The organism is Bacillus sp. WC2507, from assembly GCF_052656125.1.
On record NZ_JBQXPN010000001.1, the window covers coordinates 2,054,546 to 2,112,216 of the forward strand.

63 protein-coding genes and 2 pseudogenes (2 of these 65 running past the window's edge) are annotated in these 57,671 nt (G+C 35.4%); 52 read left to right on the plus strand and 13 right to left on the minus strand.

What is annotated here, in order from left to right; translation table 11 throughout:
* The 10 genes from ACUN28_RS10935 to ACUN28_RS10980 all read left to right on the plus strand — a co-directional run.
* Nucleotides 1-338 carry the 3' end of a lasso peptide isopeptide bond-forming cyclase gene (locus tag ACUN28_RS10935; RefSeq protein WP_016086743.1) on the plus strand. The gene continues 1,600 nt to the left of window position 1, outside the view, so only the last 338 of its 1,938 coding nucleotides appear in the window; its start codon lies beyond the left edge, outside the window; its stop codon occupies nt 336-338.
* 15 nt (nt 339-353) lie between these two features.
* Nucleotides 354-479: a paeninodin family lasso peptide gene (locus ACUN28_RS10940; protein WP_016086744.1), complete on the plus strand. Its 126-nt coding sequence runs from the start codon at nt 354-356 to the stop codon at nt 477-479.
* A gap of 79 nt (nt 480-558) precedes the next feature.
* Nucleotides 559-1,530, plus strand: coding sequence for an aldolase (locus ACUN28_RS10945; protein WP_033660109.1), 972 nt, complete (start codon nt 559-561; stop codon nt 1,528-1,530).
* Complete coding sequence (locus ACUN28_RS10950; protein ID WP_016086746.1) at nt 1,493-1,801, plus strand: lasso peptide biosynthesis PqqD family chaperone; 309 nt, start codon at nt 1,493-1,495, stop codon at nt 1,799-1,801. Before ACUN28_RS10945 ends, ACUN28_RS10950 begins: the two co-directional genes overlap by 38 nt.
* Before the next feature lie 36 nt (nt 1,802-1,837).
* Nucleotides 1,838-2,311, plus strand: coding sequence for a lasso peptide biosynthesis B2 protein (locus tag ACUN28_RS10955; protein ID WP_016086747.1), 474 nt, complete (start codon nt 1,838-1,840; stop codon nt 2,309-2,311).
* Between the two features lies 1 nt (nt 2,312).
* Nucleotides 2,313-3,500 carry a nucleotidyltransferase domain-containing protein gene (locus ACUN28_RS10960; protein ID WP_016086748.1) on the plus strand — a complete coding sequence of 396 codons (1,188 nt, stop codon included), beginning with the start codon at nt 2,313-2,315 and terminating at the stop codon, nt 3,498-3,500.
* Between the two features lie 11 nt (nt 3,501-3,511).
* Nucleotides 3,512-5,311, plus strand: a complete 1,800-nt coding sequence (locus tag ACUN28_RS10965; protein ID WP_016086749.1) for an ABC transporter ATP-binding protein — start codon at nt 3,512-3,514, stop codon at nt 5,309-5,311.
* Nucleotides 5,312-5,540: 229 nt separating this feature from the next.
* Nucleotides 5,541-5,864, plus strand: coding sequence for a PadR family transcriptional regulator (locus ACUN28_RS10970; protein WP_001102620.1), 324 nt, complete (start codon nt 5,541-5,543; stop codon nt 5,862-5,864).
* Nucleotides 5,857-6,399: a DUF1700 domain-containing protein gene (locus tag ACUN28_RS10975; protein WP_016086750.1), complete on the plus strand. Its 543-nt coding sequence runs from the start codon at nt 5,857-5,859 to the stop codon at nt 6,397-6,399. The genes ACUN28_RS10970 and ACUN28_RS10975 overlap by 8 nt, the downstream gene beginning before the upstream one ends.
* The gene (locus ACUN28_RS10980; protein ID WP_033659751.1) at nt 6,400-7,206 is read left to right on the plus strand and encodes a DUF4097 family beta strand repeat-containing protein; all 807 of its coding nucleotides are present in this window, start codon (nt 6,400-6,402) and stop codon (nt 7,204-7,206) included.
* Between the two features lie 88 nt (nt 7,207-7,294).
* Here ACUN28_RS10980 and lexA read toward each other — a convergent pair whose 3' ends face one another.
* Nucleotides 7,295-7,915: a transcriptional repressor LexA gene (gene lexA, locus ACUN28_RS10985; protein WP_016086752.1), complete on the minus strand. Its 621-nt coding sequence runs from the start codon at nt 7,913-7,915 to the stop codon at nt 7,295-7,297.
* A 141-nt stretch (nt 7,916-8,056) separates the two neighbouring features.
* Here lexA and ACUN28_RS10990 point away from each other — a divergent pair, with 141 nt between their 5' ends.
* Both ACUN28_RS10990 and ACUN28_RS10995 read left to right on the plus strand, forming a co-directional pair.
* Entirely contained in the window at nt 8,057-8,713 is a 657-nt protein-coding gene (locus ACUN28_RS10990) for a YneB family resolvase-like protein (protein WP_016086753.1), read from the plus strand.
* A gap of 45 nt (nt 8,714-8,758) precedes the next feature.
* Nucleotides 8,759-8,998: a DUF896 domain-containing protein gene (locus ACUN28_RS10995; RefSeq protein ID WP_001190582.1), complete on the plus strand. Its 240-nt coding sequence runs from the start codon at nt 8,759-8,761 to the stop codon at nt 8,996-8,998.
* Nucleotides 8,999-9,039: 41 nt separating this feature from the next.
* On the opposite strand, the gene ACUN28_RS11000 is transcribed toward ACUN28_RS10995, so the two are convergent.
* Nucleotides 9,040-10,623, minus strand: coding sequence for a bifunctional metallophosphatase/5'-nucleotidase (locus ACUN28_RS11000; protein ID WP_033659750.1), 1,584 nt, complete (start codon nt 10,621-10,623; stop codon nt 9,040-9,042).
* Nucleotides 10,624-10,808: 185 nt separating this feature from the next.
* Here ACUN28_RS11000 and ACUN28_RS11005 point away from each other — a divergent pair, with 185 nt between their 5' ends.
* The 16 genes and pseudogenes from ACUN28_RS11005 to ACUN28_RS11080 all read left to right on the plus strand — a co-directional run bounded on the left by ACUN28_RS11005 (nt 10,809) and on the right by ACUN28_RS11080 (nt 25,789).
* On the plus strand, nt 10,809-11,747 hold the full coding sequence (locus ACUN28_RS11005) for a phosphate/phosphite/phosphonate ABC transporter substrate-binding protein (protein WP_000915052.1): 939 nt from the start codon (nt 10,809-10,811) through the stop codon (nt 11,745-11,747).
* Nucleotides 11,748-11,831: 84 nt separating this feature from the next.
* Nucleotides 11,832-12,605, plus strand: coding sequence for a phosphonate ABC transporter ATP-binding protein (phnC, locus tag ACUN28_RS11010; protein ID WP_016086755.1), 774 nt, complete (start codon nt 11,832-11,834; stop codon nt 12,603-12,605).
* A complete protein-coding gene (gene phnE, locus ACUN28_RS11015; protein ID WP_016086756.1) occupies nt 12,602-13,396 on the plus strand; it encodes a phosphonate ABC transporter, permease protein PhnE in 795 nt (264 codons plus the stop codon). The genes phnC and phnE (ACUN28_RS11015) overlap by 4 nt, the downstream gene beginning before the upstream one ends.
* A complete protein-coding gene (gene phnE / locus ACUN28_RS11020; protein ID WP_016086757.1) occupies nt 13,396-14,199 on the plus strand; it encodes a phosphonate ABC transporter, permease protein PhnE in 804 nt (267 codons plus the stop codon). Before phnE (ACUN28_RS11015) ends, phnE (ACUN28_RS11020) begins: the two co-directional genes overlap by 1 nt.
* A gap of 87 nt (nt 14,200-14,286) precedes the next feature.
* On the plus strand, nt 14,287-14,460 hold the full coding sequence (locus tag ACUN28_RS11025) for a hypothetical protein (RefSeq protein ID WP_016086758.1): 174 nt from the start codon (nt 14,287-14,289) through the stop codon (nt 14,458-14,460).
* Nucleotides 14,461-14,589: 129 nt separating this feature from the next.
* Nucleotides 14,590-14,913 (plus strand): annotated as a pseudogene (locus ACUN28_RS11030) (coproporphyrinogen III oxidase); the annotation flags it as partial.
* A gap of 223 nt (nt 14,914-15,136) precedes the next feature.
* A complete protein-coding gene (tkt, locus tag ACUN28_RS11035; RefSeq protein WP_016086759.1) occupies nt 15,137-17,137 on the plus strand; it encodes a transketolase in 2,001 nt (666 codons plus the stop codon).
* A gap of 156 nt (nt 17,138-17,293) precedes the next feature.
* A complete protein-coding gene (gene sirA / locus ACUN28_RS11040; RefSeq protein ID WP_000860645.1) occupies nt 17,294-17,734 on the plus strand; it encodes a sporulation inhibitor of replication protein SirA in 441 nt (146 codons plus the stop codon).
* Between the two features lie 78 nt (nt 17,735-17,812).
* Complete coding sequence (locus tag ACUN28_RS11045; protein ID WP_001123315.1) at nt 17,813-18,034, plus strand: YneF family protein; 222 nt, start codon at nt 17,813-17,815, stop codon at nt 18,032-18,034.
* Nucleotides 18,035-18,158: 124 nt separating this feature from the next.
* Nucleotides 18,159-19,910 (plus strand): ABC transporter ATP-binding protein, encoded by a 1,752-nt coding sequence (locus tag ACUN28_RS11050; RefSeq protein ID WP_016086760.1) that lies wholly within the window; start codon nt 18,159-18,161, stop codon nt 19,908-19,910.
* The gene (locus ACUN28_RS11055; RefSeq protein WP_016086761.1) at nt 19,910-21,673 is read left to right on the plus strand and encodes an ABC transporter ATP-binding protein; all 1,764 of its coding nucleotides are present in this window, start codon (nt 19,910-19,912) and stop codon (nt 21,671-21,673) included. Before ACUN28_RS11050 ends, ACUN28_RS11055 begins: the two co-directional genes overlap by 1 nt.
* A 131-nt stretch (nt 21,674-21,804) precedes the next feature.
* Nucleotides 21,805-22,848 (plus strand): GH25 family lysozyme, encoded by a 1,044-nt coding sequence (locus ACUN28_RS11060; RefSeq protein ID WP_016086762.1) that lies wholly within the window; start codon nt 21,805-21,807, stop codon nt 22,846-22,848.
* Between the two features lie 128 nt (nt 22,849-22,976).
* Nucleotides 22,977-23,996, plus strand: coding sequence for a nuclease-related domain-containing protein (locus tag ACUN28_RS11065; protein ID WP_016086763.1), 1,020 nt, complete (start codon nt 22,977-22,979; stop codon nt 23,994-23,996).
* Nucleotides 23,997-24,002: 6 nt separating this feature from the next.
* Nucleotides 24,003-24,569, plus strand: coding sequence for a hypothetical protein (locus tag ACUN28_RS11070; RefSeq protein WP_080117893.1), 567 nt, complete (start codon nt 24,003-24,005; stop codon nt 24,567-24,569).
* Between the two features lie 219 nt (nt 24,570-24,788).
* Nucleotides 24,789-24,935 carry a BC1881 family protein gene (locus tag ACUN28_RS11075; protein WP_000644411.1) on the plus strand — a complete coding sequence of 49 codons (147 nt, stop codon included), beginning with the start codon at nt 24,789-24,791 and terminating at the stop codon, nt 24,933-24,935.
* Nucleotides 24,936-25,033: 98 nt separating this feature from the next.
* Nucleotides 25,034-25,789, plus strand: coding sequence for a sulfite exporter TauE/SafE family protein (locus tag ACUN28_RS11080; RefSeq protein ID WP_016086765.1), 756 nt, complete (start codon nt 25,034-25,036; stop codon nt 25,787-25,789).
* A 309-nt stretch (nt 25,790-26,098) separates the two neighbouring features.
* Here the strand turns inward: ACUN28_RS11080 and ACUN28_RS11085 are convergent, their stop codons facing one another.
* The gene (locus ACUN28_RS11085) at nt 26,099-26,305 is read right to left on the minus strand and encodes a DUF3903 domain-containing protein (RefSeq protein WP_016086766.1); all 207 of its coding nucleotides are present in this window, start codon (nt 26,303-26,305) and stop codon (nt 26,099-26,101) included.
* A 141-nt stretch (nt 26,306-26,446) separates the two neighbouring features.
* Between ACUN28_RS11085 and ACUN28_RS11090 the strand changes: the two genes are divergently transcribed.
* Complete coding sequence (locus ACUN28_RS11090) at nt 26,447-26,860, plus strand: NUDIX hydrolase (RefSeq protein ID WP_016086767.1); 414 nt, start codon at nt 26,447-26,449, stop codon at nt 26,858-26,860.
* Between the two features lie 12 nt (nt 26,861-26,872).
* Here the strand turns inward: ACUN28_RS11090 and ACUN28_RS11095 are convergent, their stop codons facing one another.
* Nucleotides 26,873-27,550, minus strand: coding sequence for an LrgB family protein (locus ACUN28_RS11095; RefSeq protein ID WP_016086768.1), 678 nt, complete (start codon nt 27,548-27,550; stop codon nt 26,873-26,875).
* On the minus strand, nt 27,547-27,912 hold the full coding sequence (locus tag ACUN28_RS11100) for a CidA/LrgA family holin-like protein (RefSeq protein ID WP_016086769.1): 366 nt from the start codon (nt 27,910-27,912) through the stop codon (nt 27,547-27,549). Before ACUN28_RS11100 ends, ACUN28_RS11095 begins: the two co-directional genes overlap by 4 nt.
* 152 nt (nt 27,913-28,064) lie before the next feature.
* Between ACUN28_RS11100 and alsR the strand changes: the two genes are divergently transcribed.
* Nucleotides 28,065-28,964, plus strand: a complete 900-nt coding sequence (gene alsR, locus ACUN28_RS11105; protein ID WP_016086770.1) for an acetoin biosynthesis transcriptional regulator AlsR — start codon at nt 28,065-28,067, stop codon at nt 28,962-28,964.
* Nucleotides 28,965-29,048: 84 nt separating this feature from the next.
* Here alsR and ACUN28_RS11110 read toward each other — a convergent pair whose 3' ends face one another.
* Nucleotides 29,049-29,648, minus strand: coding sequence for a hypothetical protein (locus ACUN28_RS11110; RefSeq protein WP_016086771.1), 600 nt, complete (start codon nt 29,646-29,648; stop codon nt 29,049-29,051).
* Between the two features lie 162 nt (nt 29,649-29,810).
* On the opposite strand from ACUN28_RS11110, the gene ACUN28_RS11115 reads away from it, so the two are divergent.
* The 3 genes from ACUN28_RS11115 to ACUN28_RS11125 all read left to right on the plus strand — a co-directional run bounded on the left by ACUN28_RS11115 (nt 29,811) and on the right by ACUN28_RS11125 (nt 32,325).
* Nucleotides 29,811-30,386, plus strand: a complete 576-nt coding sequence (locus ACUN28_RS11115) for an FtsX-like permease family protein (protein ID WP_016086772.1) — start codon at nt 29,811-29,813, stop codon at nt 30,384-30,386.
* A gap of 90 nt (nt 30,387-30,476) precedes the next feature.
* Nucleotides 30,477-31,388, plus strand: a complete 912-nt coding sequence (locus tag ACUN28_RS11120; protein ID WP_016086773.1) for an ABC transporter ATP-binding protein — start codon at nt 30,477-30,479, stop codon at nt 31,386-31,388.
* The gene (locus ACUN28_RS11125; protein ID WP_016086774.1) at nt 31,381-32,325 is read left to right on the plus strand and encodes an ABC transporter permease; all 945 of its coding nucleotides are present in this window, start codon (nt 31,381-31,383) and stop codon (nt 32,323-32,325) included. The genes ACUN28_RS11120 and ACUN28_RS11125 overlap by 8 nt, the downstream gene beginning before the upstream one ends.
* A 45-nt stretch (nt 32,326-32,370) precedes the next feature.
* Here the strand turns inward: ACUN28_RS11125 and ACUN28_RS11130 are convergent, their stop codons facing one another.
* Both ACUN28_RS11130 and ACUN28_RS11135 read right to left on the minus strand, forming a co-directional pair.
* Nucleotides 32,371-33,516, minus strand: coding sequence for a M20 peptidase aminoacylase family protein (locus ACUN28_RS11130; protein ID WP_016086775.1), 1,146 nt, complete (start codon nt 33,514-33,516; stop codon nt 32,371-32,373).
* A gap of 87 nt (nt 33,517-33,603) precedes the next feature.
* Nucleotides 33,604-34,512 (minus strand): EamA family transporter, encoded by a 909-nt coding sequence (locus ACUN28_RS11135; protein ID WP_016086776.1) that lies wholly within the window; start codon nt 34,510-34,512, stop codon nt 33,604-33,606.
* Between the two features lie 326 nt (nt 34,513-34,838).
* Between ACUN28_RS11135 and ACUN28_RS11140 the strand changes: the two are divergent.
* The 3 genes and pseudogenes from ACUN28_RS11140 (at nt 34,839) to ACUN28_RS11150 (ending at nt 36,303) form a co-directional block, all read left to right on the plus strand.
* A pseudogene (locus ACUN28_RS11140) lies at nt 34,839-34,982 on the plus strand (peptidase T).
* Nucleotides 34,983-34,998: 16 nt separating this feature from the next.
* Nucleotides 34,999-35,706: a cytochrome c-type biogenesis protein CcdA gene (gene ccdA, locus ACUN28_RS11145; RefSeq protein WP_016086777.1), complete on the plus strand. Its 708-nt coding sequence runs from the start codon at nt 34,999-35,001 to the stop codon at nt 35,704-35,706.
* A 90-nt stretch (nt 35,707-35,796) separates the two neighbouring features.
* Nucleotides 35,797-36,303 (plus strand): CcdC family protein, encoded by a 507-nt coding sequence (locus ACUN28_RS11150; RefSeq protein ID WP_001028639.1) that lies wholly within the window; start codon nt 35,797-35,799, stop codon nt 36,301-36,303.
* Between the two features lie 71 nt (nt 36,304-36,374).
* Here the strand turns inward: ACUN28_RS11150 and ACUN28_RS11155 are convergent, their stop codons facing one another.
* Nucleotides 36,375-36,806, minus strand: coding sequence for a DUF2621 domain-containing protein (locus ACUN28_RS11155; RefSeq protein ID WP_016086778.1), 432 nt, complete (start codon nt 36,804-36,806; stop codon nt 36,375-36,377).
* A gap of 103 nt (nt 36,807-36,909) precedes the next feature.
* The gene (locus ACUN28_RS11160; protein WP_016086779.1) at nt 36,910-37,206 is read right to left on the minus strand and encodes a hypothetical protein; all 297 of its coding nucleotides are present in this window, start codon (nt 37,204-37,206) and stop codon (nt 36,910-36,912) included.
* A gap of 245 nt (nt 37,207-37,451) precedes the next feature.
* On the opposite strand from ACUN28_RS11160, the gene ACUN28_RS11165 reads away from it, so the two are divergent.
* Nucleotides 37,452-38,039: an AAA family ATPase gene (locus ACUN28_RS11165; protein WP_098405357.1), complete on the plus strand. Its 588-nt coding sequence runs from the start codon at nt 37,452-37,454 to the stop codon at nt 38,037-38,039.
* A complete protein-coding gene (locus ACUN28_RS11170) occupies nt 38,036-38,608 on the plus strand; it encodes a DJ-1/PfpI family protein (RefSeq protein ID WP_016086781.1) in 573 nt (190 codons plus the stop codon). Before ACUN28_RS11165 ends, ACUN28_RS11170 begins: the two co-directional genes overlap by 4 nt.
* Nucleotides 38,609-38,621: 13 nt before the next feature.
* Here the strand turns inward: ACUN28_RS11170 and ACUN28_RS11175 are convergent, their stop codons facing one another.
* On the minus strand, nt 38,622-39,569 hold the full coding sequence (locus ACUN28_RS11175; RefSeq protein ID WP_016086782.1) for a class I SAM-dependent methyltransferase: 948 nt from the start codon (nt 39,567-39,569) through the stop codon (nt 38,622-38,624).
* A 195-nt stretch (nt 39,570-39,764) separates the two neighbouring features.
* Here ACUN28_RS11175 and hutP point away from each other — a divergent pair, with 195 nt between their 5' ends.
* The 12 genes from hutP (at nt 39,765) to ACUN28_RS11235 (ending at nt 54,154) form a co-directional block, all read left to right on the plus strand.
* Nucleotides 39,765-40,205, plus strand: a complete 441-nt coding sequence (gene hutP, locus ACUN28_RS11180) for a hut operon transcriptional regulator HutP (RefSeq protein ID WP_016086783.1) — start codon at nt 39,765-39,767, stop codon at nt 40,203-40,205.
* A 102-nt stretch (nt 40,206-40,307) separates the two neighbouring features.
* Complete coding sequence (gene hutH / locus ACUN28_RS11185) at nt 40,308-41,825, plus strand: histidine ammonia-lyase (protein ID WP_016086784.1); 1,518 nt, start codon at nt 40,308-40,310, stop codon at nt 41,823-41,825.
* A gap of 23 nt (nt 41,826-41,848) precedes the next feature.
* Complete coding sequence (gene hutU, locus ACUN28_RS11190) at nt 41,849-43,507, plus strand: urocanate hydratase (protein WP_016086785.1); 1,659 nt, start codon at nt 41,849-41,851, stop codon at nt 43,505-43,507.
* 12 nt (nt 43,508-43,519) lie between these two features.
* Nucleotides 43,520-44,791, plus strand: a complete 1,272-nt coding sequence (gene hutI / locus ACUN28_RS11195; RefSeq protein ID WP_016086786.1) for an imidazolonepropionase — start codon at nt 43,520-43,522, stop codon at nt 44,789-44,791.
* Entirely contained in the window at nt 44,770-45,741 is a 972-nt protein-coding gene (gene hutG / locus ACUN28_RS11200) for a formimidoylglutamase (protein WP_016086787.1), read from the plus strand. Before hutI ends, hutG begins: the two co-directional genes overlap by 22 nt.
* Before the next feature lie 279 nt (nt 45,742-46,020).
* A complete protein-coding gene (locus ACUN28_RS11205) occupies nt 46,021-46,482 on the plus strand; it encodes a CarD family transcriptional regulator (RefSeq protein ID WP_170959991.1) in 462 nt (153 codons plus the stop codon).
* A 595-nt stretch (nt 46,483-47,077) separates the two neighbouring features.
* Nucleotides 47,078-48,205 (plus strand): alkene reductase, encoded by a 1,128-nt coding sequence (locus tag ACUN28_RS11210; protein WP_016086789.1) that lies wholly within the window; start codon nt 47,078-47,080, stop codon nt 48,203-48,205.
* A gap of 67 nt (nt 48,206-48,272) precedes the next feature.
* Entirely contained in the window at nt 48,273-49,847 is a 1,575-nt protein-coding gene (locus tag ACUN28_RS11215) for an FMN-binding glutamate synthase family protein (protein WP_016086790.1), read from the plus strand.
* Between the two features lie 112 nt (nt 49,848-49,959).
* Nucleotides 49,960-50,448: a cytochrome c biogenesis protein CcdC gene (locus ACUN28_RS11220; protein WP_016086791.1), complete on the plus strand. Its 489-nt coding sequence runs from the start codon at nt 49,960-49,962 to the stop codon at nt 50,446-50,448.
* Nucleotides 50,449-50,747: 299 nt separating this feature from the next.
* Entirely contained in the window at nt 50,748-52,226 is a 1,479-nt protein-coding gene (gene putP, locus ACUN28_RS11225; protein WP_445423376.1) for a sodium/proline symporter PutP, read from the plus strand.
* A gap of 353 nt (nt 52,227-52,579) precedes the next feature.
* Nucleotides 52,580-53,518 (plus strand): ring-cleaving dioxygenase, encoded by a 939-nt coding sequence (locus ACUN28_RS11230; protein WP_016086793.1) that lies wholly within the window; start codon nt 52,580-52,582, stop codon nt 53,516-53,518.
* Between the two features lie 24 nt (nt 53,519-53,542).
* The gene (locus ACUN28_RS11235; RefSeq protein ID WP_033659747.1) at nt 53,543-54,154 is read left to right on the plus strand and encodes an alpha/beta hydrolase; all 612 of its coding nucleotides are present in this window, start codon (nt 53,543-53,545) and stop codon (nt 54,152-54,154) included.
* Between the two features lie 55 nt (nt 54,155-54,209).
* On the opposite strand, the gene ACUN28_RS11240 is transcribed toward ACUN28_RS11235, so the two are convergent.
* Entirely contained in the window at nt 54,210-55,742 is a 1,533-nt protein-coding gene (locus ACUN28_RS11240; RefSeq protein WP_016086795.1) for a BA3702 family sensor histidine kinase, read from the minus strand.
* Nucleotides 55,743-55,977: 235 nt separating this feature from the next.
* Between ACUN28_RS11240 and ACUN28_RS11245 the strand changes: the two genes are divergently transcribed.
* Nucleotides 55,978-56,349: a VOC family protein gene (locus ACUN28_RS11245; RefSeq protein WP_016086796.1), complete on the plus strand. Its 372-nt coding sequence runs from the start codon at nt 55,978-55,980 to the stop codon at nt 56,347-56,349.
* Between the two features lie 20 nt (nt 56,350-56,369).
* Here ACUN28_RS11245 and ACUN28_RS11250 read toward each other — a convergent pair whose 3' ends face one another.
* Nucleotides 56,370-57,179, minus strand: coding sequence for a YitT family protein (locus ACUN28_RS11250; protein ID WP_000251342.1), 810 nt, complete (start codon nt 57,177-57,179; stop codon nt 56,370-56,372).
* 144 nt (nt 57,180-57,323) lie between these two features.
* On the opposite strand from ACUN28_RS11250, the gene ACUN28_RS11255 reads away from it, so the two are divergent.
* Nucleotides 57,324-57,671, plus strand: partial view of a protein phosphatase 2C domain-containing protein gene (locus tag ACUN28_RS11255; protein WP_016086797.1) — the beginning only. 456 nt of this gene lie beyond the right edge of the window; the window shows 348 of its 804 coding nt (coding positions 1-348); its start codon is at nt 57,324-57,326; its stop codon lies beyond the right edge, outside the window.

Genomic DNA, 57,671 nt, shown 5'->3' on the forward strand with positions numbered 1-57,671 from the left:
CAGAAGAACAGTATGTTCAAAATGGTTTAGATCGATCTCTTATTCGGAGAGCCACAAAAAATTTCCTTCCGGATAAAGTACGATTAAATCAACGCGTTCGAGGTGTTCAGGGTGCAGATGGTGTTTATCGTATGACTCCTTTTTGGAATGAATTTATTGAGGAAGTTCAAGAACTTAGTGTAGATCCAATAATCTCTGAATTTCTAAATGTAGAGGTAATTAAGAAAGCTATCTCAAAAATATGTAAAGAACCTCGACCAGAGTATGCATTTGATTTAGATTTTAGAATTTTAATGCGTAGCTTAATCTTCTATCGATTTATAAAAAATTTAATATGAAAGGGGGTGATATGTATGAAAAAGGAATGGAAACAACCTGTATTAGAAGTACTTAATATTAATATGACTATGGCGGGGCCAGGACATAAAATTCCTGACGCAGTTCAACCTGATCCAGATGATCCAGTGAAGTATAGTTAAGTCATTGGAAAAATAAAGCTCTTATATAGTTTTATTATATAAGAGCTTTCAAAAAAATTGACAATGTGGGGTGAATAGGATGATCGATTCGATGGGAAATGTGTTATACAAAGCCTTCGGGTTAAAAATAGTAAGTGAAGTCCCATTACCCGAGTTGTCTCAGCTGAATGAAAAGAAAGAGATGGCAGATATTCAAATCGAAATAACTGATTTATCTGAACGATGGGGTAGATATGACGAATCACAGCAAAAAAACATTGTAGTGGAAGATGATGTAGTGATGTTTCATGTTCCTCAAACTGCAATATTTTCTATCCAAGCGGGAGAGAAAATTACTTTTTCACCTATGCCAGAGGCGAAAGAAGATAAAATTCGATTATACATTCTGGGAACTTGTATGGGGGCACTTTTAATGCAACGGAAAATACTTCCATTGCATGGAAGTGTAATTGCCATAGATGGGAAAGCATATGCATTAATTGGTGATTCAGGAGCAGGAAAATCAACGTTAGCCTCGGCTTTTTTGAATGCAGGATATCAGCTTTTAAGTGATGATATAGTTACTGTGTCTCTTTTGAATAAAAATACTGCAATAGTTCATCCTTCTTACGCACAACAAAAATTATGGCAAGAGAGCATAAATGAGTTAGGAATGGAAGTAGCGCAATTTAGCCCTTTGTTTGAAAGAGAAACGAAGTATGCTGTTCCTGTGAATTCTCAATTTTTCCCCGAGCCATTACCTCTTGCTGGTGTTATTGAATTAGTAAAAACGCAGGGAGAAGATATTGAGATGACCTGTATTGAAGGTCTCGCACGCTTGTGTAAATTATACCAACATACTTTTAGGAATTCTTTGATTTCTAAATTAGGATTGATGGAATGGCATTTTGAAACTTCATCTAATATTGCAAGTGGAATGGAAATGTTTCAATTAAGACGCCCGGCTTCGAGATTTACAGCCCATGAGCTTGTGCAAGTAATTTTAAATACTATACAGAAAGGGAGTATGGTTGATGGTTGTTCATTCGAGAAACATATCATTAGAACATAACGTTGTACAGAGTGAAGGCAATATAGTAAGCGATATGGATGGAGAAAAAGTTATGTTAAATGTCCAAAAAGGAAATTATTATAACTTAGGTGAAATAGGTGGAGAAATATGGGAGCTTATTGAAAAGCCGATAAAAATTAAGCAGCTTGTTACTATGTTAGTATCTAACTATGATATTGAACAAAAAGATTGTGAAGAACAAGTTCTTTCCTTTGTAGAGTGCTTATTTCAAGAAGGTTTAATTCAAATAAAAGATCGATCTAATAGATAGATTCGTAATTTCAAGAGAACTATTAGGAGGGGATTAATGAATATTGTGAAAAGAATAAGGGTATTTTTATTACTGAACACGGAGACAAAGCTTTTATTTTTAGAGGCTTTTATTTTTTTAGGGTGGGCGCGTGTACTAAAAAGTATTACCTTTTCCAAAGTTGCACCTTCTTTAGGGGATTACATGAACGAAACATCAGTTGCCAAAATTCACCGACACGGGGATACACTAAAGAAGGTGTCTGAAGCTATTTCTATTATGAGTCGTTATACTTTTTGGGAAAGTCAGTGTCTTGTTAAAGCTATAGCTGGGATGAAAATGCTCGAAAAACGTCACATTGAGAGTACTCTTTATTTAGGAACTGCTAAGGATAGTCATGGGGAATTAATTGCGCATGCATGGTTACGGAGCGGTTCTTTTTATGTTACTGGATCAGAAGGAATGGAGAAATTTACTGTCGTTGGATCATTTGCAAAGAGGCTAAGTGAGGACACTATTAAAGGAGAATAAAATGGAGAAAGATTTTGGTCTGAATGTAGAGTTCATGTCTAAGGAATTGAAACTTCTTTTTGCAATTTTGAAGTTACAAGATGACGAAACAGTACAAACTTACAGTAATGAATGGTTTTCGGATATTGATTGGGAGGTATTTCTTGAGCAAGCTGTGCATCATCGTGTTTATCCGGTGATATATCAAAAACTTAAACAAGTGGATGAGGAACTAATTCCTTCACATATTGTACAAACCTTGAATAGGAAATATAAAAAAAATACATTTCACATGCTGTATTTAAGTGCTGAAATGGAACGAATAAATAAACTATGTAATGAAAATGAAATCCGTATGATTTTTCTAAAAGGACCTGTACTATCTCAGGACTTATATGGGGATATTTCTTTACGAACATCCTGTGATTTGGACGTTCTAATTCCGATGCAAAATTTAGAAAAAGTAGAAATGCTACTTTTAGAGCAGGGGTATGTAAAAGATGATTATATTCAAACGATATTAAATGATTGGAAATGGAGGCATCATCATATAACATTTTTTCATCCAACAAAGCAGATTAAGCTTGAGATTCATTGGAGGTTAAATCCCGGACCTGGTAAGGAACCTGGGTTTGAAGAGCTTTGGAAGCGAAAGAGAAAAAGTACCCTTACGAGTAATTCTGTATATATGTTAGGGAAGGAAGATTTATTTTTATTTCTTGTATCTCATGGTGCAAGACATGGTTGGTCCAGATTACGTTGGTTAGTAGATATAAAAAAAATTGTCGATCAAGAACTTAATTGGAGTAAGATTCATAAATTAATGGGAAAATATCAAGTGCTTCATTTAGGAGGACAAGCACTAATTTTAGCAACTCAATTGCTAGGTGTACGACTAGATGAAAGGATGATGGAATTAGTAGAGAAAAAACATTCAAAGCAGTTAGCTCAAGAGGCACTATTTTATTTCAAGCAAATGATAAATTTGCATACCGAACCTGTCCCAGAAGAAGTATTTATCTATCATAGTCGACACTTATTTTCACTAATGTCTAATCAGCAAAAGATTTTATATATTATGAGCCAATTATATCCTTATCCAATTGATGCAAAAACATTACCGTTACCTAAATTTCTTCATTTTTTATATTTTCCTTTACGTCCGTTTTTATGCCTTTGGAGGAAAACAAAGAAGCTTGCTTTGTTATAGGGGGAACATCGATGAATCATATTATATATTTTATGAAGAAATTATATTCTTCAGCGGGAAAAATACTCTATGTGAATTTATTTGGTATGGTTTTAATAAGTTTACTTGAAGGGATAGGTATTATTTTATTAATTCCTATGATAAGTATGACTGGAATAATGAATATAGGCGAGGAGACTACTTTTATTGCACCTGTCTCTAGATTTTTGCAGGATTTTCCTAAAACAACAAGTCTAGTTTCTATTTTAGGTATATATATACTAATAGTGTTAGGGCAAAATTTACTACAAAGAAATATAACGCTAAGGGATGCGAGAACGCAACAAGCTTTTGTACGAGACTTAAGAATAGAAACATATAGTGTGATTTTAAAAGCAAAGTGGAGTTTTTTTTTAGAGAAAAGGAAAACAAATCTAATAAATATATTAACTACAGAATTAGCTCGTGTAAGTTATGGGGTTAATTTATTTTTACAATTGTTAGCTGCTATTCTGTTTACATTTATACAGGTGGGAATTGCATTTTTATTATCTCCTCAAATAACTATATTTGTTTTGGTCTTTGGCTTATTATTCTTGGTAGCTTCTCGTGTTTTTATAAAAAAAGCCCGAATACTAGGCGGTAAGACCTCAGAATTGGCAAAAGACTACCTTTCTGGTATAACAGATCAATTTAATGGAATTAAAGATATAAAGAGTAATACTTTGGAAGCATCGCGTTTAGACTGGTTACAATCTATAACAACAAAGATGAGTAATGAGCAAATGGAGTATATGAGAATAAGATCGAGCTCGCAATTGTTTTATAAAGTTTCAATGGCTATATTAATTGCATTTTTTTTATTATTGTCAGTAAGTATGTTTCAATCGCAACCCACCCAATTACTATTAATCATTCTCATTTTTTCTAGACTATGGCCGAGATTCATGACAATTCAATCAAATTTAGAACAACTGGCTGCAAGTATTCCTGCTTTTAAGTCATTGTGGGAATTACAAGAGGAATGTAAGGAAGCAATTGAAATGCAGGATATACATCAGCAAAAACATATAACGCCGATTTGTATAGAGCGAGGTATTGAGTGTAAGGATGTTTACTTTCGTTATAATAAGCAAGAATCTTTATACGCACTTCAAAATATTAATGTGCAAATTCCAATAAATAGTATGACGGCTATTGTGGGGCATTCTGGTGCTGGGAAGAGTACATTAATTGATGTTTTAATGGGCTTGATCCAGCCAGAAAAAGGTCAAGTTTTAATAGATGGTACGCCTCTTACAACAGATAATTTATTGCCATTAAGACGTGCTATTAGCTATGTACCACAAGATCCCTTCTTGTTTAATGCAAGTATAAGGGAAAATTTATTGATGATTGAGCCAAATGCAAGTGAAGAACAAATTTGGGATGCATTAGATTTTGCGGCCGCCGCTGAATTTGTACAAACGTTTCCAAATGGGCTGGATACACTGATTGGAGATCGTGGGGTGAGGCTTTCAGGTGGTGAACGTCAGCGACTTGTACTAGCCCGGGCTATTTTAAGAAAGCCGTCGATTTTAGTATTAGATGAAGCTACGAGTGCATTGGATACTGAAAATGAAGTGAAAATTCAATCAGCAATAGAAAGATTGAAAGGAACAATGACTATTGTTGTGATTGCACATCGTTTATCTACTATACGCAATGCAGATCAAGTTATTGTCTTAGGAAAAGGTGAAATTGTCCAAAAAGGTGAATTTAATCAATTGGCTAAAGAGAGAAAAGGTGTATTTCGAAATTTATTAGGGTCACAAATGGAAGTTGGTTCTTAGAGGAGAAAAGAGTGAATGAAGTTTTGTATTCAAGCAGTTCGAATTGAATAAAAGCCTGAGTAATGGTCAGTTATAATAGGACATTATTCGGGCTTTTATTTGTGCGGTTTCTACATTTAGGGAGTAAATATAAATGAGTACCTTGCAATAAACAATACTAAGTGGTATATTATGGATAAAACAGGTACCATGTATTGAACAGTACTGAAATGAGAAAGGGGGATTGTCCTTGAACGTTCAGTTTAAAAAAGGTGTGTTAGAACTGTGTGTTTTGGCACTTGTGAAACGTAAGGATTGTTACGGTTATGAACTTGTTCAGCAAATCTCAAATAAATTTTTAATATCGGAAGGGTCAGTGTATCCTTTATTACGTCGTTTAACGAAAGAAGGATATTTTCAAACGTATTTAAAAGAATCTACAGAGGGGCCACCTCGTAAATATTATCAACTAACTGAGCAAGGGGAGACGCAACTGAATTTGTTAGTAACGGAGTGGCGTGATTTTGCAAAAGGCGTACAAGAAATTATTGAAGGGGTGGAATGGGATGAGTAAAGAACAGTTCCTTAAAGAATTATCAAGTCATCTTAGAAAGTTACCGGAAGAAGAGAGGAAAGATATTTTATTTGATTATGAAGAGCATTTTCAGTTTGGGAGAGAAGAGGGGAAAACTGAATCGGAAATAATAAAGGGGCTTGGCTCTCCGAAAGTAATTGCGAAAGATTTACTTGCTTTGTATCGCTTTGATGAAATGAAAAAGGACCCATCTACTTCGAATATAACAAGGGCTGTCATGGCAGCGATTGGACTTAGTTTGTTTAATTTTATTATTGTGTTAGGCCCGTTAGTTGCAATTATCGCTTTTATATTTTCCTTTTGGGTCGGTGGGATTGCTAGTGTAGTGACACCATTTTTCGTTATTGCAAAAGTATTTATGGGTACTTTTATATGGTTGGATGTATTCGTTAGTATAACGTTTGTTGGAGTAGGTTTGTTGTTATGTATTATCGCTTATTATAGTACGAAGTGGTTTAAAAGGTTATGCGTACGTTATGTAGTATGGAACTTCAAAATGATAAAAGGGGAGTAGATGATGAAAAAAATATTGTTAGTAGCAATCACTTGTATCATTATTGGAGTAATAGGGATTTCACAAACATATGAAAAAGCAGTACAAACTGCAGAAGAAGGAAACAAAGAAGACGTAATAAAAAACGAAACACTAAAAAATATAGAAGTTAAGTTAGATGCTGGGGATATTGTTGTCCAAAAATCTCCCGATTCTTCTTTTTATGTAAAGCAATCAGGAGCTGTACGTAAACAAGAGATTCGTATTGCCGAAGATGGTGACACATTAAAAATTATTGGGGAAAGAGAAAAAGGTGCTTCATTTGATTTTTCTTTTTACAATTTCAAGTTTCAAACGTCTACAATGACTATACTAGTGCCTGAACGTTCTTACCAAGAGATAAAAGTAAATTCATCTGCTGGACAAATAGAAATAAGTGATGTGAAAAGTGATCGTGTAAGTGTTGAAACGCTTGCTGGAGAAGTAGATTTGAAACATGTCACAGCTAAGAGTGTGGAGGGATCTACAAAAGCTGGTGAGCTGAACTTTAAAAAAGTAATAGGGAAAGTAACAGCGAAGACGGCTAGTGGGGAAGTGCATATTATGGATCATGATCCTAAATATGATGTGGAGGCAAGTTCAACCGCTGGGGATGTAGATATTACTTTATTGGAAAAACCACAAGATGCAGTTATAACTGGGCAAAGCGCTGCTGGAGACGTGATGATTTTTAATGAAGAAAATAAAAATATAACAATTGGCAATGGTAGTAAAAAGATTAGTGGTAAAACAACTGCTGGCGATGTGACGATTGAAATTCGTTCATAAGAAATAGAATGTATGAAAATCTATCAAAATACAAAAAAGAAGATAGTCACCTATATAAATAAGGTGATTATCTTCTTTTTATTATTTTTTAATGTAAATCACGATATACACCAATTACTTTTCCGATAACTGACACTTGTTTTAAAATAATAGGCTCTAATGAAGAGTTTTCCGGTTGTAGACGGAAATGGTCTTTTTCTTTATAGAAACGTTTAACAGTTGCTTCGTTATCTTCTGTTAAAGCTACTACAATTTCACCGTTATATGCAGACTGTTGTTGGCGAACAACAACTAAATCCCCGTCGAAAATACCAGCTTCAATCATACTATCTCCAGAAATACGTAACATGAACACTTGATCTGCTCCAGCAACAATGCTAGCTGGAAGTGGGAAGTGATCTTCTACACTTTCAACTGCTGTAATCGGTAATCCAGCAGTAACTTTTCCGATAATAGGAACTTGAATAACAGATTGTGTTTCTGCATCCATTCGATCGTCACCTAAAATTTCAATTGCTCGTGGTTTTGTTGGATCGCGTCGAATATATCCTTTTTCTTCTAGTCGTGATAAATGTCCGTGCACTGTAGAACTAGAAGCGAGGCCGACTGCTTGACCGATTTCACGTACGGAAGGTGGATATCCTTTTTCTTGTACTTTTAGCTTAATAAAGTCGAGAATGTCTTGCTGGCGTTTCGTTAACTTTTCCATGTTTTCTAACACCTCGTTTTCTTTCATTTTTCTTATTAATAAGTATAACATGCGAAAAAACATTCTACAAACATAAGTTCGAACAAAAGGCGAATTTATGTTACACTGGAGGGAAATAATAGTGAGAAAGAGGGGTTCATAATGAATGCAATTATTTATGCGCGTGTGAGTACAACAAAAGAAGCACAAGAAACATCATTATTACGTCAAAAAGATGAATTATTGCATTTAGCTGAGCGCTATCAAATGAATGTTATTAAGGTGATTGAAGAGCAGGCTAGTGGCTATACAATTGAACGTGACGGCATATTAGAAGTGCTAGATACAATTCGAGACGAACAAATCGATGTGCTACTCATACAAGATGAAACGCGCCTTGGTAGGGGGAATGCGAAAATTGCATTAATGCACTGTTTACATAAAGAGGGAATAAAAGTATATACGCATACGCATAATGGAGAATTACAATTGTCGGATTCTGATTCGATGGTTTTAGATATTATTGGCATTGTTGAAGAGTATCAAAGAAAGATTCATAACTTGAAAATTAAACGTGGCATGCAACGCGCAGTAGAAAAGGGCTATCGTCCCGAAAATAATTTAAAAAATCGTAATTTAAGCGTAGGCCGAGAGAAAAAAGAGGTGCCAATTGAAGAAATTGTGCGCTTACGCAAAAGTGAACTTACTTTCGAAGAAATTGCGGCCACGCTTCGTGGATTTGGTCATAATGTTTCAAAAGCAACTGTACATCGAAGATATGTAGAATATACAAAGCAATTGCTTGATAAAGAGGACTAACTATTGTATGATAATAATCAGTTTTGAGTAAAAGGGGGATTCGAGATGCAAAGTCACGAACTCATTGAACGCATTAACTTCTTAGCGAAAAAAGCAAAAGCTGAAGGCTTAACTGAAGAAGAACAACGTGAGCGCCAATCGCTACGTGAACAATATTTAAAAGGATTTCGTCAAAATATGTTAAACGAACTTAAAGGAATTAAAGTTGTTAACGAAGAAGGTACTGATGTTACACCGGCGAAATTAAAAGCTTTAAAAAAGCAAGATAATGCAAAATTAAATTAAAAGATGGGCATAGCTGCCCATCTTTTTTATTGTTAAATTCGTTATTTAATAACTTTCCAGTTATTATTTTGCGTTGCTTCTATCTTTTTATGTTTCCATATATAGTTAGCGATAAGTTCAGACATATCTGTTGGTATGTCTTTTATTACGGGCTTATTTTGAAACATAAAAAAGTTCCCTCCGCCGCTTGCGCGATAATTATTCATAACGACGTCATATTCTTCCTTCATATTTAGAGGAGCGCCTTTATACTGTAAAGATTCTACTCTCTCGCCAATTGGTTTGGAAATGTTTAATACGTACGAAATTCCTTCCCACATATCGTAATTATAGTGTTGCGGTTTTGGTTCTATGTAGCTAGGGTTTACGATGATGGTTCCATCTCCTTTTAATGTGAAATAAGAAGCAGAGAGTTCGAGAGCATCTTTTATATCTGCTCCAGTTATTCTAATTACTTTTAATGTATTTGGATAAATATAATTAGAAACGATGTCACGCATTGTTACAAATTTTGGGAAACCTGGAGATGTATTATGGAACAAACTTGTACAAGAAATGGAAACATTGGCAATATCCATCTGTATTTTATTTATGAATTCAATAAAAGGATGGTCTTGTAAACGAGTTTGCATAACATCTGAAATTTGCATGTCCCCATGAATGATTCCAATAGGTTGATCAAGCCATTTTTGTGTATTCTCTTCATAATCAGATGCTAAGGAAAGAACATCTGAATCTGCCTCAATTCCTTGCACCGTCAACAACTCTGAATAACTTTCTTTTTTTAGCCACTTCTGTTCCATTCTTTCGAAGGTTACGGTTATTTTTCCAACTGATTGCCCATTACATCCGGTCTGTAAAATTGTTACACCGTTAGCCATTGTGTGAGAAATTTCTCGGTGTTGGTGTCCTGTTAATAAAATATCTATACCTTCAATTTCATGACACATTGCATATCCTTGGTTCTCGCCTGTTAACACTTCAGTTGGTACTCCGGTCTGTAAATCACGTTCAAATCCTCCGTGATAGGCTACGACTAGTAAATCAGGTTTTTCGTGTTGGTGGATGTAAGTAACCCATTTTTTTGTAGTTTCCAGTGCGTCTTCAAAATGTAAGTCTTGAATATGAAGGGGTTGTTCCCAGTTTGGGATGTAATGTGTTGTTACTCCTAAAATCGCAATTTTTATATTCTCTTCAATATGTTTGATGATGTAAGGTTTCCCGAAATAGGGTTCTTTTATGTTTTTATCTAAAATGTTTGCTGATAAGTACGGGAAGTTTGCAGTTTCTACAGCATGATTTAATATATCCATTCCATAATTAAATTCATGATTTCCGATAATTGCAGCATCGTAACTTATATAGTTGGCTAATAAGGACATTGGGTTTTTCTTATCTTTTTCGTATGTAGCGTAATGGTAAGTAAATGGTGTTCCTTGAATGAAGTCCCCATTATCGATTAAAAGAACGTTTTTATTTTTAGAACGTTCTTTTTTTATAAGAGTAGAAATTTTAGCTAAACCAATTTCTGCTTTGGAATTGTCTTGGTAGTGAATTGGATAAACAGTACCATGTATATCACTTGTTAATAAGATGTTTAAAGTTACAATTTGATTTTGATTCAACATCATTCACCTTTTCTATTGTTATCTTCAAGTTAATCATATCAAAAATATGAAGAGAATTTTAATGTGAGTGTATAGAATGTGTAAAGATTCTGTAAATAATCAATTATTTGTAAAAATGTGTGATATATTTCTTCATGTTTATGAAAGATTATTTTATAACAATGAAAAATGGAGGCATTAACATGTTGAAAAAAGTTTTTGCAATGAGCACAACAGTTGTACTAGCAGCGGGATTATTAAGTGGCTGTGGAACGAAGGAATCAAGTGCAAGTAAAAATGAAGATACGAAAAAAGGGTATGTACCAAAGACTTTAAATGTTCAATTTGTTCCTTCTCAAAATGCAGATACGTTAGAGGCGAAGGCAAAACCATTGGAAAAGCTATTAAGTGATAAGTTAAATATTCCAGTAAAAGTTAGTATTTCAACGAATTACAATACAATTGTAGAAGCGATGGCATCTAAGCAAGTAGATGTAGGATTTTTACCCCCAACAGCGTATGTGCTAGCACATGAGAAAAAGGCTGCAAACGTAATTTTACAAGCACAACGTTTTGGAGTAGATGATGAAACGGGAGCTCCTACAAAGGATTTAGTAGACTTTTATAAATCTGAGTTTGTAGTTAAGAAAGATTCAAATATTAATAGTGTAAAAGATTTAAAAGGTAAAAAAATTGGTTATCAAGATGTAACGTCATCAGCGGGATATGTGTGGCCTGCGGCTGTACTATTAAAAGAGGGCGTTGATCCGTTAAAAGATGTGAAACCTGTTACATTAAAAGGTCACGATCAGTCGCTTATTGCGCTTTTAAATGGTGATGTAGATGCAGCTGTTGTATTCCAAGATGCTCGTAATATTGTGAAAAAAGATTATCCGAATATATTCGATCAAACGAAAATAGTGAAATTCACGGAGAAAATTCCAAACGATACGATTTCGGTACGCTCTGATTTAGATGAAGAGTGGAGCAAGAAATTACAGGATGCTTTCATTGAGATAGGAAAAAATGAAGAAGGTCATAAAATCATTAAAGAAGTATATTCACATGAAGGATATGTTAAATCTGATGATAGTAAATTTGATATCGTTCGTGAATATGGGAAGAAAGTAAAAACGCAATAATACATATGGAAATGGCAGCTAACTGGAAGGGATGTGTTTTCAGTTAGTTTGCCGTTTTGAATACATAGAAGGTAGGTAAGATTTGTGATAGAGTTTCGAAATGTCTCCAAAGTGTATCCGAATGGTACAAAAGGATTGAATAATATAAACTTAAAAGTTCAAAAAGGTGAGTTTGTTGTAATGGTAGGGCTATCCGGAGCTGGAAAGTCTACACTTCTCAGATCGGTAAATCGCCTTCATGAGATTACAGAAGGGGAAATCTTGGTTGAAGGTGAGTCTATTACTGCTGCGAAAGGAAAAGAATTACGCCGCATGCGCCGGGATATTGGTATGATTTTTCAAAGTTTTAATCTTGTAAAACGATCAACGGTATTGAAGAATGTATTAGCTGGGCGTGTTGGGTATCATTCGACATTGCGTACAACGTTAGGTCTATTTCCAAAAGAAGATTTGGAGCTTGCTTTTCAATCGTTAAAAAGGGTGAATATTTTAGAAAAAGCATATACGCGGGCTGATGAACTATCAGGAGGACAACAGCAACGTGTATCGATTGCTAGAGCATTGGCGCAAGAAGCGAAAATTATATTGGCAGACGAACCTGTTGCATCTTTGGATCCGCTGACAACAAAGCAAGTATTAGATGATTTGAAAAAAATTAATGAAGATTTTGGAATTACAACGATTGTAAACTTACATTCTATTGATTTAGCTAGGCAATATGCGACACGCATTATTGGACTACATGCAGGTGAAGTTGTTTTTGATGGTTTAGTAGAAGAGGCAACAGATGAAAAATTTGCTGAAATTTATGGAGACGTAGCGCAGAAAAGTGAATTATTAGAGGTGGCAGTTAAATGAATGATGTGACGATATATTCGAAATCGATACCGAAGCCACCGAGTAAATTGAAACATATGTTAACGGTTATTCTCGTTATTATATTGTTGTGGGGCAGTAGTGTGCAGGTCGACGCATCATTTTCAAAACTAGTAATTGGTTTTCCTAATATGATGGATTTATTGAAGGAAATGGTGCCACCCGATTGGAGTTATTTTAAAGTTATTACAACAGCAATGTTAGATACGATACGTATGGCGATTATTGGGACGACTTTAGGGGCGATTTTAGCCATTCCACTTGCATTATTTGCAGCAAGTAATGTATTTACTAACGTGTTTTTGTATAGTCCAGCGCGTTTGATTTTAAATTTTATACGGACGATACCAGATTTATTATTAGCGGCAATTTTTGTGGCGATTTTTGGAATAGGACCGCTTCCAGGTATTTTGGCTCTTACTTGTTTTTCGGTTGGGCTCGTAGCGAAATTGTTATATGAGTCCATTGAAGCAATTGACCCTGGTCCGTTAGAAGCGATGACTGCTGTAGGAGCTAATAAGGTGCAGTGGATTGTTTATGGGGTAATTCCACAAGTGAAAGCGCATTTTGTCTCCTATGTACTTTATACATTTGAGGTGAATGTACGTGCAGCAGCTGTTTTAGGGTTAGTAGGAGCAGGTGGCATTGGATTGTATTATGATCGTACACTTGGATTTTTACAATATCAACAAACTGCTTCTATTATTATTTATACTCTTGTTGTTGTATTGTTAATTGATTATATAAGTACGTTGTTGCGGGAGAAATTATAATGAGTGAATCGACGATGATCATGCCAAAACGAAAGAAACCAAGTGTATATCGCTGGATTATTTTTATAGCCCTTGCAGTTATATATGTATGGGCCTTTTCAGGAGTTCCGTTAGAAGGAATAAAGAATACCGCAGGAGAAATTACAAAGGCAATTATGACAGGGGTATTGAACCCAGATTGGTCGTATGTATCTTTGCCAGATGGAGAAGATTTATTACATGGTTTAATTGATACGTTGGCTATTGCAATATTAGGTACATTTATTTCCGCCTTTTTATCTATACCATTTGCTTTTTGGGCAGCAACAAATATGAGTAGTGGAAAATTAACTTCAGGAACTGGGAAATTTGTACTTAGTTTTGTCCGTACATTTCCCGAATTAGTAATGGCACTTTTATTTATAAAAGCTGTCGGTCCAGGTTCTTTCGCGGGCGTACTAGCTTTAGGGTTACATTCTATCGGGATGTTAGGGAAACTGTATGCAGAAGGAATTGAAAATATTGATAAGGGACCGACGGAAGCGTTAATAGCAACAGGCGCAAATCGGTTTCAAATACTTTGGTATGCAGTATTGCCACAAGTATTACCGGATTTTCTATCGTATACGTTATACAGGTTCGAAATTAATGTACGATCTGCTGCCATTTTAGGTGTTATTGGAGCAGGTGGTATCGGGACACCATTAATTTTTGCACTGAGTTCACGCAACTGGTCTCGTGTAGGGATTATTTTATTGGGTATCATTTTAATGGTAATTATCATTGATTTAATTTCAAGTTCGATTCGGAAGAAAATTGTATGATTTATAAAAGAAGCACCTATAAAAGGTGCTTCTTTTATATAATGAGAATAAACAATGTGGATATTATTGGATAGTAGGAGGGGTCTTTTGGCTTTACAGCATGAATTTGTATTTGTTTCATTTGAAAAAAAGGGATTGGATCTTGAAGGTGTGAATTGGATTGAAGATTGTTTCTCGTATAAAGAAGAGGCGACGATAGAGGAATATGTTGTATTAAGTGATGAGCTAATTGTGTATCTATTAGATTTTACCCCACATTAACGGGCAGTAAGACTCCCACCTCAAAATTCTGCTGGAGCAAAGAAGTTAGGTGGGAGATCAACTGCCCGTAAACGTCCGATTGGTTCAACTAATAATCAGTGGGGATGCCCCCACTGATTAAAGTTTCACTTTACCCATTGGATTCCGGTCTATTATCCAGCGAAAAGAGCAGAAGGGTTTGGCATTCATTATTATGGTATTACAAAAATTGAACAACAAGGGGCAGTGATAGCAGAACAGTTATTTTGTTCGCTAGTTAGCATGTTTTCTTTAGCGCCAGAAACAATCGAACTGACAGGGCGGTTTCAATGGGAAAATGATTGTAAGACTGATGGAGAATATGAAAGATACGTATTTGATCGAGATAAATTATGCCAAGATTTAAAGTCTTTTATTCGTTTGCTTAGGAGAGTGAAAAATGGGGAAGGATATATTTTGCATTATGGAATTTGAAAATGATGAATAAATATACAGATAATTCCCTTTCTTTTTAAAATAAAAATAATGAAAAAGTATGTCATATTGAATGCCCATACATTCCCGAAATCATTGATTGTTTTATAAAAAACCAAAAAAATATCAACATATTTGTCGATACATGTTGTATAATCTTGCGTGGGAAGCTATCATATAAATGTATAAAACGTTTACTAATATAAGCGAAGGGAAGAATAGCATGTCACATTCAATCGAACAACTTTCTATCAACACGATTCGCACATTATCCATCGATGCGATTGAAAAAGCAAACTCTGGTCACCCAGGAATGCCAATGGGTGCAGCACCAATGGCTTATACATTATGGACTCAATTTATGAAACACAATCCAAATAACCCAACGTGGTTTAACCGTGATCGTTTCGTATTATCTGCAGGTCATGGTTCAATGTTATTATACAGCCTACTTCACCTATCTGGTTATGATGTAACAATGGATGACTTAAAGAACTTCCGTCAATGGGGAAGCAAAACTCCAGGACATCCTGAGTACGGTCATACAGCAGGGGTAGACGCAACTACTGGTCCACTTGGACAAGGTATTGCAACTGCTGTAGGTATGGCAATGGCTGAAAGACATTTAGCTGCTAAATATAACCGTGATGCGTATAATGTAGTAGATCATTATACATACGCTATTTGTGGTGATGGAGATTTAATGGAAGGCGTTTCTGCTGAAGCATCTTCATTAGCTGCTCATTTACAATTAGGTCGTCTTGTTGTGCTTTACGATTCAAATGATATTTCATTAGATGGCGATTTAAATCGTTCATTCTCTGAAAGTGTAGAAGATCGTTACAAAGCATACGGATGGCAAGTAATCCGTGTTGAGGATGGAAACGATATTGAAGCTATCGCAAAAGCAATTGAAGAAGCGAAAGCTGACGAAAAACGCCCAACGCTAATTGAAGTAAGAACGACAATTGGTTTCGGTTCTCCAAACAAATCAGGTAAATCAGCTTCACATGGTTCTCCACTTGGTGTAGACGAAACAAAATTAACGAAAGAAGCATATGCTTGGACTGCTGAGCAAGACTTCCATGTAGCAGAAGAAGTATATGACAACTTCCGTAAAACAGTACAAGATGTTGGTGAAACGGCGCAAGCAGAGTGGAATACGATGCTAGGTGAATATGCACAAGCATACCCAGAATTAGCAAACGAATTACAAGCAGCAATGAACGGTCTTCTTCCAGAAGGTTGGGAGCAAAAATTACCAACTTATGAATTAGGATCAAAAGCAGCAACTCGTAATTCTTCAGGTGCTGTAATTAATGCAATTGCAGAGTCTGTACCATCATTCTTCGGTGGGTCTGCTGACCTTGCTGGTTCTAACAAAACATACATGAATAACGAAAAAGACTTTACAAGAGATGATTACAGCGGTAAAAATATTTGGTACGGTGTACGTGAGTTCGCAATGGGTGCAGCAATGAACGGTATTGCACTACATGGCGGTTTAAAAACTTACGGTGGTACGTTCTTCGTATTCTCTGACTACTTACGTCCAGCAATTCGTCTTGCAGCATTAATGCAATTGCCAGTAACGTATGTATTCACACACGACAGTATCGCTGTTGGTGAAGATGGTCCAACACATGAACCAATCGAGCAATTAGCAGCGCTACGTGCAATGCCAAATGTATCTGTTATTCGTCCAGCTGATGGTAACGAATCTGTTGCAGCTTGGAGACTAGCTCTAGAATCTACAAATAAACCAACTGCTTTAGTATTAACTCGTCAAGACCTTCCAACATTAGAAGGTGCAAAAGAGGATACGTATGAAAAAGTAGCAAAAGGTGCATATGTAGTTTCTACAAGCAAGAAAGAAACAGCTGATGTAATCTTACTTGCAACTGGATCTGAAGTAAGTCTAGCTATTGAAGCACAAAAAGCTCTAGCAGTAGACGGCATTGACGCATCTGTTGTCAGCATGCCATCTATGGATCGCTTTGAAGCTCAAACTGCTGAGTACAAAGAATCTGTATTACCAAAAGCAGTAACAAAACGTTTCGCAATCGAAATGGGTGCTACATTCGGATGGCACCGTTACGTAGGTCTTGAAGGAGATGTGTTAGGTATCGATACATTCGGTGCTTCTGCTCCTGGTGAGAAGATTATGGAAGAGTATGGATTTACTGTAGAGAACGTTGTTCGTAAAGTAAAAGAAATGCTTTAATGATTTTAGAAAAATCTCTCCGGCATGGAGAGATTTTTCTATGTAAATGAGTTTTTTCGACAGAAAAAGTTTTTTATCTCTCCGCAGTCAGACAATCATTGCAAAATTTCTTCTATATAATGAAGAGAAAAGGTTGTCCAGATTGGGAGGCGAAAGATGAAAACGTATGAATTGTATTTAATTCAAGAGGATATTGCGAAAGCTTACTTTGGTCGTGAATATTTGTTTTTTGATTTATTTGCTCGATTTTCAGAATCTGGGTCCCTTTCGGAGAAAAAAGTGTTATATAAACAAATGATGTATATAACGATGCCATTACAAGTAATGAAAATTCATCATAAATTAGAACAGGCTTTGCGCGTTCTTGGTAAATATGATCGAACACATCATACACATACACTTTATACAGGAGCGGAATACGGCGAAATAATGGTGAAACCGCACTATATTCGCATGAATACCTCTGGAAACGTTTCTATGGAAACGACTTTCTTTGAGGTGTTAAGAAAGTGTGAATTAACATTTTTAGCTATGGATTATGAAAATACAAAGTACGGATGGCTGAATCCTTTAAAACAAGTACGAACATATGTGTAAAAAATGTCGAATTCTATCTTGTCTTATTGAAAAGGTTTTAGTACACTGTAAGGTAGACAACATGAAGGAGGAAAATATATGCCAATTTGGTTAGGTATTCTAGTGGGCGTAGTAGCACTAGTAGCAGGCGTGGCGTTAGGATTTTTCATTGCCCGCAAATACATGATGAACTACTTAGAAAAAAATCCACCAATTAATGAACAAATGTTAAAAATGATGATGATGCAAATGGGACAAAAACCTTCCCAAAAGAAAATCAATCAAATGATGAGCGCGATGAACAAGCAACAAACAAAATAAGCGCTAAAGGGCACTCGATAAGAGTGCCCTTTCCTATTGGATTTTAAAAACGTTTAAAACTTTTAAAAATTCTGTATTTTTGGTAAACTGAAAACATCGCTCATTTTAAGGGAGGAGGAGAAGAATGAAGGTATTTATTAATTTAGCGTGGTTTTTTAAACAAGAAAAACGAGCGTACATAATCGGAATTATTATGTTATTTGGTGTCGCGCTTCTTGAACTTGTAGCCCCGAAAGTACTAGGTATTGTAGTAGATGAAATTAATAATGGAACATTAACATCTGAAAAATTGTTGAAGTGGGTTATTCTGTTAGTAATTGTAGGGATTACTATGTACATACTACGTTATTTATGGCGTATTATGATTTTTGGATCTTCGTTAAAACTAGCCCGTCAATTACGAAAGAATCTATATGAGCATTTTACAAAGATGAGCCCGTCTTTCTATCAATCACGTCGTACGGGCGATTTGATGGCACATGCGACTAATGATATTCAGGCGATTCAACAAACTGCTGGATCTGGCGTTTTAACGCTTGTTGACTCATTAGCGGTTGGGGGATGTGTACTCGTAGCAATGGGCTTTACAATTAGTTGGAAGTTAACATTGTTAAGCTTAATTCCAATGCCGATTGTAGCGATTTCGACAAATTATTATGGAACGTTATTACATAAACGGTTTCATAAAGCACAGCAATCGTTTTCGGAAATCAATGATAAAGTACAAGAGAGTATGAGTGGGATGAAGGTAATTCGATCACTTGGACAAGAGAAAGAAGATTTACAAGCATTTCGAAAAAAGTCAGAAGATGTCGTACATAAAAATATGTTAGTCGCACGTATTGATTCGTTGTTTGATCCGACAATCTCTCTTATCGTTGGATTTTCTTTTTTAATTGCAGTATGTTACGGGTCAGTATTAGTTGTGAGAGGTGAATTAACTGTTGGCGATCTTGTTACATTTACAACGTATTTAGGTACCCTCGTTTGGCCAATGTTAGCGTTTGGATGGTTGTTCAACATTATGGAGCGTGGGCGTGCTTCGTATGACCGTGTAGAAAAAATTCTCTCGCAAAAATCAGATGTAGTAAATAGAGAAGATGCTGTGCATACAATAGCAAGCGGTGATGTTACATTTGCGGTCGATTCATTTTCATATAAGAAAAATGAAGTGTTACAGCTAGTGGATGTTCACTTTGATTTAAAGAAGGGTGAAACACTAGGAGTTGTCGGACGTACGGGTGCAGGGAAAACGACGTTATTAAAATGCTTAATCCGTGAGTATGATCATTTTAATGGTGAATTAAAAGTTGGGGAGCGGGATATTCGCGATGTAACACTTTATGGTGTCCGTTCTGCCATTTCATACGTGCCGCAAGACCATTTTTTATTTTCAGCGAGTATTGGGGAGAATATTGCCTTTGGAAAGGCGGATGCTACATATAATGAAATTACCCGCGCTGCAGAGATTGCTTGTATTCATAATGATATCCTCCAATTTTCAGAAGGGTATGAAACAGTAGTAGGAGAAAGAGGCGTTTCGTTATCTGGAGGCCAAAAACAGAGAATCTCTATTGCCCGTGCTTTATTAACGGATGCGGAAATTTTAATTTTGGATGATTGTTTATCAGCGGTAGATGCAAAAACAGAAGAAACGATTTTAAACGCATTAAAGAGGGAAAGAGCAGGAAAAACAACGATTATTACTGCTCATCGTTTAAGTGCAATTCAACATGCCAATCTTATACTTGTTGTGGATGAAGGCAGAATTGTGCAACGAGGTACACATGAGCAATTAATGGAAGAAAACGGTTGGTATAAAGAAATGTATGAGAGCCAGCAGTTAGAAGCATTAGTCGAGAAAGGAGGCGTATGATGACCGAGAAGAAGCGGAGTGATTTAAGTAGATTGCTTTCTTATATGAAGCCGTATAAAGGGTTGCTATCTTTAGCATTTATCTTTTTAGTTGGTGCAACTGTAACTGAAATGATGGGTCCTTTTTTAATTAAACAATTTCTTGATGAACACTTAGTACCACGTAACTTTGATCAATCAGCACTTGTTACTCTATTTGTAGTGTATCTTATTGCTCACTTATTAAAAGTAATATTTACTTATTTAGACTTGTTGTATTTTCAAAATATTGCTTTTAAAATTGTTCAAGATATGCGTGTTGAAGTATATGATCATGTTCAAAAGTTGTCATTAAGTTTCTTTGATCGTACGCCGATTGGTACGCTCGTATCGCGCATAACGAATGATACGGAAGCTATTAAAGATTTTTATGTCAGTGTATTATCCACATTTGTCAAAAACGTAGTCTTTTTAATAGGTATTTTAGTAGCGATGTTTTTATTGAATGTAAAACTAGCCCTATTTTCCCTCGTATTAATTCCGATAATGTTTGCGATTATGGTGCTATATCGCCGGAAAAGTGCAGCCTTTTATTTAGAAGTACGTAATCAATTAAGCGTGTTAAATGCAAAGTTAAATGAGTCCATTCAAGGAATGAATATTGTTCAAGTGTTCAGACAAGAAAAGCGTATGAGAAAAGAGTTTGAAGAAGTGAATAATAAACATTATAGTGCAGGGCGGCGGACGTTAAAGTTAGACGCGTTACTTTTACGTCCAGCAACTGATTTAGTTCATATTGTGGCTATTGCGTTAGTACTTGGTTTATTTGGAATTGATGCTTTGAAGAGTCCTGTTGAAGTAGGAGTTCTATATGCATTTGTTAACTATATACATCGTTTCTTCCAGCCTGTAAATGAGATGATGATGAAATTATCATTTTTCCAACAGGCACTTGTTTCATCATCACGTGTATTTCATTTAATGGATGAGAAAGATTTAGCGCCAGTTCAACAAGGGGATGGAAATCCTCAAGTCGTTAATGGAGATATTGAATTTAAAAATGTTACTTTTTCTTATGATGGGAAACGTGATGTTTTAAAAAATGTATCTTTTCACGTGAAACAAGGGCAAACAGTTGCTTTCGTTGGGCACACTGGTAGCGGAAAAAGTACCATTATGAATTTGTTAATGCGATTTTATAATATTAAGTCCGGAAATATTGTAATAGATGGTGTAGATTTAGAGAAATTTAAAGAAGGAGAAATTAGAAAGAAAATAGGACTCGTATTGCAAGATGCATTTTTATTTGCGGGAAATGTAAAACAAAATATTCGTATGTATAATGAAGAAATTACGGATGAAGAAGTAAAAGAAGCGGCACAATTTGTGCAAGCGAATACGTTTATTGAAAAATTACCAGAGCAGTATGAAACGGAAGTAGTAGAAAGAGGTGCTGCATTTTCTAGTGGTCAACGACAATTAATTGCTTTTGCTAGAACGATAGCAACGAATCCGAAAGTATTAGTATTGGATGAAGCAACAGCTAATATTGATACAGAAACAGAAGATGCGATTCAAACAGCCTTACAGCAAATGAGAAAAGGGAGAACGACTATAGCAATTGCGCACAGATTATCTACAATTCAAGATGCAGATCAAATCTTTGTTATGCATGATGGAGAAATAGTAGAAAGAGGAACACATCAAGAATTACTGAGTGAGCAAGGGTTGTATTATAATATGTATTTACTGCAAAATAAAGGAAGTTTACAAAAAGCCTTGTAATTACAAGGCTTTTTATTTTGCATATAAAATATGTTGACGCTTTATATCTATAGTATAAACGTCGTGACCCTTTATAAAAGTTGTACATATTGTATGTATACGAAATGAAAAAATTTGATAGGAGCTTTCATATGCAAGATAGGTCTAGTTCAAATGTTACGTTTATCGATGTGTCTCATTGGGAAGGAAGTATTGATTGGAATGCTGTGAAGGCATCAGGTATTCAAGCGGCGTATGCAAAAGCGACAGAAGGTGTGAATTACATTGATCCGACTTTTGTTCAAAATGTACAGGCTGCAAAAAATGCAAATGTATTGATTGGTGCATATCATTTTGCGCATCCAGAACAAAATGATGCAATTTCAGAAGCAAAATATTTTGTGAGTATATTACAAAGCAATCAGACAGACTTAATTCCAGTTCTAGATTTAGAATCACCAACAGATCCGAGTAATAGTAATTTGACAGGTACCGCTATATCTAATTGGGCAAGAAGTTTTATAGATTATGTGAAACAAGCTACTGGAAAAAATGTCATGCTATATACAGGTGTTTGGTATATTAATGAGTTTGGGATTAGTGGATTAAGTGATATTCCACTTTGGATTTCTAGATATTCTAGTACACCGCCTGCTGATGCTGGTGGATGGACAGAGTGGACAGCATGGCAATACACAGATTCTGGTCAAATTTCAGGTGTAGGAAATTGTGACGTATCAGCAGCCGTCTCGATAGAAGCTTTACAAGGGAGCGGAGCAAGTGGTGGAAATGTTTCACCTCCTACTAATGCTACTGCAGTTTACGGTGTTGCTGTCATTAATGGTGATAATGTAAATTTACGGAGTGGACCATCTTTACAATCTAGTGTAATCCGTCAGCTAAATCGTGGCGAATCATATGAAGTTTTGAGTGAACAAGGTAGCTGGCTTGCTTTAGGTGGAAACGAATGGATATACGATGATTCAAGTTATGTTCAGTATAAACATTATGTGGCGACTATTACTGGTGATAATGTGAATCTGCGGGATGCTCCATCATTAAATGGAAATGTTATAAGACAATTACATCATGGTGAGGCATATCGAGTATGGTGTAAGCAAGATGGATGGCTTGGTCTAGGTGGAAATCAATGGATATACGATGATTCAAGTTATATTCATTATGGTGTACAATAAAATGAACGCAGAAGGTATCTCGCCTGAGATGCCTTTTATTATAAATATGTAATTTTTACAAAGTGTATATTGAAAGCATAGTATAATATAATGTATATTTATAAAAAATAAAATAAAGGAGTAAAAATATGGATTATGTGCTAATAGGTGTCGTTTTAATATTATTAGCTGTAGTATTCGTGCTGTTCTATAAAAATAAACAGCTAGAATCAGAGAGTCAGCAAGTAGAATTTGAAAAGAAACAAGCAATTGAAACGTATGAAAACGAAATTGCAGCTACGGTTACAGAGCATAAGGAACAACAAAATACATTGAAAAATATGGAACAGAAGAAATACAATGATTTACAAATAAGTGCAGCTAGAGAACTTGAAAATATGCGTATGATGAAGAATCAATTAGCTATGCAACATAGTAAAGAACGTAGTGAAATGCAAGATAAACATAGTAACGAAATACATATGTTTCAAAAGTTAATTGCAAATTTGCGAGAGTATACGAAAAATGGAGCTGAAGTGAATACACACGAAACATTACATTATATGAAGCGAGGCTTCGTAGAGAAAGGCATAATACTAGATAATGAATTTCATATTATGCCGAATGTTTTTATTAGAAATCAGCACGGAGGAAATGATTTTCGAATTCATCATCTTGTCTTAAGTAAAACGGGTATGTATCTACTTGAGACGAAAGAATGGACAGGGAAATTAATTCATGGCTTAACGAAAGGAAATGCTAGTATATATTCGTTTATGATTGATGAAATTGGCAAATATCAACAAGAAGTAGAGAAAGAAGAGACGTTTGAATGCATTACAGGTGAAGATTCATTAACGATACAAGTGAAAAATGAGGGGAATCCAGTATATAGAGCGAAAGAACTATCTCATATTCTATATAATTGTTTGAATGAAATACAGGTTGATATTGTTAAAGAAAACGTAAAACCGATTGTATATTTTTATAATGAAAGTGGGAAAGAAGTGCTAGATCTTTCTGAAGAAAAAACGCCGAGATTAAAAGATAGAGAGCAAATTGTAACGTTCTTCAGAAATGAGGTCTTAACAGGGAAAGTAATATATACAGATCAAGAGTTAGAAAAACTTCGAGAAATCATTAACCGAATGAATTATAAAAGGAATTAAAAAGGGGTGGGATTTGTGAGTTCTATATTTAGGGGTATTTTGTATGTTTATGTTTGTTTGTATATACTAATGTATTTTGCGTTTATTTACATTATCGATATAGCTCATACGTCATTAAGTGTAAAGAGTATGTTTGTAGTAATCATGCCATTTGCTTTATTAATCATGATTCAAAAATCTATCTTATATGTTTCTAAAAATCGTAATGAAGAAAAGAAGCAAATGTCGGGAGTATTAATAGTAGCACTCATTCCGTTAATGGTGTGCACTGCGCAATTAAGTATGAATACATACACTTCTAAGTTTAATCAAGATCGGTGGTTACATGCTGAAGAGAAACGGGTAAATATGGTAGATGATCTATTACAAAAATATAAATTAACAGGGAAATCAAATGAAGAAATTACAAAATTATTAGGAGCACCTACTGAAACAAGAAATGGAGAAAGCGGGGTTATCACTTCGTACTATCTTGGAAATGAACGTGGCTTTATTCCAATAGATAGTGAACAGCTTGTTTTACAATTTGATAGAGATGGTAGAGTTATGAAATATGAGGTGCTAAGAGACTAAATAAATTTAGAGAGAAGCTATATGTTATAGCTTCTTTTTTATTTTTCAATATGTTACGGAAGGGAGAGAAGGATTTTGAGTGGAATAAGGAATGAAAGTGGAGGTGATGCATATATATAGATGCATTGGGTTGTTTTTATCTCGCTATTTGCGGGCAATAAGATTCTCATTTCAAAGTTTCACTTTATCAAATTGTATAAATGAAAAGGAGGTAAGACGGTGAAAGCAATCCCGACTGATGTCCTGAGTAAAGAATTAATGGAAAGAGAAGGAGTTATATCTATTACAGTAAAAGAATTTGAAAAGATAGAAGTAGCTGGAGTAGTAGTCGCTGGCCCTGCGGTTATTTTGATTAATCAAGATTAAGTACATATTATTGAAATAAAAAGCATCCATCTAGGATGCTTTTTATTTGTATGCAAGGAAGAATATGATGGATAATTGCTTTACTGGAGGGAAAGTCTGTGGCAATTATTATAACGATGTTAGTAATGGGTATTTTATTAGGATTTGTTGGAGCTGGGGGAGCCGGTTTTATTATCGCGATGCTCACTTTAGTATTCCATATTCCTATTCACGTTGCGCTCGCAACGTCTTTAACTGCAATGGCATTTACGACATTATCTGGGGTTATAAGTCATTACAGGGAAGGAAATGTTGTGCTTATTATAGGCGGGATTGTTGGTGGGTTTGGCGCGATTGGTTCTTATATCGGTTCTAAGTTCGGTGCTCTTATACCAGCGCATCTTCTTCATTGGTTTACAGCGGGTATGCTATTTTTATCGGCAATTTTTATGTTTATTAAATTAATTAAGTTTCAAAATAGGGAAGAATTACTTTTAGTAGAAGTTAAAAAATTTTCAAAAGAAAACATGATGAAATGTATATGTCTAGGATTAGTCACTGGAATGATGGCCGGTTCATTCGGGATTGGTTCTGCACCGTTTATTCAACTTGGATTAATGGTTCTATTAGGACTAACGATTCAGCAATCTGTAGGAACAACAATGCTTGTTATATTGCCGATTGCGATTGGAGGTGGGCTAGGATATAGTTCAGAAGGGTATCTAGATTATATATTGTTATTGCAAGTATTAATTGGGACGATGTTAGGAGCGTATATCGGGGCGAAGTTTACAAATTATGCACCACGTATGCTTTTGAAGTTTTCAATGATTATGACACCCGTTTTAGCTGGATGTATGTTATTGATGGAATAAAAATAATATAGCAAACTAATATGTTTTACGAATGAATTATGTAAGTAATTCATATTTCCCATATAAAAGGATTTGCTTTAATATAATGAGTGTAAAGTTCGAGTATTCGAAGTACTACTTGAATTATATCCCTATCCCTTTTCTAAAAATGCGAACAAGTTTTGCCCTATTCTATTCAATATTTAATTGCATAGAAATATATTGTTCGATGACCATTGTGGAACGTACATAATGGGAAAATCCCGATCCTTAAAGAGGATGCCCCTAATCTTCATGTGAAAATATGATCGGATAAGAAAGCTGACCAATTTATGGTCGGCTTTCTTTTTTTTCAAAAGCTATTTCTTCTTTAATTTCTGTTTGCAATAATAAAGCTTTTCCAAAACGACGTTTACATTCCGCACGCACTTTTTCAATGGCTAGTAGCTGAGTAGTGGCGGGAACTGTTACGATAGCTTGGCGAGGTGTTCGATTTTCTTCACAAAAGACACATTCCACAACATATTTAGAAATCATATTTTCATCCTTCCGTTTTTAATTTCTAAGAAGGGATTGTCTATGAAGTTGATGTAAGTTTTCGTCATCGTTTTCCTTTTTTCCTCTTTTTTCAAGGGGAAAATAATAAGGAAGACGAATAGTAGTAGGGGAGGGATGTATATGGAAAGATGGATAGGTTGTGCAGCAGTATGTGTAAATGAAAGAAATGAAGTTCTAATGGTGTTACAAGGAAAAGAAGGGGAAGAAAAAAGGTGGTCTGTTCCAAGTGGCGGGCTTGAAAAGGGAGAAACACTAGAAGAATGTTGTATTCGAGAAGTTTGGGAAGAAACAGGTTACAATGTGGAAGTTGTAAATAAAATATACGAAAAAGAAGGTATTACATACGGAGTTCCTGTATACGTTCATTATTATCTCGTTAAAAAAATAGGTGGTAGTATGGAAATCCAAGATCCTGATGAGTTAATACATGAAATTGCTTGGAAAAGGATAGATGAAATGAAGGAATTAACGCTATCTTTCCCGGAGGATTATGAGATTTTAAATAAATATATAAATAAAAAAGCGAGTGTTTAAACACTTGCTTTTTTAATGTATCCACGATAAGAAAAGTGGAACGATAACTAAACTAGCTCCTGCTGTTAAAAGCATAGATAAACTCGCAATCGTGCCTTCTACAGGGCCGATTTCGAATGCTTTTGATGTACCGGTTCCATTAGCACTCGTACCTAACATAATACCTTTTGCGAGCGCTGTTTTAATACGGCATATACGTATGAGAGAAGGTCCGAGCAATGCTCCTGTTAACGCAGTTAAAACAACAAATACCGCTGTTAATTGTGACATGCCACCAATCATCTCTGAAATAGCCATTGCAATTGGTGTCGTCACAATATGAGGTGCTAAACTATGCTCTAACGATGAATCAATTTGAAAATAATTTGCTAGTAGTGCTGAAGTAATAACTGATAAAAACGAACCGACAATGACATTAAGTAAGATAGCTAGTCCATGTTTTTTCAATAAATCAAAGTATTTATAGATTGGCCATGCAAAAGCAACTGTTGCAGGCTTTAACAATTCTGTTAACCATTGACCACCTGTTTCATATGTTTCATAAGGTGTGTCTAGTCCGAGCAATAAAGCAATTAAAATAATAGGGCAGACGAGAAGAGGAGAAAGTAAGCTCCAATTCCAGCGCTGATACATTTTCTTCGATATCCAATATGTGAATAGTGTTAATAGCAAACAAAGAAAGCCGATCATTGTGTTGATCCTTTCCGCTTTAGTAGCAATTCTGTTAAGAGTCCTGTAACGAGAGTGACACAAAGTGTACTAATCATAATAATTAAAATGATATCGATTCCATATTGTGATAGTGTATCTTTGTAGCGTATGACAGCGACTGCAGAAGGAATGAAAAATAAAATAAGTTCTTTTAATAAAAAGTCTGCTCCGTCCTGTATCCACTCTTTTTTCACTAGGTTAAATTTTAATGAAATTAACAATAAAAAAATACCGATTATACTTCCTGGAACTGGGAGGTGTGCCTGTTTTGCAATCCATTCACCTGTCCAAGCGAAACAAAATAATAATAAAATTTGTCCGCTTAATTTCCACCATTTCATACAGTAACCACCTCTTTCTTTTTTTACATAAAAACTGTAAAAAAGAATTAACAATTTCTACTATACGTTCATTCAAAAAGTTTGTCTAATATATAAATTATATGTTATTAATATATTAGACGTATTAATTGAAATTGAAAAGGGTGTCCAAAATGGAATTACGGCATTTGCAATATTTTGTTGTAGTGGCAGAAGAGTTACACTTTGGACGAGCAGCTGCTCGTTTACAAATGACACAACCACCACTTAGTCAACAAATTCAGCAATTAGAAAAAGAAATGGGAGTTATGTTATTTTCAAGAACGAAGAGAAAAGTTGAATTAACAGAAGCTGGAGAAATGTTTTTAAAAGAAGTAAAAAAAGCGTTCGAACAAATTGATAAAGCAGTAGAAGTTGCACAAAGTGCCCAAAGGGGAGAAGTGGGCTCACTTTCAATTGGTTTTGTAGGTGCGGCGATATATGATATTTTACCATCAATCGTAAGGGAGTATAGAAAAAAATTTCCGAGAGTGTCTGTTGCATTACATGAACTGTCAACGCCAGATCAGGTGCATGCACTTCACGATAACCGTATTGATATTGGCTTTTTACGTCCGCCAATTCCAACGCAATTACTAGAGTTAGAACCAATTCAAAAGCTTTCTTGTACGTTATGTTTACCGAAGGCACATCCACTTGCTGAAAAGGATGAAATACATATTGAAGATTTAAGAGACGAACCTTTCGTATTTATTACGAGACCGGTATGGCCAGCGTTATACGATACAATTTTATCGCTTTGCCGCGACGTAGGATTTAGTCCACACATTGTACAAGAAGCAACGGAATATCAAACAGTTATGGGACTTGTAGCAGCAGGAATCGGAATTACGGTAATACCTGTATCGGCAAATAAATTGTATAAAACAGAAGTCGTATATAAAGAGTTATGTGATTCTAATTTTGTTGCAGAAATGTCAGTAGCCTATAAAAAAATGAATAGCAATCCAGAGCTTTTAGAGTTTTTAAAAATTGCAAGAGAGAAGAAAAGAATAGAAGTAGAGGATGAGTAATAGTAGTAACGGTTTAATTCAGATGTATAAAATTACACTTTGTTAAACAATAAAGCGGAAATGCACTTAAATTGCATTTCCGCTTTATTTTTCTTTTTTTAGCTCGATACTAAATAGATAAACGTGTTCATTTTCTTTTAAGATGAGGTCAACACCTGTTTCTTCATCAATTGTAGGGACGCTTACAGTTTCTTTACTTGATTGGATTACAGCAGCCAAAATTGTTTTCTGATTGTATCTTAAACTTTTTACAGATTGAATTGTAGTAGTTGCAGAACTATTTACGCTTGGTAGTTCATCTTCAGGAACAAGCGTGGAACCACCGTCAATATGAATATACCATTGACCTTTTTCGTGTATATTGTTGTTAAATTGGAGATTTGGTGCTATGAAAGAAAGTTTTATTTTCTGTTCTACAAAATATGATGCAGCTATGTTCGCGATTTCTTTTACTTTTTTACCATTTTGATAATATTCAATTTTAGCCTGAAGTTCATCTTTATTATTTTTGATTGTAACATCATAAAACATTCTATTTCCTTCACCTATAGGAGTCATTTGTAAAATGTCAGATTGCTCTTTTGTTAACTTATGTGGTTTAACAGTGGAGCCTTCACTATTTTTTAATGGATTACAACTAGTGAAAAGTAATAAAGAAAGAATAAACAGCAATTTCACACGCATATAACCCCTCCTTTTTACAATTTAAATGTAATTTTAACCATTTTATTTTTCTAGGACTAAAGGCTTAGAAAAGATTCAGATTGTAGTGCGATGTTTAAAATGTCATATTTTTATACACTAGTAGTATAGAATGCGTATGTTATAAGGTAGGGGAAGAAATTTATGTCTTTATGTCGGTTAGCGAGAAAAAATATAAGAACATTTGCTGCCAAAAGGATGAAGCAATTTATATGGATTGCTACGAGTACTATGATTTTGTTTTTTATGACATCACTCCAATTTAATGAAGTAGCTACTAGGGAATTAGGGGCTATACTTTTATTTCAAGTATGTTTTTACACGCTGTTTATCGTATTCATTTTCATATGTATTTTTACTACATATAAAATAACATTTTCTCTTCTGCAAGTGAGGAGAGAAGAATTAAAATCTTATGTAGCAGAGAATAGGAATAGAAATGAAGTACTATGTTTATTATGTCAGGAGCAATTATTCATTTATGGAGCAGCTTTTATTTTCGGTTTAGTTCATGGAATGTTATTTTTGAAATTATTCACGATTATCTTTATGAAAATAGTAGGCATACAGGGAATAAATAGTGCACCAATTACTATATATGCGGTAGTAGTCGTTAGTATAGTTATGATGGTTATCGTCCTATTATCGATGATACAATGTTTTCGATTTGTTCAAAGTTTACAAGATAAAAATTCGTTCCATTTCAAGGGAAAGGCATGAGAAATCATGCTTTTTTCTATTTTACACATAAAAATAATCATGTTACAGTGAAAAGACCTGACAAAGAATGGGAAAGAAAGGTTGTATAGAATGACAAATGAACAATCAATTGTAAAAGTGGAGCGGTTGACGAAGAAAGTCGGTTCAAAGACACTTGTACAAAATATTAGTTTTGAAGTGAAAAAAGGCGAGGTTGTTGGTTTACTCGGACCAAACGGTGCTGGAAAAACGACTTTAATGAGAATGATGGTCGGTATGATCCGTATGACAGAAGGTGAAGTGTGGATTGATGGTCAATCTGTGAAACAGCAATTTGAAAAAACTGCCGCGAAAATTGGGGCGGTAATTGAGACGCCGGAGTTTTATCCTTTTTTGAGTGGATATGAAAATTTAACATATTTCGGACGAATGAATGGTAATGTGACAGAAGAACGTATTGATGAAGTAGTGCAATTGTTAGGGATGGGACAAGTAATTGATCGTAAAGTAAAAGCATATTCACTCGGTATGAGACAACGTTTAGGAATTGCTCAGGCGCTTATTCACGATCCAGATGTATTAATACTAGATGAACCAACGAATGGATTAGACCCTAGTGGTATACATGAAATGAGAATGTACATAAAGAAAATTGCACATGAACAAGGAAAAGCGGTACTTGTATCTAGTCATTTACTTTCAGAAGTTGAATTAATGTGTGACAGAGTTATCATTATTCAGCACGGAGAATATGTGGCGACGCAAAATATTCAGCATAATCAAAGCGAAGAGATGGAGACAATCCGTATACGTGTAGATGATGCGAATAAAGCGGCAGAAATGTTAGAACAAGATGTTTTAATAAAAGGTAATGATCTACTTATTCATGTAAAAGATGAAGAAATCCCAAATGTTATTCGAACATTGCTTGAGAAAAATATTCAAGTTTATCGTGTATATGAAGAAAGAAAAACGTTAGAAGAGCAATTTCTAGAATTAACAGGGGGAAAAGATATTGTTTAATTTAGTATATAACGAACTGTATAAAATATTTAAGCGAAAGCGAACGATTATTCCCTTTGCAGTTATTGCAGTATTAATAATTGGATTAGGCTGGGTTACGGTCAAGTATTTAGAACCGGAAACAAAAGGATGGAAAGCCGATTATACAGAACGAACTGTAGAAATAGAGAAAAAGCTAGGTATGAAAAAAGAAGCTATATTAGCAGAACGATCTGGGGACGAGCTTGTAAAGGAATATCAGCTTAAGATGAAGCATTTAGATACAGATACAGCACCGGCAAGCAGTTCTCCACTTTCTTTCATGAGAGATACAGGTTTTATCGTATTTCCAATATTGCTCCCATTTATCCTCGTGTATGCAAGTACAATTTTTGCGAATGAATATAGCTGGGGAACATATAAATTTTTAACGATCCGTCCGGCGAGTCGATTTAAAATTCTAACAGCAAAATTTTTAGCAATTGTAATATTTGCAGCGTTATTGTTTCTGTTTAATATGATTTTCTCCACTTTATGTGGACTTGTTATTTATAAATTCCAACAGCCTGCATGGAGCGAGCTTATTTTCCAAGATGGAAATATTATAAAACAAAATATTTTTGTGGAGGCTAGTAAGTATTATATTTTATCGTGGTTGCCGACCATTGTGTACGCAGCGTTTGCATTTATGATTTCTGTATTAACAAGATCTAGTGGGGGCGCGATTGGAATCTCGCTATTTCTTGCTTTATCAGGAAACATTGCATTACTAGCAGCAACTAGATATGATTGGGCGAAATATTTATTACCAGCAAACACAGATTTATACAGTATTGCAAAGAATGGAAGTTTTATTGATGGGGTAACATTCCCGTTTGCTTCATGTATGTTATTACTTTATTTATTTGTATTTTTAAGCATTTCCTATACAGTATTTTTAAAACGCGATTTAACTTAATAAGAAAAGCCGTTAAGTGCACTTCACACCCTTAACGGCTTTTCTTTATGTTAATTGTTTAAGAGCTTTTTCGGCTAGTAAAGCGAAATACTCTGCACTTATAGATAATGCTCGCTCGTCTACTGTGAAAGCTGGATGATGCCATTCATGTGTACCATTCGTTCCCATAAAGACGAATGAACCAGGTATTTCTTGTTGATAAAAAGAAAAATCTTCTCCGGCCATTGACGGGGTAGGAGAGATGATATTTAAATTCATTTTTTCGGCAACTTGAGTCGATAAATTTGTTAGAGATGTATCGTTATGAACAGCAGGAGGACCTGGATAAAAGCGGAATTCTGTTTTTACACCTAATGCATCAGAAACCCCTTGAATAATACGTTCCATTAAAGCTGGTATCTTTTCACGTGTTTCAGCTTGGAAAGTGCGAACTGTTCCTTCTAATGTTGCTTTTTCAGGAATAACGTTCCATGTATTTCCTGAATGAATATTTGTAACACTTACAACGGCATTATGAGATGAACTTATATTTCGGCTTACAATTGTTTGCAGTGCCATAACAATTTGAGAGGATGCGACAATAGGATCAACCCCAGCATCTGGTACAGCTGCATGTGTACCAACACCGTGAATTTCGATTTCAAATCGATCAACCCCGGCCATTAGTGGACCATCTTTAATACCAATTGTACCTACTGGCAAATCAGGTTTATTATGCATGCCGAAAATAGCTTGTACATTTTGTAAATGTCCAGCATCAATAACTTTGCAAGCACCATTACTACTTTCTTCGGCTGGCTGAAATATAAAACGAACAGTTCCTTTAAGTGAAGATTCTTTTTCCTTTAATAAGTAGGCAGCACCTATAATAGCAGCTGTATGAAAATCATGCCCACAAGCATGCATTTTACCGTGAATTTTTGAAGCGTACGGCAAATTTGTTTCTTCTTGAATAGGAAGGGCATCAATATCAGCACGGATTGCTATAAGCGGTCCGCTATTATTCCCCGAAATTTCAGCAATAACGCCTGTTTCTAAACTAGAATTTATTATAGTAATGTTTTTCTCTTCTAACCAATTTTTTATAGCTTTTGTCGTTTCAAATTCTTCGTATGATAATTCTGGATGCTCATGTAAATTTCGACGAATAGAAATCAGCGTCTCATTTAATTGCTCTAGATTTGCTGCCACTTATAATGCCCTCTTTCTTAAATAAAGTATGTATATTAAGTATACAATAATAAAAGAGAGGATTCTCAAATGAAAATCCTCTCTCGTTTATGCTGCCAATTTTTTATGTGAATGCTGTTTTTGATAACGTCCACGCATTGCGTAGGCAATTTGCGGGATTGCGATACCAACTAAAATAAGTGACACACCGACCCATTGTGAAGATAGTACAGCTTCTTTTAAAACGAATACAGACATGATTGTTGTAACTGGTAGTTCCGCTGCACCAAGAATAGTCGCTAAGCCAGAACCGATTTTTGGAATACCGATTGTAAAGGCTATAGAAGGAATAACGATACTAAATGTTCCTAGACCTAAACCGTATTTCCAAAGTCCTTCAGAAATTGCACCACTAAAAATGAATGTTGGTGGGAATACGATCATTACTAAAATTAAAGCACCAGCCATTAAAAGAACACCGCGCGGTAATGAAGGTACTTCAACAGCTACTTTCCCACTCACGAAAATGTATGTTGCGAATGTAACAGCAGATAATAAGCCTAGTATGATTCCAGTCGTATCGAAATCACCTGCTGATTTTTCTAGCAAACCACTTGATAAAAATGTACCTGCAAGTAAGAAAATAACGGAAATCACCTTTTCTCTTGAAGGTAATGTTTTTGTTGCGACTGCTTCAATAATAATTCCGACCCAAACGAATTGGAATAAAAGTATAATTGCAATAGATGCTGGTACAGTTTTTAATGAAGCATAATAAAAAATCCCAGTAAAACTTGCAGATGTACCTGCAACGAATAAAATTAACGCTTGTTTTAATGGAACACGATGTCTAGAAAATAGAAGTGTAATAGCAAGCAAAATAATCCAACCGAACAAATATTGGCTACCAATTACCTCTCCAAGTGAAAATCCTTCTGCATATGCAAGTTTAACGAAAATAGCTAAAATCCCATAACTACACGCTCCTAATAAAACTAAAAGAGAATAACGAAGCATGAAAAATTCCTCCCATCTATATGAAATTGTTCCGTAACGGACATATATAACTAGAGGGAAGTATACAAAATTAAAAATGGAGGGTCAAATAAAAGAAAAGTGTGACATTTTATAGAATAATAATAAAAGTATGATATTTATGCATAATCTTGAAATTAATAATAATAAAAGTATTGTAAAATCAGCTTTGTATTGTATAAAGACAGCATTTGAAAAAAATTTTTTTAATCAATATGTATATAGACGTACTAGTAACATGCTAATCATTTGAGAAACTACGTTACCTTTGTTATGTTAATAATAATTAGAGGAGTTTCGTAATCCAAGTGAAGTGTTTCTATATAATAGAAGGAAATGAAAACGTTTTTTTAGAAACTGTGTGAAAGAGTAGTTTTTCTTATTGTCACGTTGGAAAAGTGATTTCACGAATTGTTCATAGTATTTTTATTTGTTTTTGCTACAATATGTAAGGAGAGGAGTGGAATCATGCAAGATATCAGTATTTTTTTAGCGTTTGGTGCTGGGTTTTTATCATTTATTTCCCCATGTTGCTTACCGCTTTATCCGGCATTTTTATCTTACATAACAGGTATGTCGGTTTCTGAGTTGAAAGAAGAAAATGCAATGCTTCGCAAAAGAAGTATGATACATACAGCGTTTTTCTTACTTGGATTTTCAATTATATTTATTGCAATTGGATTTGGTACAAGTTTTATTGGAGGCATCTTTACAGATTATAAAGATTTAATTAGACAGTTAGGTGGTATATTTATCATCGTGTTCGGTCTTATTATTGTAGGTGTGTTTAAGCCAAAGTTTTTAATGCAAGACCGTAAATTTACGTTTAAAAATCGTCCGAGTGGCTATTTTGGATCCGTTCTAATTGGATTGGCCTTTGCTGCAGGCTGGACGCCTTGTACTGGACCTATTTTAGTATCTGTCATTGGATTAGCAGCAACAAATCCAGAGTCTGCAATGATTTATATGATTGCATACATACTTGGATTTGCTATCCCGTTCTTCATACTATCATTCTTTATTACGAAAATGTCCTGGATAAAAAGAAATAGTATGAAGTTTATGAAAATCGGAGGATACGTTATGATTGTCATGGGTGTCTTCTTATACTTTAACTGGATGACGAAAATTATCGTATATTTCTCAAGTTTATTTGGTGGTTTTACCGGTTTTTAGTATTATTCTGTGAAAATGTTGGAAATACTAACGGAAAAGCATATAATGAAAGTATATTTTGCATATAGCCACAAAAAAGGATGAGAAAATATGAACATAGTTGTTTTATCCAGTATCGTTGCTGTTTGTATGGCTGTTGGTGCGATGTTTATTCGTTTAAAAGCAGCTAAAAAACCTGCAACATTGAAAAAAATTATACTTCCACCATTTTTTATGAGTACGGGAGCATTGATGTATGTTTTTCCTGAATTTCGATTAACTCCAGCAGAAATGTTAGAAGCAATTGGCGTCGGTTTGTTTTTCTCTATTTTTCTTATTAAAACATCTAAATTTGAAATTAGAGGGCAAGAGATTTATTTGAAGCGTTCAAAAGCATTTGTTTTTATATTAATTGGATTACTTGTCGTGAGGATTGTATTTAAAACATACTTAAGCCAATCTCTTGATTTAGGACAACTTAGTGGTATGTTCTTCTTATTAGCTTTCGCGATGATTGTGTCATGGAGAATTGCTATGTACCGTTCCTTTACGAAATTACAGAAGGAAATGGAAAAAGAAGATGGTTTTTATAATGAAAAAGATATGAAGCTAACTTGAAAACGTTATATGTATAAAATAAAAAGGACAGCGTCAAAGGCGCTGTCCTTTTTATTGAAAATAATGTGAAGTTACTTTGCGAGTAAAGATCTATAGTTAGAATAATCAATCTCTTTTTCTTGTAGTTTTTTCACTAAAAATTTATGATCACGCTTCGGTGTAGCAATAATATACCCTTTAATAATTAAATCTTGTGTAATTTGAGAGGCTTTTTCTTGTAACGCCAGTTCTCCGATTTTGCCAGCAATTTTTGATTTAGCAACATCGCGAAATAGTTCTGGAACAGGACTTACAAGCTCTTCTAACAACTGTTTTTGTTCGTCAGCCCATAAATGTCTCGTTTTATTTATGTAGTGTTCTTCCCAATCTAAAATGGACATACCATCTTCTTTTGGTAATCGTTTTAAAAATTTTCTGAACATAAAGTATCCACCAATAGACATAAGTCCTAATAAAATAACAGTCCATAGCACAATAAACCAACTGAACCATCCTTCGAGCAAGTATATCCCCCCTTAATGATTATGGTTTTCTTTTATTCATATTATAAACAGTGAGATTCATAGAAAGCAAGAACGCTTGGTCATTTTGACCAAGCGTTATCATTTAAACAAAGTATAGTTGTTCAACACATAAATTATTATTATCATCTTCTACATATTCAATGATTAATGTGCCAACTTTACGATCTTTATCTTCTGTTGTGAAAATAGAGTAAGAAGTAAAACGCTTTGTTGATAGGCCGCTTATATGTGTAGGTAAAGAAATGTAGTCGTTATCGCGGAAGAATTCCATCAGTTCAATATCTTCAAATTCTTTTCGGTCAACTTGTTTGTTTGTGTAGCGGCGTTGAAGTTGTTTTAAAGACTCATTCCAAGAAATTGCTTTTGTGTCGTATACCATTGTCTTATCTCCTTACTGTATGTAATCATTAAGAACATACGTTCTAATCTAGTATACTCTTTTTATTAGAAAAGGGAAAGCAAAAAATAATGTAAGCTTGGGTTTCCAAGCTTACATTATTGATGCGTCCGTCATAATCTCTATTTTTTATTATAAGTTAGATAAGAATAAGAAACAAGATGGTATATATTTTGTTGATAGTTTTCAAAATTCTGTATATTATAGGTATACTAATATGCAAGGGAATGAGAGGAATGGTATACGTAATTTCACTCCAAGGACCGATGGCAAGCGGGAAAACAACATTGGCTAAAAGATTAGAGCGATGCGGGCTTTCAGTTATATATGAAAATCCTTATCCGATTGTAGAAAAACGAAAAGAACTAAATTTGGATATGAACTCAAAAGAAGGGTTTATTACAAATCAAAAAATGTTTATGAAAGCAAAAATAAAGGAGTTTCAAAAAGTGAAAGATTCAGTCGTAATTTTTGATCGTGGACCAGAAGACATTGAGTTTTATACACTCTTTTATCCAACGATTATAGGGGAAGAGTGGGATATAGAAACTGAATTGAAAGATGAATTATATAAATTAAGAGAATGCCGTTCGAATGCGATTTTTTACTTAGATGTTACGAAAAAGAATGTATATGATAGAAAAAATAATGATAGAACAAGAAACAGAAATACATTTGAGGAGCAATTTAAATTAGTAGAAACTGAAAAAGATTGGTATAAACAATTTCCGGTAACTTATGTGGACACGAATAGATTAACAGCAGACGATTTAGAGGTATATTTTATGGATTGGTTAAAGGAGAGAGGGTTATGAAAAAAATACTTTTATTTGTATACCCAACATTTGCGGAGTTTGAAATAACAGTAGCAACGGCATTGCTGAAAAATAAATATGAAATCATTACAGCGGGCTTAACGCATGAATTGATTATAAGTGAAACAGGTTTGCAAGTGCAACCACATATAGAATTAAGGGAAGTGTGTGTAGAAGAATATGAGGGGATTATTATTCCAGGCGGAGATGTGATACATATGAAGGATGCAGAAGGACTCTTTTCAGTTATTCGTCAATTTCGCGAACAAGAAAAATTAGTAGCTGCTATTTGTGCTGGACCGTATGCGCTAGCAAAAGCAGGCTTATTCAAAGAAATCTCGTATACAGTAACTATGGATTATAAAAAATTAGATTGTTTTCCAGTAGAAAATTTTGTGTATGAAGAAGTTGTGAAACATTCAAATATTATTACAGCACAGGGGCATGCATTTGTACCATTTGGAATAGCGATTGCCTCTTATTTTGGAGTAACAAACGAACATAATATAAATTTTTACAGTGGTAAGGGGAATGTGATGATGGAGGAGCTTTTGCCTGAGAATGTATAAAAGCTAGCTAATGCTAGCTTTTTTCTTTTTGACATCGATAAATGGCTAACGTTTTCGGATCGCGCCATATACCGTTATGAAGTGACAATTCATTTTCTATTTCTTCTTTTAGCCATTCCTTCATTTCCGCGTGAAGAAGTGTATTATCAGGTATATTTAGCGACGGAAACATGCTAGAAATATAGTTTAAAATCGGAGTGGCATGATGAAAAACGAGAGCATTATGAATAACTGCTTCTTCAACAGTTGGAAAAACAGACTGTAATATCTCTTTACCATTTTCTAAACAAAATGGAGTGACTGATGATGTTGTTTTCGGCAAATCAAATGCGTCTAACATACGGTTACACATTTCAACTATACGAGGTAATGTAACGTTAGAGTTTGTTGTAGCTAAAAGTGAGCCACCGGGACGAATTACTTTATGGAATCCTTGGATTGTTTTTTCGACGTCTTTCATGTGATATAACATATGTCTTGCGACGATCCAGTCGTAGCAATTAGCTTCGAAAGGAAGTTTACCAGCGTCACCCGGTCTCCATTCAATTATGCTATTCTTCATTGCAGCTTCAGAAAGCATCGTTTTCGATTGATCAAAACCGGTTAGTTGTCCTTTATGACCGTTAGTTTGTAAAAGGGAAAGAAAATTCCCATTAGCGCATCCAACCTCTAATATTTTTTCGTCTCCTTGAAGTTGTAAATGCCCCATGACGACTTCATCTAAATTCACTTGTTTTTCTTCGTAATGTTTATGCGTATCGATACGTGTTTGTAAATGGTTGCTTACGTTGTATTGGCGTTTTACATCATTCATTTTTTCACATTCCACCTTCGTGCAAAATTGCTGAATCGCATGTGTCAATACGTCGGTTTTCTTTAAACCTTCGTAATGGAGTGCAGATTCAAACCTTTCAAGTAATTTTTCTTCAATTCGAAAATGAATATCTTTTCGCTTCGTCATTGAAATCTCGCCCCTTTGCATCTGTTAGTGAGACTATAGCACGCTTGAAAAATTTGTGTAAATAATTTGTGTACACAAATGAAAGAGAAGAAAAAATTGTTTGAATGTGAGTTTAAACTATTGACGATTTAACCGTTTTCATATATTCTTAAATTAAGAAATATTCAAATAATTAAAAAGAAATGAGAGAGTCACATGCTTCTTCAAGGAACACATCGAATTGGTCGTATGGCCATGCTGTTGGCACTTGCGGATGAGAATGAAAGCCCTGTATTATCTGTTCCAAAAGGTTGGAAGTATTGTACGGGGAAAGTGGGTTCGATGAATTCGCAAAAAGTTGTAGCAGCAATGGAAACAGCGGCTAAAAGCAACCAAGTTATTGAAACAGACGTTTACAGAGAAACACATGCACTTTATCATGCAATTATGGAAGCTTTGTACGGAGTGACGAGAGGTCAAATTCAGTTAGCAGACGTTCTTCGTACAGTAGGACTTCGATTTGCGATTGTGCGCGGCACACCATACGACGGAAAAAAAGAAGGCGAATGGGTTGCTGTTGCATTATATGGAACGATTGGTGCACCTGTAAAAGGATCTGAGCATGAGGCGATTGGTTTAGGAATTAATCACATATGATTTGCCCATAGTCTATTAGTTAGAAGGGGGCCTTATTCTTTAGGACAGAAGTCTGTCTTAAAAAGATAAGGTCCCCTTTTGCCTTTATAAGGAGGAAAAAGAATGATTACGTTAACAGGACACACATTGACAATTGAAGAAATGAAGAGGTTGTTACTTGAAGGAGAAGGTGTAACAGCTTGTCCAAATAGTATGCAAAAGGTGGCAGAGTGTCGCGAAGTAGTTGAGAAAATTGTAGAGGACGGAAAAGTCGTTTACGGTATTACAACTGGATTTGGAAAGTTCAGTGATGTGCTTATCCAAAAAGAGGATGTAAAGGCACTTCAACACAATTTAATTCAGTCACATGCATGCGGGATAGGTGATCCATTCCCTGAAGAAGTATCACGTGGTATGTTAATTTTACGAGCGAACACGATGCTTAAAGGAGTATCGGGCGTTAGACCACTTGTTGTAAATATGCTTCTTGAGTTTGTAAATCGTAAAATTCACCCAGTTGTTCCGCAACAAGGTTCACTTGGTGCGAGTGGCGATTTAGCACCTTTATCTCATCTTGCGCTTGTATTATTAGGCGAAGGTGAAGTGTTCTATAAGGGAAAACGCGTTCATGCGATGGTTGCTCTTACAGAAGAAGGTCTTGAGCCGATTGAACTTGAAGCGAAAGAAGGGCTTGCATTAATTAATGGTACGCAGGCGATGACAGCGCAAGGAGTTCTTTCTTATATAGAAGCAGAAGCAACGGCGTATCAAGCTGAACTCATTGCTTCGATGACAATTGAAGGATTACAAGGCATTATTGATGCATTTGATGAAAATGTTCATAAAGCACGTGGTTATAAAGAGCAAGTGGAAGTAGCGAGCAGAATTCGTGACATCCTTCATGATAGTAAGTTAACAACGAAACAAGGAGAATTACGTGTACAGGATGCATATTCACTTCGCTGTATCCCGCAAGTACACGGTGCTTCTTGGCAAGTTTTAAATTATGTGAAAGAAAAATTAGAAATTGAAATGAATGCAGCAACAGATAATCCACTTATTTTTGATGGTGGGGAAAAAGTAATTTCGGGTGGGAATTTCCATGGTCAACCGATTGCGTTTGCGATGGACTTCTTAAAAGTAGGAATGGCGGAACTTGCAAATATTTCAGAGCGTCGTATTGAGCGTTTAGTAAACCCACAATTAAATGATCTACCTCCATTTTTAAGTCCAGAACCAGGACTTCAGTCTGGTGCGATGATTATGCAATACGCAGCAGCGTCACTTGTTTCTGAAAATAAAACGTTAGCACATCCGGCGAGTGTTGATTCAATCCCGTCATCAGCTAACCAAGAAGATCACGTAAGTATGGGAACAATTGCTTCACGCCATGCACATCAAATTATTCAAAATGCAAGACGTGTTCTTTCAATTGAGATGATTTGTGCGATGCAAGCAGCAGAATATCGCGGTATTGAAAACATGAGTACAGTGACGAAGAGCTTCTACCATCAAGGTCGTCAGCAAGTACCTTCTATTACAAATGACCGTATATTCTCAACAGATATTGAAAATATTACGCATTGGTTAAAAACAAATTATTCGATAAAAGAAAGATTAGATGTAAACGCAGCACTATAAAATGAGAAAAGGGAGAGATTGAAATGGAAAAAGTACAACAAACAATTCGCGCGCCAAGAGGTACAGAGTTACAAACGAAAGGGTGGGTTCAAGAAGCTGCACTTCGTATGTTAATGAACAATTTAGATCCTGAAGTTGCTGAAAAACCAGAAGAACTAGTCGTATATGGCGGAATTGGCCGTGCGGCTCGTAACTGGGAAAGCTACCATGCGATTGTAGATTCATTAAAAACGTTAGAAAGCGATGAAACATTACTTGTTCAATCAGGAAAACCAGTTGCCATTTTTAAATCACATGAAGATGCACCTCGCGTACTGTTAGCGAACTCAAACTTAGTACCAAAGTGGGCGAACTGGGATCACTTCCGTGAACTAGAGAAAAAAGGTCTTATGATGTACGGACAAATGACAGCAGGTAGCTGGATTTATATTGGAACACAAGGTATTTTACAAGGAACGTATGAAACATTTGGCGAAGCGGCACGTCAACATTTCGATGGTTCATTAAAAGGTACAGTAACACTTACTGCTGGTTTAGGTGGTATGGGTGGTGCACAACCTCTTGCTGTAACGATGAATGGCGGTGTTGTCATTGCTATTGACGTTGATAAGCGCAGCATCGATCGTCGTATTGAAAAGAGATACTGTGACATGTATACAGAATCGTTAGAAGAAGCATTAACGGTTGCGAACGAGTATAAAGAGAAGAAAGAACCAATTTCAATTGGTTTATTAGGAAATGCGGCAGAGATTTTACCAGAACTAGTGAAGCGTAATATTACGCCAGATTTAGTTACGGATCAAACATCTGCTCATGATCCATTAAACGGTTATATTCCAGTAGGTTACACATTAGAAGAAGCAGCAAAACTTCGTGAAGAAGATCCAGAACGTTACGTACAATTATCAAAAGAAAGCATGACAAAACATGTGGAAGCAATGCTTGCTATGCAAGCAAAAGGTGCAATTACATTTGATTATGGAAATAATATTCGCCAAGTTGCTTTCGATGAAGGTTTGAAAAATGCATTCGATTTCCCAGGATTCGTTCCAGCATTTATCCGTCCATTATTCTGCGAAGGAAAAGGACCATTCCGCTGGGTAGCACTTTCTGGTGATCCAGAAGATATTTATAAAACAGACGAAGTAATTTTACGTGAATTTGCTGACAATGAGCATTTATGTAACTGGATTCGTATGGCTCGTCAGCAAGTTGAATTCCAAGGTCTTCCATCACGTATTTGTTGGTTAGGTTACGGTGAGCGCGCGAAATTTGGTCGCATCATTAATGAAATGGTTGCAAATGGTGAATTATCAGCACCGATCGTTATCGGCCGTGACCATTTAGATTGCGGATCAGTAGCATCTCCAAACCGTGAAACAGAAGCGATGAAAGACGGTAGTGATGCAGTAGCAGACTGGCCAATTTTAAATGCATTAATTAATAGTGTAAACGGTGCGAGCTGGGTATCTGTTCACCATGGTGGCGGCGTTGGTATGGGTTATTCACTTCACGCTGGAATGGTTATTGTTGCAGATGGAACAGAAGCGGCAGCAAAACGTATTGAGCGCGTATTAACTTCTGACCCTGGAATGGGTGTTGTTCGTCACGTCGATGCAGGATATGACTTAGCTGTGGAAACTGCGAAAGAAAAAGGCGTTAACATTCCGATGATGAAATAAGGAGGAGAAAACATGCTGGACACTTTACTAATAAATATCGGTCAATTACTAACAATGGATCAAGAAGATGGCTTGTTAAGAAGGGAAGCGATGAGTACGCTTCCTGTTATCGAAAACGGTGCGGTTGGAATTGAAAACGGCGTAATTACTTTTGTTGGAACAGCGGAAGAAGCTAAAGGATTACAAGCGAAAGAAGTTATTGATTGCGGCGGGAAAATGGTTTCTCCTGGTCTTGTTGACCCGCATACTCATCTTGTATTTGGTGGATCTCGTGAAAATGAAATCGCACTAAAATTACAAGGAGTTCCGTACTTAGAAATTTTAGAACAAGGCGGAGGTATTCTTTCAACTGTAAATGCAACGAAACAGGCGTCTAAAGAAGAACTTGTTCAAAAAGCGAAAGTCCACTTAGACCGTATGCTATCTTTCGGAGTTACAACTGTAGAAGCGAAGAGTGGTTACGGATTAGATGATGAGACGGAATGGAAGCAATTGGAGGCAACTGCGCAATTACAAAAAGAGCATCCAATCGATTTAGTTTCTACATTTTTAGGTGCTCATGCAGTTCCGAAAGAGTATAAAGGTAGATCGAAAGAATTTTTACAATGGATGTTAGACCTACTACCAGAAATGAAAGAGAAGCAGTTAGCGGAATTCGTTGATATTTTCTGCGAAACAGGTGTGTTCTCTGTCGAAGAATCAAAAGAGTTTTTATTAAAAGCGAAAGAGCTTGGCTTTGATGTGAAAATTCATGCGGATGAAATCGACCCACTTGGTGGTGCGGAAGCAGCGGCTGAAATTGGTGCAGCATCAGCGGACCATTTAGTTGGCGCTTCTGATAAAGGAATTGAAATGCTTGCAAACTCTAATACAGTAGCGACTTTATTACCAGGAACAACTTTCTATTTAAATAAAGAAAGCTTTGCTCGTGGACGTAAAATGATCGATGAAGGTGTTGCAGTTGCATTAGCTACAGACTTTAACCCAGGCAGCTGTCCAACTGAGAACATTCAGCTTATTATGAGCATCGCAATGCTTAAACTGAAAATGACACCAGAAGAAGTTTGGAATGCAGTAACAGTTAACTCTTCTTACGCAATTAATCGTGGTGATGTAGCTGGGAAAATTAGAGTTGGTCGCAAGGCGGATTTAGTTTTATGGGATGCTTACAATTATGCTTACGTACCGTATCATTACGGCGTAAGTCATGTAAATACAGTATGGAAGAATGGTAATATCGCATATACAAGAGGTGAACAATCGTGGAGCACGGCCACTATTTAAAGAAAAATGCAAAGTTTATTGATCGTGAAGTGACGAAATGGAGTGAGATGATTAAAGGTTGGGAGGAAGGCGTGGAAATATTCGGTGCTGCCTTAATTGGAGCACCCCTTTCTAAACCATCTATTAGTCATTCAGGAGCAAGTTTTGCTCCAAAAACAATTCGTGCGATGTTAGATGCATATAGCACGTACGCAATTACAGAAGAACATGATATGAAAGAAAGTGTCTTATATGATTGCGGCGATATTACGATGCATGTGACGGATATAAAAGAAAGTCATAACCGAATTGCGAAAACAGTTGGTCATGTAACGAAAGTAAATCCGAACATGATACCAATCGTTCTTGGTGGTGACCATTCGATTAGTTTTCCGAGTATAACAGGGTTTGCAAACAGTAAAGGAAAGATCGGTATTATTCAATTTGATGCCCATCATGATTTACGTAATTTAGATGATGGTGGCCCATCAAATGGTACACCGTTCCGTAGTCTACTAGAAAATGATGTCATTACAGGAAAACAACTCGTTCAAATCGGAATTCGTAATTTTTCAAATGCACGAGCGTACCATGAATATGCAAAAGAACATGGCGTGACAGTGTATACAATGAAAGATGTACGAGAGCGAGAAATCAAAGATATTATCACGGAAAGTATTGAAGTATTAAGAAAGCAAGGCGTGACTTCTATTTACATTTCTCTTGATATGGATGTACTAGATCAAGCATTTGCACCAGGTTGTCCAGCGATTGGTCCTGGCGGAATGGATAGTACGACGTTACTTGATGCGATTGAATTTCTTGGTAAAGAACCGCTCGTTCAAGGGATGGATATAGTAGAAATTGATCCAACCCTTGATTTCAGAGATATGACGAGTCGAGTAGCTGCACAAGTGATTATGAGTTTTCTTTTAGCGAGAGAAACAGCTCGTAAGCAGGTTAGTATGTAGGCGTGAAATGAATAGATAATATTTACCGATGCCGTAAAAAACACATTACTACTCGTATGTAGTAATGTGTTTTTATGTTAAAAGCGAAGTTGAAGTTAGAATATATGAATGTGTGGAGAAGTCAATAAAATTGTGGGTTTTTGGTGTTATTTTACGGATTCATTTTCTTAGTTTGAAAGGATTGACATGAAAAATAATTTTATGATAAAATAAAAATTTTGCTAAAAAAATGAATGTGTGTTAAGATTGAGAAGGTTACCATATATGGAGGTGGATTATTTGTTTCAAATTGGCGATAACATTGTTTATCCAATGCAGGGAGCAGGTATAATTAAAGCCATAGAAGAGAAGGAAATCGCAGGAGAAAAACAACAGTATTATGTTATAAAAATGTCGGGTAGTAATATGGAAATAATGATTCCGGCAGGAAGAATATTGAGCTCAAATATACGACCAATCACGGATATAACGGCAATAGCACACATATTGAATATTTTTCAACATGGAGAATCTGATAGATTACTTACGTGGAAACAAAGGTATAAATTGAACACTGATAAAATAAAGACGGGTAAAATACAAGAAGGTGCTGAAGTTGTACGTGATTTATTGCGTATGCAGAAAGAAAAAGCACTTAATGCAAGCGAAAAGAAGATGTTAGATAACGCACACGAATTTTTGATTAGTGAACTGGGATTAATTGACGGTATCACAGAAAGTCAAATAAAAAGCTTTTGTTAAGATTCATTACAAATAATCTATTACATCCCAAAAAATATTTCAAATTTTTTGGGAACATAATTATAGAAAATTAATCATTTCAAAGACATTCAACTCTTTCAAACCACTTTTAGAGCATTAACCTCTTTTGTTATTACTACAATCAAATCCATTTTTATTTTTTAAATTCTTTACGAATGTTCGAAGTTTAATTAAACACTTCGATAGAATAGTTACTTGATTTTTGCAATCCTGATTCACACTGGCACGGACGAGGAGCCGTAAGGATGAAAGAGAGGTAGGGCTTTCATTGTTTTAGGTTTATAAGTTATTATTTTTAGAAGAATACTGAACCACTCTCACTTCTATTGTTAAAGTTTTTTATATGTGAAGAGATAATAATTGTTTATTTTCTTTATATAAAAGAGATAAATGAGTTGTCATCCATATACGGTAAACTAAAAAAGGTTTCCTTCCTAGGAAACCTTTTTTTTATTTGTATCATTCTGTTTTTTTGATATTCGAATGTTTGATGGTAAAGGCGAATAAATTGACGTTACTATCTAAAAGTAAGTATGATGCGATTATGGTAAGAATTTTTTAAGGGGGAAGAAAAATGACAAGTTCAAATAGTAAAGCGGCAAGTATTTATGAAGGAACAAATATAAACGCTTGGGGATCCTTTGGAAATATTGAAGAAACAAAGTTGTTTAGTCCGATTCAAATTGGATCCTGGTCTCTTCGTAATCGTATAGCAATGGCACCGATGACGAGATGTTTCGCGAATCATGAAACAGGAGTCGTTGGTACTGATGTAGTCGAGTACTATAAAAAACGTGCAGCTGATGGAGTTGGCTTAATTATTACAGAGGGAATCGTCATTAGCCCAAGAGCAAAAGGAAATCCAGGAGTACCAGGGATTTATACACAAGAACAAATCGATTCGTGGAAGCCTGTTACAGAGGCAGTACATAAAGAAGGTGGAACGATTATTGCTCAAATATGGCATGTTGGACGTATGAGTCATCACGAGATAATTGGTGGGCAAATGCCGCAAGCACCGTCTGCTATCGCAGCAGAGGGAAATGTGCCACGTTTTCGTAAACCGTTTGATACCCCGGAAGAAATGACAATAGAAGAAATAAAGAAAGTAATTGGTCAATACGCACAAGCTGCGAGAAACGCGATCGAAGCTGGATTTGATGGGGTAGAAATTCACGGTGCACACGGATATTTAATCGATCAATTTACTTATGAGTTTGCAAATAAGCGTACTGATAAATACGGCGGAGACTTAAAGCAAAGGTTAACATTTATGAAAGAAGTAACAGAGGCTGTAATAGAAGCTGTTGGAGCTGATAAAACACTTCTTCGCTTCTCTGCTTTCAAAGGTGATAATCCTACTTATATGTGGGGAAATCCTGAGCTTGCAATTAAAACGTTTGTAAATATGTTCAAAGAAGTTGGATTAACGATGATTCACCCTTCAACGATGAATTTTACGGCAGTTATTGCTGATGGAAAGAATTTTCATCAATTAGTAAGAAAATATTGGGATGGTACGATTGTAGGAGTAGGGAGTTTGAATCCGAAAGAGGCTGAAGAAGCACTGCAAGAAGGAACAATTGATGTAGCGGCATTTGGAAGACCTTTAATTGCTAATCCAGACTTCATTCATCGAATTAAAAATGCTGAAAGTTTAGTTGAATATGATGCGAAAGAGCATCTTGCTATGTTAATTTGAATAAAGATAAAAGGAGAACACATCAGGTGTTCTCCTTTTATTATGGAATTTCATAGGAGGAAGCGGAATGAGTGAAACGCTACTCGTTATTATTAGTATATTGCTCTTATTGATGTTACTATTAATCATTTTTTTTATTATTACATTTTTTATTAAAAAACGGACGCATCATTCTATATTAAAGTTACATCCATATTTAGGAAGGATGCGTTATTTACTCGAAAAGATAGGGCCGGAATTTAGGCAGTATTGGTTTGATCATGATACGGATGGAAAGCCCTTTTCACGTTATGATTTTCAAAGTGTAATGTTTCTAGCAAAATACCGTTCAGAAATACTCGGTTTTGGATCAAAACGAAATTTTGATGCATCTGGATATTATATTGCTAATACGCTGTTTCCGGTATTAACAGAGGAACTAAGTGTGAATGTAACGCAAGAACGTGAAGGGAAAAAGTATGTGATTCATAAAGAAGGGCTATTTTCACGGAGAGAAAAATTGACAGCGGATACAACGAATCTTTGGTTATACGAAGAAGACGATGCAATTATAGTCGGTGAAAACCGCAAATATCCATGGAAACTGTATGGCATGTTTGGAGCATCAGCTACTTCTTACGGTGCGATTGGAGAAAATTATATTTTAGCGAGCGGGTTTGGAGCAAAAATGGCAGGCGGATCGTGGATTAATACTGGCGAAGGTGGCGTTATTCCAGAACATTTACATACAGGTGCGAATATCGTTGCGCAAATTGGTCCGGGTTTATTTGGCTACCGTGATGAGGATGGTAATTTTTCAATGGAGAAATTTATGGAGAAAGCAAAAGAAAGCAATATTAAAGCATTCGAATTGAAATTTGGTCAAGGTGCGAAAATACGAGGTGGTCATTTAGAAGGACAAAAAGTAAATGAGAAGATCGCTTCTGTTCGAAATGTGCGAGAAGGGGAGACAATTAATTCACCGAATCGATTTCCATTTTTAAAGAATGCAGCAGATACACTTTATTTTATTCAACGTTTGCAAGAAAACGGCGGTAAACCAGTCGGGATGAAGATTGTAATTGGACAGCAGGAGCCGTTGGAAGATTTATTCAAAACGATGAAAGAGTTAAACGTCTATCCAGATTTCATTACAATTGATGGTTCAGAAGGTGGATCAGGAGCAACATATAAATCGATGGCAGATAGTATGGGGATGCCGCTTATTCCAGCGTTACTGACATGTATTGATACAGCGAATCATTATGACGTTCGGGACAAATTCAAAGTGTTTGCCTCGGGGAAATTAATTACACCAGATAAAGTGGCAATTGCTTTAGCTATTGGTGCAGATGCTGTAAATTCAGCCCGCGGTTTTATGATGGCGAGTGGCTGCATAATGGCGCTTCAATGTAATTCGGGGCAATGTCCGTCTGGTGTGGCGACGACGAATCCTCATTATCAAAAAGCGTTAGATCCGTATGAGAAGAAGTGGCGGGTCATGAACTATATAATAAGTATGAGATATAGTTTATTTGCACTAGCGGCAGCAGCGGGAGTAAAGAGTCCGCGTCATTTAACGAGAGAGCATATTGTGTTTAAAGACGAGAAGGGGAGAGTGGTGCCTCTTTCGGAATTGTTTCCTATAATAAATCAAACCTAAAAATATATTTTATATGTAAAAATTTTTGGAGGAATAATCACATTATTTAGAAAATATTAAGAGTATAATGGGAAAGGTTTTTAAAAATGACTATTTTTAGGGAGAGATTCACTTGGATCAAGGTTCGTACAGTATTACAATTTTTTTACTCGTCATAGGGCTCGTTATATTTGGACGTATGCGTTCTATGAATCGACCAATTAAAAATAAAGGAAGACGACTATTATTTCCATTATTCTTTTTATTACCAGGTTTTTCTTTATATGCGGCACCGATACAACTTGCTGATTGGCAAATTGGGGTAGCTGCTGGGATTGGACTGTTATTATCAATTCCACTAATTATTTTAACTGGATATGAATTGAGAGAAGATGGTCAAATTTATGCGAAAAAAAGTATTGCTTTTATTGCTACATTTTTAATTATTGTCCTTTTACGTGCTTATTTTAGAAGACATTTACAAGGTTTAGATCCAAAGTCAATCGGCATTCTTTTCTACACCCTTGCGGTTTGTTATATAGTACCTTGGCGTATTGGCTGCTATATAAAATTTCGTAAAGTATACGTAGAGAAAGAGAAAATTACGATGCCAATAAGCTAAAAGCCATACATTTGTATGGCTTTTAGCTTATTTTCATTTGTCGGATAAACAAATGAAAATAAGGTGTGAAAAAGCACTTTTTATTTCCTGAATATTGTAACTTTAATTTCTTTTGAAAGCCGGGTAATCCACTGGGATAAAGGCGTTTATAAAGGTTTTCACATGTAGTGAAAAGGGCTTGTTCCCTTGAAAGAACAAAAAAAGTTTGTTAAGGTAGGGAACCATAAGCGAAAACAAGAAAATAGAAAAAGTCATTTTTCGAAATTTTGAATGGCTTATGTAACTAAGGGAGAGATTTGGTGAAGATTGAGATTATGGTTTCGCTTGCTATTTATATGGCAGGTATGTTGTATATCGGTTATTGGTCTTATAAGAAGACATCCGATTTATCAGATTATATGTTAGGCGGAAGGGGACTTGGTCCAGCAGTTACAGCTTTATCAGCTGGTGCTTCTGACATGAGTGGTTGGATGCTAATGGGATTACCTGGTGCGATGTATGCAACAGGATTATCAAGTGTATGGATTGCGATAGGTTTATTAATAGGTGCTTATGCAAACTATTTAATTCTTGCCCCGCGTTTGCGAACGTATACAGAATTGGCAAATGATTCCATTACGATTCCGGATTTTTTAGAAAATCGGTTTAAGGATCGTACGAAAATACTTCGTTTTGTCTCCGCTATCGTCATTTTAGTATTTTTCACATTTTATGCGTCGGCTGGTTTAGTTTCAGGTGGACGTTTGTTTGAAAATTCTTTTAACCTTGATTATAAAATTGGTTTATTTGTAACTGTGGGTGTCGTTGTTGCTTATACACTATTCGGTGGCTTTTTAGCAGTAAGTTGGACCGACTTTGTGCAAGGTTGTATTATGTTTATCGCTCTCGTATTAGTGCCAATTGTTGCTTTTACAGATGTTGGTGGTGTAACAGAAACATTCAATACGATTAAGCAAGTTGATGCATCGCATTTAGATATGTTTAAAGGGACTACAATATTAGGGATTATTTCCTTTTTAGCATGGGGGCTTGGGTATTTTGGTCAGCCGCATATTATTGTCCGCTTTATGGCAATTACCTCTATTAAAGATTTGAAAACTTCTCGTAGAATCGGTATCGGTTGGATGGCGATTTCCATTATAGGTGCAATGCTCACTGGCTTGGTTGGTATCGCCTATTACGCTAAAAATAATGAGACATTACAAGACCCAGAAATGGTCTTTGTAACATTCTCAAACATATTATTCCATCCGTACATTACTGGGTTTTTATTGTCAGCTATATTAGCTTCGATTATGAGTAGTATTTCCTCGCAATTACTTGTTATTTCAAGTGCAGTAACGGAAGATTTCTATAAAACATTTTTCCGTCGTAACGCAAGTGATAAAGAACTTGTATTTATTGGTAGACTGTCAGTATTAGTAGTAGCTATGATCGCAGTTGTTTTAGCGTATCATCCAAGTGATACAATTTTAACACTTGTCGGTTATGCTTGGGCAGGATTTGGTTCAGCATTTGGACCCGCTATTTTATTAAGTTTATATTGGAAGAGAACGAACAAATGGGGCGTTCTTGCTGGTATGATTGTCGGTGCGGTAGTTGTTATTACTTGGGTACAAATTCCAAGTTTAAAAGAAACTATGTATGAAATGGTACCTGGATTCTTCTGTAGCTTATTAGCTGTTATTGTTGTGAGTTTATTAACGAAAGAACCAATTAAAGCAATTCATCGTGAATTTAATGAGATGGAAGCGGTGCTGGAAGAAGAAACGAAATGATTTGAAAAAAGAGTAAACGGTGAATAGCGTTTACTCTTTTTTCATTTTAAATGAAATAAGTAACTTGTTGACAGAGAAAAGTAAGTAACTTATAATAAATATTAAGTTTGAGATAAATGACATTCTAAATCAAGGTTTATTATGATTATAGAGTGAGTAAATATTTTTTTGGTAAAATATCTCGAAATCGAGATAATTCCGATAAGCTAGAAGTTGATGTGGAATTTTATAATTAATATCTCGGATTCGAGATAAAATTATTATGACAGATTTTATTTTGCAGTATGGACAAAATGAATAATGAATTTTAATGTATAAAAGTTTTTAAAATGAAATAAAAAGGGGCGGAGAAAATGACAAAGAAAACGATGGGAATTCATCACATTACAGCAATTGTAGGACACCCACAAGAGAATGTAGATTTTTATGCTGGTGTATTAGGTTTACGTCTAGTGAAACAAACAGTAAATTTTGACGATCCGGGTACGTACCATCTTTATTTTGGCAATGAAGGAGGAAAGCCTGGAACAATTATTACGTTTTTCCCATGGGCAGGTGCTCGCCAAGGAGTTATTGGTGACGGTCAAGTAGGAATCACTTCTTATGTTGTACCAAAAGGGGCAATGGAGTTTTGGGAAAATAGATTAGAAAAATTCGATGTTTCGTATACAAAAATGACTCGATTTGGAGAGCAGTATTTAGAATTTGATGATCCACATGGTTTGCATATAGAATTAGTAGAAAGAGATGAGGGCGAATTAAATAATTGGACTTTTGGAGAAGTTACGCCAGAAGTAGCAATTAAAGGATTTGGTGGTGCGGTTCTTTTATCGGCACAGCCTCAAAAAACAGCTGAACTGTTAGAACATATCATGGGTCTTGAGAAAATTGGAGAAGAGGGTGAATTTGTTCGATTCCGTTCTTCTGCTGATATTGGAAATATTATCGATTTGAGGTTATCGACAATTGGTCGTGGCCAAATGGGCGTTGGTACAGTGCATCATATTGCTTGGAGAGCGAGTGACGATTCTGATCAGCTAGACTGGAAAGAGCATGTGTCTCGTTTTGGATACCACGTAACCCCTGTACAAGATCGAAATTATTTTAACGCAATTTATTTTAGAGAACACGGTGAAATTTTATTTGAAATTGCAACAGATCCTCCTGGTTTCGCTCATGATGAATCGTTAGAGACGATGGGTGAGGAATTAAAGTTACCGGAACAATATGAACAACATAGAAAACAGCTTGAACAAACACTTTTACCATTTGAAGTGAGAAATTTAGATTAAAGTGATTGAAAGGGGAAAAGGATTATGATGAAACATGTTTTTCAAAAAGGAAAAGATGCGTCAAAACCAGTGTTGTTATTACTTCATGGAACAGGTGGTAATGAATTAGATTTATTACCACTTGCAGAAATAATAGATCCGGAAGCTTCAGTATTAAGTGTTCGTGGAAATGTATTAGAGAATGGGATGCCGCGTTTTTTCCGTCGATTAGCAGAAGGTATTTTTGATGAAGAGGATCTTATTTTCCGTACGAAGGAATTAAATGTGTTTTTAGATGAAGCTGCAAAAACATATGAATTTGATAGAAATAACATTGTTGCTATCGGTTATTCAAATGGAGCAAACATTGCGGCAAGCTTATTATTCCATTACGAAAATGCGTTAAAAGGTGCTGTGCTTCATCACCCAATGGTGCCTAGAAGAGGAACACAATTGCCTAATTTAGCTGGGAAATCCGTGTTTATTGCTGCTGGGACAAATGATCCAATTTGTTCATCTTCTGAGTCAGAGGAATTGAAGCTACTATTAGAAAATGCAAACGCTAATGTAACAATGCATTGGGAAAATAGAGGGCATCAATTAACGATGGGTGAAGTAGAAAAAGCAAAAGAATGGTATGGAAAAACAGTTCTATAAGTACAAATAATAAAAGAAGCATCTGCTAATTGTTAGCAGATGCTTCTTTTATTATTTAAGACTGGATTGCAAGGTGAGATGAAGAAAGTGGTAGCTGAATATCAACGATCGTACCTTTATTTAATTCACTTGCAATGTGTAATTTACCATGATGTTCTTCAATTATTTTGTAACACATCATTAATCCTAGTCCAGTTCCCTTTTCTTTTAAGCTATAAAATGGTTCGCCTAAACGAGAGATACGTTCTTCTGGGATACCGCAACCTTCATCGATAATACGTATTAAGAGGAAGGTATCTTCTAATGGTTTTGTTTGGATGAAAATATTTCCGCCAGTTGGCATCGCTTCAATCGCATTTTTTAATATATTTATAAAAACTTGTTTTAATTGGTTGCCGTCACATTGAATGTCATATACGTAATCAAAATGATCCATAATGATGTGAACGCTATGCATAATAGCAGTTGGTAAAATAAATGTAACGACCTCTTCAATCAAAGCTTGTATGTTACAAGTTTTGATTGATAATACTTGTGGTTTAGACATCGCCATAAATTGACTTGTGATAGATTCCATTTGTGAAATTTCACTTAACATAACATCAACATACCATTTATTTTCCTCACTTATTTCAGGGAGCAGCAATGTTAAAAAACCTTTTAGTGAAGTGAGTGGATTTCGAATTTCATGGGCAATTCCAGCTGTCAGTTGTCCGACTACAGCAAGTTTTTCTGATCTTCGTAATAACTTTTCTGTTTCTTTAAGTTCTGTAACATCTCTTCCCATTACGATAAGACCTTTACGGGAGCCGTCAGGATGATACAGAGGAACTTTCGATATACTTAAGATTAAGTCGAAATCATCTCTATGTATAATAAATTCCTCTCCGTGAAGAATTTGTCTTTGTTGCCATGCTAGTTCATCGACCTCTTCACAATGTAAAAAAGATTCTCGGTACGCTTCATTATATTGAATGAGTTCACTATCTTTTTTCCCATGGTAAGGTACATGATGAAAATCGAAGCAAGAAAGTGCGTAGTCATTTGCCTCAAGCCAACGCCCTTCATGATCCTTAAATATAACAAACGCAGGCATTGAATCCATTAATGTACGTAATCTCTTCTCACTTTCTTTTAGCATTTTTTCAATTCTTTCTGATTTTTCAAGAGGTTTCATAATGGCATATACGCCAGTTAGACGATTTTGGACAAAAATAGGAACTAGTTTTGTCACGACGTCTAATAAGAATCCACTTTTATGATAAATAGATAAGATATACTCTTGTTGATTATCCGCTTCAGTATTCTTTATATTTTGTAATACTTGCTCAGAAATATGAGCTTCTAAAATAGAGGTAATGTTTTTGCGCTCTAATTCTAAAGAAGTGTAACCTAGTATTCTTTCGGCAGAAGGATTTATATGTAGAATAAATCCCTCTAAATTTAATGAAATAATACTATCAGGATTGTGTTCGAACAGAGATGCGTACATTTCTGCTAAAGAACGATCTTGTACATGTTTTCGTAAACGTCCAGAAATGTTCGGATGACGTTTTTTTTGAGTAGATGAATATTTTTTACGACTCATATAATTTCCTCCGTACAATTAGCATCTAAAAAGATTTGTCTATTCATAACTATAATATAGATGTAATGTGTATTTCTATAAAAAATGGAAGTTATAGAATAAATTTTATTTTCTTTATTTTGGTAAAGTGAGTGTAAGGTGGTAATAAGGGGAGCTTATATTGTTTTATAAATCTTTTGTAAGTTACAGGAGTGTGTTTTCCTTATAACATTAGGATAGAGGAGGGGGAGATAAAATGAAAAATTATATTCAAGGGATTGATCATGTGCAAGTAGCTGCGCCTGTAGGGTGTGAAGAAGAAGCACGAGAGTTTTATGGTCATAAAATAGGTATGGAGGAAATACCGAAGCCAGAGGAATTAAAGAAGCGTGGTGGGTGCTGGTTCAGGTGTGGAAATCAAGAGATTCATATCGGAGTTGAGCAAAACTTCAATCCTGCTAAAAAGGCGCATCCAGCTTTTTATGTTTTAAAAATTGATGAATTTAAACAAGAGTTAATAAAGCAAGGTATTGAAGTAATAGACGATCATGCACGTCCAGATGTAATTAGATTTTACGTGTCAGATCCGTTTGGAAATCGAATTGAATTTATGGAAAATAAAAACTAGGTGGATTTCCACCTAGTTTTTTAACCTTTTCTAAACAACCCTAACACTTCAACCGTTTCGGTAATGTTAACGAATGCATGAGGATCAATTTCTGAAATTGTTAATTTCATACTTGCCAATTCTTCACGAGAAACGACTGTCATAAGTACACGTTTTTTTTCACTGGAATAAGCACCTTCACCATCAAGTAATGTAATCCCACGTACAACAGTTGAAAGAAGTTGTTTTTTCATTTTTTCTGCTTCATTTGTTACAATCATAAGTGTAACTTTTCGATGTTTCGTATGAATAGCATCGATGACTTTACCAGTTACATAAATGGAAAGTAAGCTCGTAAGAGCAACATCCCAAGTGAAGAAGAATCCTGCAATTATTACAACGACTGCATTTAAAATAATAAGGAATCCACCAAGTTTAATGTCTCTTTTGCGAGATAACAACATACCGATAATATCAAATCCACCAGTTGATCCATTACAGTTAAAAACAAGGCCGATACCAGCTCCGGCAATGACACCACCAAAGATAGATGATAAAAGTGGATCTGTTGCTACGACTTTTACTGGAACGTAGTATAATGCGACCGATAATACAATAACAGAGATAACCGTGTTAAAAATTACTTTTTTTCCAAGACCTATGTATCCTAAAATAAGGATAGGTAAGTTTAATACAAAGTTAATAATACCCGTGTTTACAGGAGTTACAATCCCTAAAATAATAGCAATTCCGCCAATTCCACTACTTAAAATTTTGTGGGGGATAAGGAAAAGATTAAAGGCAATCGCAATAATAATAGAACCAATAATAACACCAAGAAATCTGACCATCTCTTTCCCGTCCTTCACTAAAAAATTCATATTATTTCAAGATTATATATGATATTGAAAGTTTTGGGTAAAAACAGTTTATTTCGGAAAATTAGATTAATCAAAAGAATTCGAGTATTTTATCATTTGAAAGGGGATACAGATATGAGGGTAAAAACGTATCAACAGAAAAGCCCGTTGAAGCAAGAATGTGAGGATTCTTATTTTTGTAATGAAGATAAAAAGATTTATGGTGTATGTGATGGGGCAACACCGCTCGTCCCGTTTCGGGATGAAAAGGGACATAATGGAGCATACATAGCTTCGCATTTATTTGCAAGTTATTTTGCTTCATTACGTGAAACTCATAGTTTACAAGTTGCAGTTGCAAAAGCAAATGAAGCATTACAAAGCAAAATGTTAGAATATAAAGTGGATACGAGAAAAAAAGAACATTTGTGGTGTACATGTATTGCAGCAGTTCAAATAGAAGGTGGGAAAATTGAATACGCA

Excerpts from the sequence above, each read along its gene's own strand:
- alsR (WP_016086770.1), top strand. The coding sequence starts at position 28,065 with ATGGAATTACGGCATTTGCAATATTTTGTTGTAGTGGCAGAAGAGTTA.
- lexA (WP_016086752.1), bottom strand. The coding sequence starts at position 7,915 with ATGGAAAAGTTAACGAAACGCCAGCAAGACATTCTCGACTTTATTAAG.
- hutP (WP_016086783.1), top strand. The coding sequence starts at position 39,765 with ATGCTTCTTCAAGGAACACATCGAATTGGTCGTATGGCCATGCTGTTG.
- ACUN28_RS11100 (WP_016086769.1), bottom strand. The coding sequence starts at position 27,912 with ATGAAATGGTGGAAATTAAGCGGACAAATTTTATTATTATTTTGTTTC.
- ACUN28_RS11005 (WP_000915052.1), top strand. The coding sequence starts at position 10,809 with ATGTTGAAAAAAGTTTTTGCAATGAGCACAACAGTTGTACTAGCAGCG.
- ACUN28_RS11095 (WP_016086768.1), bottom strand. The coding sequence starts at position 27,550 with ATGATCGGCTTTCTTTGTTTGCTATTAACACTATTCACATATTGGATA.
- ACUN28_RS11160 (WP_016086779.1), bottom strand. The coding sequence starts at position 37,206 with ATGGTATACGACACAAAAGCAATTTCTTGGAATGAGTCTTTAAAACAA.
- ACUN28_RS11175 (WP_016086782.1), bottom strand. The coding sequence starts at position 39,569 with ATGACGAAGCGAAAAGATATTCATTTTCGAATTGAAGAAAAATTACTT.
- ACUN28_RS10960 (WP_016086748.1), top strand. The coding sequence starts at position 2,313 with ATGGAGAAAGATTTTGGTCTGAATGTAGAGTTCATGTCTAAGGAATTG.
- ACUN28_RS10965 (WP_016086749.1), top strand. The coding sequence starts at position 3,512 with ATGAATCATATTATATATTTTATGAAGAAATTATATTCTTCAGCGGGA.
- ACUN28_RS10940 (WP_016086744.1), top strand. The coding sequence starts at position 354 with ATGAAAAAGGAATGGAAACAACCTGTATTAGAAGTACTTAATATTAAT.
- ACUN28_RS11170 (WP_016086781.1), top strand. The coding sequence starts at position 38,036 with ATGAAAAAAATACTTTTATTTGTATACCCAACATTTGCGGAGTTTGAA.
- phnE (WP_016086757.1), top strand. The coding sequence starts at position 13,396 with ATGAGTGAATCGACGATGATCATGCCAAAACGAAAGAAACCAAGTGTA.
- sirA (WP_000860645.1), top strand. The coding sequence starts at position 17,294 with ATGAAAACGTATGAATTGTATTTAATTCAAGAGGATATTGCGAAAGCT.
- ACUN28_RS11210 (WP_016086789.1), top strand. The coding sequence starts at position 47,078 with ATGACAAGTTCAAATAGTAAAGCGGCAAGTATTTATGAAGGAACAAAT.
- ACUN28_RS10950 (WP_016086746.1), top strand. The coding sequence starts at position 1,493 with ATGGTTGTTCATTCGAGAAACATATCATTAGAACATAACGTTGTACAG.
- hutU (WP_016086785.1), top strand. The coding sequence starts at position 41,849 with ATGGAAAAAGTACAACAAACAATTCGCGCGCCAAGAGGTACAGAGTTA.
- hutH (WP_016086784.1), top strand. The coding sequence starts at position 40,308 with ATGATTACGTTAACAGGACACACATTGACAATTGAAGAAATGAAGAGG.
- tkt (WP_016086759.1), top strand. The coding sequence starts at position 15,137 with ATGTCACATTCAATCGAACAACTTTCTATCAACACGATTCGCACATTA.
- ccdA (WP_016086777.1), top strand. The coding sequence starts at position 34,999 with ATGCAAGATATCAGTATTTTTTTAGCGTTTGGTGCTGGGTTTTTATCA.
- ACUN28_RS11240 (WP_016086795.1), bottom strand. The coding sequence starts at position 55,742 with ATGAGTCGTAAAAAATATTCATCTACTCAAAAAAAACGTCATCCGAAC.
- ACUN28_RS11110 (WP_016086771.1), bottom strand. The coding sequence starts at position 29,648 with ATGCGTGTGAAATTGCTGTTTATTCTTTCTTTATTACTTTTCACTAGT.
- ACUN28_RS11045 (WP_001123315.1), top strand. The coding sequence starts at position 17,813 with ATGCCAATTTGGTTAGGTATTCTAGTGGGCGTAGTAGCACTAGTAGCA.
- ACUN28_RS11065 (WP_016086763.1), top strand. The coding sequence starts at position 22,977 with ATGGATTATGTGCTAATAGGTGTCGTTTTAATATTATTAGCTGTAGTA.
- ACUN28_RS11050 (WP_016086760.1), top strand. The coding sequence starts at position 18,159 with ATGAAGGTATTTATTAATTTAGCGTGGTTTTTTAAACAAGAAAAACGA.
- ACUN28_RS10980 (WP_033659751.1), top strand. The coding sequence starts at position 6,400 with ATGATGAAAAAAATATTGTTAGTAGCAATCACTTGTATCATTATTGGA.
- ACUN28_RS11135 (WP_016086776.1), bottom strand. The coding sequence starts at position 34,512 with ATGCTTCGTTATTCTCTTTTAGTTTTATTAGGAGCGTGTAGTTATGGG.
- ACUN28_RS10945 (WP_033660109.1), top strand. The coding sequence starts at position 559 with ATGATCGATTCGATGGGAAATGTGTTATACAAAGCCTTCGGGTTAAAA.
- ACUN28_RS10975 (WP_016086750.1), top strand. The coding sequence starts at position 5,857 with ATGAGTAAAGAACAGTTCCTTAAAGAATTATCAAGTCATCTTAGAAAG.
- ACUN28_RS10955 (WP_016086747.1), top strand. The coding sequence starts at position 1,838 with ATGAATATTGTGAAAAGAATAAGGGTATTTTTATTACTGAACACGGAG.
- ACUN28_RS11250 (WP_000251342.1), bottom strand. The coding sequence starts at position 57,179 with ATGGTCAGATTTCTTGGTGTTATTATTGGTTCTATTATTATTGCGATT.
- ACUN28_RS11115 (WP_016086772.1), top strand. The coding sequence starts at position 29,811 with ATGTCTTTATGTCGGTTAGCGAGAAAAAATATAAGAACATTTGCTGCC.
- ACUN28_RS11060 (WP_016086762.1), top strand. The coding sequence starts at position 21,805 with ATGCAAGATAGGTCTAGTTCAAATGTTACGTTTATCGATGTGTCTCAT.
- ACUN28_RS11235 (WP_033659747.1), top strand. The coding sequence starts at position 53,543 with ATGATGAAACATGTTTTTCAAAAAGGAAAAGATGCGTCAAAACCAGTG.
- phnE (WP_016086756.1), top strand. The coding sequence starts at position 12,602 with ATGAATGATGTGACGATATATTCGAAATCGATACCGAAGCCACCGAGT.
- ACUN28_RS11090 (WP_016086767.1), top strand. The coding sequence starts at position 26,447 with ATGGAAAGATGGATAGGTTGTGCAGCAGTATGTGTAAATGAAAGAAAT.
- ACUN28_RS11230 (WP_016086793.1), top strand. The coding sequence starts at position 52,580 with ATGACAAAGAAAACGATGGGAATTCATCACATTACAGCAATTGTAGGA.
- ACUN28_RS11085 (WP_016086766.1), bottom strand. The coding sequence starts at position 26,305 with ATGATTTCTAAATATGTTGTGGAATGTGTCTTTTGTGAAGAAAATCGA.
- ACUN28_RS11120 (WP_016086773.1), top strand. The coding sequence starts at position 30,477 with ATGACAAATGAACAATCAATTGTAAAAGTGGAGCGGTTGACGAAGAAA.
- ACUN28_RS11150 (WP_001028639.1), top strand. The coding sequence starts at position 35,797 with ATGAACATAGTTGTTTTATCCAGTATCGTTGCTGTTTGTATGGCTGTT.
- hutI (WP_016086786.1), top strand. The coding sequence starts at position 43,520 with ATGCTGGACACTTTACTAATAAATATCGGTCAATTACTAACAATGGAT.
- ACUN28_RS11215 (WP_016086790.1), top strand. The coding sequence starts at position 48,273 with ATGAGTGAAACGCTACTCGTTATTATTAGTATATTGCTCTTATTGATG.
- ACUN28_RS11165 (WP_098405357.1), top strand. The coding sequence starts at position 37,452 with ATGAGAGGAATGGTATACGTAATTTCACTCCAAGGACCGATGGCAAGC.
- ACUN28_RS10995 (WP_001190582.1), top strand. The coding sequence starts at position 8,759 with ATGCAAAGTCACGAACTCATTGAACGCATTAACTTCTTAGCGAAAAAA.
- ACUN28_RS11245 (WP_016086796.1), top strand. The coding sequence starts at position 55,978 with ATGAAAAATTATATTCAAGGGATTGATCATGTGCAAGTAGCTGCGCCT.
- ACUN28_RS11055 (WP_016086761.1), top strand. The coding sequence starts at position 19,910 with ATGACCGAGAAGAAGCGGAGTGATTTAAGTAGATTGCTTTCTTATATG.
- ACUN28_RS10990 (WP_016086753.1), top strand. The coding sequence starts at position 8,057 with ATGAATGCAATTATTTATGCGCGTGTGAGTACAACAAAAGAAGCACAA.